This window comes from Salinibacterium sp. NG22, from assembly GCF_015864925.1.
GTDB lineage: Bacteria > Actinomycetota > Actinomycetes > Actinomycetales > Microbacteriaceae > Rhodoglobus.
This window is the reverse complement of the sequence record NZ_JADYWG010000002.1, coordinates 56730-114400: the sequence shown is the minus strand read 5'-3', so window position 1 is coordinate 114400 and position 57671 is coordinate 56730. Positions and strand designations below refer to the sequence as shown.

The 57671-nt window shown below is 61.5% G+C and carries 51 protein-coding genes and 1 tRNA gene (2 of these 52 cut by a window edge); 30 read left to right on the top strand and 22 right to left on the bottom strand.

The window, feature by feature from the left end; all coding sequences use genetic code 11:
- The 4 genes from I6E81_RS10170 to I6E81_RS10155 form a co-directional block, all read left to right on the top strand.
- Positions 1-613, top strand: the 3' portion of a protein-coding gene (locus tag I6E81_RS10170; RefSeq protein ID WP_197107334.1) for a S16 family serine protease. 500 nt of this gene lie to the left of the window's left edge; only the last 613 of its 1113 coding nucleotides appear in the window; its start codon lies beyond the left edge, outside the window; the stop codon is at positions 611-613.
- Between the two features lie 174 nt (positions 614-787).
- The gene (locus tag I6E81_RS10165; RefSeq protein ID WP_197107333.1) at positions 788-3667 is read left to right on the top strand and encodes a UPF0182 family protein; all 2880 of its coding nucleotides are present in this window, start codon (positions 788-790) and stop codon (positions 3665-3667) included.
- Positions 3668-3756: 89 nt separating this feature from the next.
- Positions 3757-3833: transfer RNA gene (locus I6E81_RS10160), tRNA-Met, on the top strand.
- A 170-nt stretch (positions 3834-4003) separates the two neighbouring features.
- Positions 4004-4954: an SDR family NAD(P)-dependent oxidoreductase gene (locus tag I6E81_RS10155; RefSeq protein WP_197107332.1), complete on the top strand. Its 951-nt coding sequence runs from the start codon at positions 4004-4006 to the stop codon at positions 4952-4954.
- A gap of 10 nt (positions 4955-4964) precedes the next feature.
- Here the strand turns inward: I6E81_RS10155 and I6E81_RS10150 are convergent, their stop codons facing one another.
- The 3 genes from I6E81_RS10150 to I6E81_RS10140 all read right to left on the bottom strand — a co-directional run bounded on the left by I6E81_RS10150 (position 4965) and on the right by I6E81_RS10140 (position 9381).
- Positions 4965-6890 carry a threonine/serine exporter family protein gene (locus I6E81_RS10150; protein ID WP_197107331.1) on the bottom strand — a complete coding sequence of 642 codons (1926 nt, stop codon included), beginning with the start codon at positions 6888-6890 and terminating at the stop codon, positions 4965-4967.
- Positions 6891-7043: 153 nt separating this feature from the next.
- The gene (locus I6E81_RS14635) at positions 7044-8639 is read right to left on the bottom strand and encodes an LPXTG cell wall anchor domain-containing protein (RefSeq protein ID WP_197107330.1); all 1596 of its coding nucleotides are present in this window, start codon (positions 8637-8639) and stop codon (positions 7044-7046) included.
- A 130-nt stretch (positions 8640-8769) separates the two neighbouring features.
- Positions 8770-9381 carry a TetR/AcrR family transcriptional regulator gene (locus I6E81_RS10140; RefSeq protein WP_197107329.1) on the bottom strand — a complete coding sequence of 204 codons (612 nt, stop codon included), beginning with the start codon at positions 9379-9381 and terminating at the stop codon, positions 8770-8772.
- Between the two features lie 104 nt (positions 9382-9485).
- Between I6E81_RS10140 and I6E81_RS10135 the strand changes: the two genes are divergently transcribed.
- Complete coding sequence (locus I6E81_RS10135; RefSeq protein WP_197107328.1) at positions 9486-9878, top strand: VOC family protein; 393 nt, start codon at positions 9486-9488, stop codon at positions 9876-9878.
- Here the strand turns inward: I6E81_RS10135 and I6E81_RS10130 are convergent.
- Positions 9875-10147, bottom strand: coding sequence for a hypothetical protein (locus tag I6E81_RS10130; RefSeq protein ID WP_197107327.1), 273 nt, complete (start codon positions 10145-10147; stop codon positions 9875-9877). The two genes, I6E81_RS10135 and I6E81_RS10130, sit on opposite strands and share 4 nt — an antisense overlap.
- 112 nt (positions 10148-10259) lie before the next feature.
- Here I6E81_RS10130 and nadE point away from each other — a divergent pair, with 112 nt between their 5' ends.
- The 3 genes from nadE to I6E81_RS10115 are packed head-to-tail and all read left to right on the top strand — an operon-like array spanning position 10260 to position 13315.
- A complete protein-coding gene (gene nadE / locus I6E81_RS10125) occupies positions 10260-11084 on the top strand; it encodes an ammonia-dependent NAD(+) synthetase (protein ID WP_197107326.1) in 825 nt (274 codons plus the stop codon).
- 39 nt (positions 11085-11123) lie between these two features.
- Positions 11124-11801, top strand: a complete 678-nt coding sequence (locus I6E81_RS10120; RefSeq protein WP_197107325.1) for an ATP-binding cassette domain-containing protein — start codon at positions 11124-11126, stop codon at positions 11799-11801.
- Positions 11801-13315 carry a hypothetical protein gene (locus tag I6E81_RS10115; protein WP_197107324.1) on the top strand — a complete coding sequence of 505 codons (1515 nt, stop codon included), beginning with the start codon at positions 11801-11803 and terminating at the stop codon, positions 13313-13315. Before I6E81_RS10120 ends, I6E81_RS10115 begins: the two co-directional genes overlap by 1 nt.
- A gap of 16 nt (positions 13316-13331) precedes the next feature.
- Here the strand turns inward: I6E81_RS10115 and I6E81_RS10110 are convergent, their stop codons facing one another.
- The 6 genes from I6E81_RS10110 to I6E81_RS10085 form a co-directional block, all read right to left on the bottom strand.
- A complete protein-coding gene (locus I6E81_RS10110; RefSeq protein WP_197107323.1) occupies positions 13332-15560 on the bottom strand; it encodes a S9 family peptidase in 2229 nt (742 codons plus the stop codon).
- A 66-nt stretch (positions 15561-15626) separates the two neighbouring features.
- On the bottom strand, positions 15627-16370 hold the full coding sequence (locus tag I6E81_RS10105; RefSeq protein ID WP_197107322.1) for a FadR/GntR family transcriptional regulator: 744 nt from the start codon (positions 16368-16370) through the stop codon (positions 15627-15629).
- Positions 16370-17158 (bottom strand): 3-oxoacyl-ACP reductase, encoded by a 789-nt coding sequence (locus tag I6E81_RS10100; protein ID WP_197107321.1) that lies wholly within the window; start codon positions 17156-17158, stop codon positions 16370-16372. Before I6E81_RS10100 ends, I6E81_RS10105 begins: the two co-directional genes overlap by 1 nt.
- A gap of 33 nt (positions 17159-17191) precedes the next feature.
- Positions 17192-18553 carry an aldehyde dehydrogenase gene (locus I6E81_RS10095; RefSeq protein WP_197107320.1) on the bottom strand — a complete coding sequence of 454 codons (1362 nt, stop codon included), beginning with the start codon at positions 18551-18553 and terminating at the stop codon, positions 17192-17194.
- Positions 18550-19293 (bottom strand): gamma-glutamyl-gamma-aminobutyrate hydrolase family protein, encoded by a 744-nt coding sequence (locus I6E81_RS10090; RefSeq protein ID WP_197107319.1) that lies wholly within the window; start codon positions 19291-19293, stop codon positions 18550-18552. The genes I6E81_RS10095 and I6E81_RS10090 overlap by 4 nt, the downstream gene beginning before the upstream one ends.
- Positions 19280-20647, bottom strand: a complete 1368-nt coding sequence (locus I6E81_RS10085; protein ID WP_197107318.1) for a glutamine synthetase family protein — start codon at positions 20645-20647, stop codon at positions 19280-19282. The genes I6E81_RS10090 and I6E81_RS10085 overlap by 14 nt, the downstream gene beginning before the upstream one ends.
- A 218-nt stretch (positions 20648-20865) precedes the next feature.
- On the opposite strand from I6E81_RS10085, the gene I6E81_RS10080 reads away from it, so the two are divergent.
- Both I6E81_RS10080 and I6E81_RS10075 read left to right on the top strand, forming a co-directional pair.
- Positions 20866-22410: an amino acid permease gene (locus tag I6E81_RS10080; protein WP_197107317.1), complete on the top strand. Its 1545-nt coding sequence runs from the start codon at positions 20866-20868 to the stop codon at positions 22408-22410.
- Positions 22411-22760: 350 nt separating this feature from the next.
- Positions 22761-23621, top strand: a complete 861-nt coding sequence (locus tag I6E81_RS10075) for a sulfurtransferase (protein WP_197107316.1) — start codon at positions 22761-22763, stop codon at positions 23619-23621.
- Between the two features lie 91 nt (positions 23622-23712).
- Here I6E81_RS10075 and I6E81_RS10070 read toward each other — a convergent pair whose 3' ends face one another.
- Positions 23713-25209 carry an APC family permease gene (locus tag I6E81_RS10070; protein WP_197107315.1) on the bottom strand — a complete coding sequence of 499 codons (1497 nt, stop codon included), beginning with the start codon at positions 25207-25209 and terminating at the stop codon, positions 23713-23715.
- Positions 25210-25351: 142 nt separating this feature from the next.
- Between I6E81_RS10070 and I6E81_RS10065 the strand changes: the two genes are divergently transcribed.
- Positions 25352-26161, top strand: a complete 810-nt coding sequence (locus tag I6E81_RS10065) for an acetoacetate decarboxylase family protein (RefSeq protein WP_197107314.1) — start codon at positions 25352-25354, stop codon at positions 26159-26161.
- A 132-nt stretch (positions 26162-26293) separates the two neighbouring features.
- Positions 26294-26800, top strand: coding sequence for an AAA family ATPase (locus I6E81_RS10060; RefSeq protein WP_197107313.1), 507 nt, complete (start codon positions 26294-26296; stop codon positions 26798-26800).
- A 97-nt stretch (positions 26801-26897) separates the two neighbouring features.
- On the opposite strand, the gene I6E81_RS10055 is transcribed toward I6E81_RS10060, so the two are convergent.
- On the bottom strand, positions 26898-28244 hold the full coding sequence (locus tag I6E81_RS10055; protein ID WP_197107312.1) for a glutamine synthetase family protein: 1347 nt from the start codon (positions 28242-28244) through the stop codon (positions 26898-26900).
- Positions 28245-28354: 110 nt separating this feature from the next.
- Between I6E81_RS10055 and I6E81_RS10050 the strand changes: the two genes are divergently transcribed.
- Positions 28355-29062: a type 1 glutamine amidotransferase gene (locus I6E81_RS10050; protein WP_197107311.1), complete on the top strand. Its 708-nt coding sequence runs from the start codon at positions 28355-28357 to the stop codon at positions 29060-29062.
- A gap of 50 nt (positions 29063-29112) precedes the next feature.
- Here the strand turns inward: I6E81_RS10050 and I6E81_RS10045 are convergent, their stop codons facing one another.
- The 3 genes from I6E81_RS10045 to I6E81_RS10035 form a co-directional block, all read right to left on the bottom strand.
- A complete protein-coding gene (locus I6E81_RS10045) occupies positions 29113-29448 on the bottom strand; it encodes a cupin domain-containing protein (RefSeq protein ID WP_197107310.1) in 336 nt (111 codons plus the stop codon).
- A gap of 65 nt (positions 29449-29513) precedes the next feature.
- Entirely contained in the window at positions 29514-30884 is a 1371-nt protein-coding gene (locus I6E81_RS10040; RefSeq protein ID WP_231604127.1) for an aminotransferase class V-fold PLP-dependent enzyme, read from the bottom strand.
- A gap of 21 nt (positions 30885-30905) precedes the next feature.
- A complete protein-coding gene (locus I6E81_RS10035) occupies positions 30906-32150 on the bottom strand; it encodes a cytochrome P450 (RefSeq protein WP_197107309.1) in 1245 nt (414 codons plus the stop codon).
- Positions 32151-32297: 147 nt separating this feature from the next.
- Here I6E81_RS10035 and I6E81_RS10030 point away from each other — a divergent pair, with 147 nt between their 5' ends.
- The 7 genes from I6E81_RS10030 (at position 32298) to I6E81_RS10000 (ending at position 38453) form a co-directional block, all read left to right on the top strand.
- Entirely contained in the window at positions 32298-32798 is a 501-nt protein-coding gene (locus tag I6E81_RS10030) for a MarR family winged helix-turn-helix transcriptional regulator (protein ID WP_197107308.1), read from the top strand.
- A gap of 120 nt (positions 32799-32918) precedes the next feature.
- Entirely contained in the window at positions 32919-34382 is a 1464-nt protein-coding gene (locus tag I6E81_RS10025) for an aldehyde dehydrogenase (RefSeq protein WP_197107307.1), read from the top strand.
- 2 nt (positions 34383-34384) lie between these two features.
- On the top strand, positions 34385-35296 hold the full coding sequence (locus I6E81_RS10020) for a catechol 1,2-dioxygenase (protein ID WP_197107306.1): 912 nt from the start codon (positions 34385-34387) through the stop codon (positions 35294-35296).
- Positions 35289-36167, top strand: a complete 879-nt coding sequence (locus I6E81_RS10015; protein ID WP_197107305.1) for a fumarylacetoacetate hydrolase family protein — start codon at positions 35289-35291, stop codon at positions 36165-36167. Before I6E81_RS10020 ends, I6E81_RS10015 begins: the two co-directional genes overlap by 8 nt.
- Positions 36164-36355 (top strand): ferredoxin, encoded by a 192-nt coding sequence (locus I6E81_RS10010; RefSeq protein WP_009774276.1) that lies wholly within the window; start codon positions 36164-36166, stop codon positions 36353-36355. Before I6E81_RS10015 ends, I6E81_RS10010 begins: the two co-directional genes overlap by 4 nt.
- Positions 36355-37581: an NAD(P)/FAD-dependent oxidoreductase gene (locus I6E81_RS14630; protein WP_197107304.1), complete on the top strand. Its 1227-nt coding sequence runs from the start codon at positions 36355-36357 to the stop codon at positions 37579-37581. Before I6E81_RS10010 ends, I6E81_RS14630 begins: the two co-directional genes overlap by 1 nt.
- Before the next feature lie 56 nt (positions 37582-37637).
- Positions 37638-38453, top strand: coding sequence for a carbon-nitrogen hydrolase family protein (locus I6E81_RS10000; protein ID WP_197107303.1), 816 nt, complete (start codon positions 37638-37640; stop codon positions 38451-38453).
- Here I6E81_RS10000 and I6E81_RS09995 read toward each other — a convergent pair.
- Positions 38450-38713, bottom strand: coding sequence for a helix-turn-helix domain-containing protein (locus tag I6E81_RS09995; protein WP_197107302.1), 264 nt, complete (start codon positions 38711-38713; stop codon positions 38450-38452). The genes I6E81_RS10000 and I6E81_RS09995 overlap by 4 nt on opposite strands.
- Before the next feature lie 68 nt (positions 38714-38781).
- Here I6E81_RS09995 and map point away from each other — a divergent pair, with 68 nt between their 5' ends.
- Positions 38782-39552: a type I methionyl aminopeptidase gene (gene map, locus I6E81_RS09990; RefSeq protein ID WP_197107301.1), complete on the top strand. Its 771-nt coding sequence runs from the start codon at positions 38782-38784 to the stop codon at positions 39550-39552.
- On the opposite strand, the gene I6E81_RS09985 is transcribed toward map, so the two are convergent.
- Entirely contained in the window at positions 39549-40751 is a 1203-nt protein-coding gene (locus I6E81_RS09985) for an aminotransferase class I/II-fold pyridoxal phosphate-dependent enzyme (RefSeq protein WP_197107300.1), read from the bottom strand. The two genes, map and I6E81_RS09985, sit on opposite strands and share 4 nt — an antisense overlap.
- Positions 40752-40845: 94 nt before the next feature.
- Here I6E81_RS09985 and I6E81_RS09980 point away from each other — a divergent pair, with 94 nt between their 5' ends.
- The 6 genes from I6E81_RS09980 to I6E81_RS09955 all read left to right on the top strand — a co-directional run bounded on the left by I6E81_RS09980 (position 40846) and on the right by I6E81_RS09955 (position 46881).
- Positions 40846-41400: a hypothetical protein gene (locus I6E81_RS09980; protein ID WP_197107299.1), complete on the top strand. Its 555-nt coding sequence runs from the start codon at positions 40846-40848 to the stop codon at positions 41398-41400.
- 260 nt (positions 41401-41660) lie between these two features.
- Entirely contained in the window at positions 41661-42200 is a 540-nt protein-coding gene (locus tag I6E81_RS09975; RefSeq protein ID WP_231604125.1) for a PKD domain-containing protein, read from the top strand.
- Positions 42201-42363: 163 nt separating this feature from the next.
- Entirely contained in the window at positions 42364-44037 is a 1674-nt protein-coding gene (locus tag I6E81_RS09970; RefSeq protein WP_197107298.1) for a S1C family serine protease, read from the top strand.
- Between the two features lie 129 nt (positions 44038-44166).
- The gene (locus tag I6E81_RS09965) at positions 44167-45195 is read left to right on the top strand and encodes a glycosyltransferase family 2 protein (protein ID WP_197107297.1); all 1029 of its coding nucleotides are present in this window, start codon (positions 44167-44169) and stop codon (positions 45193-45195) included.
- A gap of 4 nt (positions 45196-45199) precedes the next feature.
- A complete protein-coding gene (locus I6E81_RS09960; RefSeq protein ID WP_197107296.1) occupies positions 45200-46018 on the top strand; it encodes a CDP-alcohol phosphatidyltransferase family protein in 819 nt (272 codons plus the stop codon).
- Positions 46015-46881 (top strand): glycosyltransferase family 2 protein, encoded by an 867-nt coding sequence (locus I6E81_RS09955; protein ID WP_197107295.1) that lies wholly within the window; start codon positions 46015-46017, stop codon positions 46879-46881. The genes I6E81_RS09960 and I6E81_RS09955 overlap by 4 nt, the downstream gene beginning before the upstream one ends.
- A gap of 68 nt (positions 46882-46949) precedes the next feature.
- Here the strand turns inward: I6E81_RS09955 and I6E81_RS09950 are convergent, their stop codons facing one another.
- Entirely contained in the window at positions 46950-48884 is a 1935-nt protein-coding gene (locus I6E81_RS09950; protein ID WP_197107294.1) for a DEAD/DEAH box helicase, read from the bottom strand.
- 191 nt (positions 48885-49075) lie between these two features.
- On the opposite strand from I6E81_RS09950, the gene I6E81_RS09945 reads away from it, so the two are divergent.
- Entirely contained in the window at positions 49076-50368 is a 1293-nt protein-coding gene (locus tag I6E81_RS09945) for a CDP-glycerol glycerophosphotransferase family protein (RefSeq protein WP_197107293.1), read from the top strand.
- Between the two features lie 5 nt (positions 50369-50373).
- Here the strand turns inward: I6E81_RS09945 and I6E81_RS09940 are convergent, their stop codons facing one another.
- The 4 genes from I6E81_RS09940 to I6E81_RS09925 all read right to left on the bottom strand — a co-directional run bounded on the left by I6E81_RS09940 (position 50374) and on the right by I6E81_RS09925 (position 53683).
- Complete coding sequence (locus I6E81_RS09940) at positions 50374-51216, bottom strand: hypothetical protein (RefSeq protein ID WP_231600019.1); 843 nt, start codon at positions 51214-51216, stop codon at positions 50374-50376.
- 87 nt (positions 51217-51303) lie between these two features.
- The gene (locus I6E81_RS09935; RefSeq protein ID WP_197107292.1) at positions 51304-52044 is read right to left on the bottom strand and encodes an ABC transporter ATP-binding protein; all 741 of its coding nucleotides are present in this window, start codon (positions 52042-52044) and stop codon (positions 51304-51306) included.
- A complete protein-coding gene (locus I6E81_RS09930) occupies positions 52044-52844 on the bottom strand; it encodes an ABC transporter permease (RefSeq protein ID WP_307783908.1) in 801 nt (266 codons plus the stop codon). The genes I6E81_RS09935 and I6E81_RS09930 overlap by 1 nt, the downstream gene beginning before the upstream one ends.
- A 146-nt stretch (positions 52845-52990) precedes the next feature.
- Positions 52991-53683, bottom strand: a complete 693-nt coding sequence (locus I6E81_RS09925; RefSeq protein ID WP_197107291.1) for an NTP transferase domain-containing protein — start codon at positions 53681-53683, stop codon at positions 52991-52993.
- 201 nt (positions 53684-53884) lie between these two features.
- On the opposite strand from I6E81_RS09925, the gene I6E81_RS14625 reads away from it, so the two are divergent.
- Both I6E81_RS14625 and I6E81_RS09915 read left to right on the top strand, forming a co-directional pair.
- The gene (locus I6E81_RS14625) at positions 53885-56347 is read left to right on the top strand and encodes an ATP-binding cassette domain-containing protein (protein ID WP_307784139.1); all 2463 of its coding nucleotides are present in this window, start codon (positions 53885-53887) and stop codon (positions 56345-56347) included.
- A 53-nt stretch (positions 56348-56400) separates the two neighbouring features.
- A protein-coding gene (locus tag I6E81_RS09915) for a hypothetical protein (protein ID WP_197107290.1) crosses the window boundary here: on the top strand, positions 56401-57671 show its 5' portion. Its footprint extends 223 nt past the window's final position; only the first 1271 of its 1494 coding nucleotides appear in the window; the start codon lies at positions 56401-56403; its stop codon lies beyond the right edge, outside the window.

Genomic DNA, 57671 nt, shown 5'->3' with positions numbered 1-57671 from the left:
TGGCGGGCCATCAGAAGGCGTGCTCGAAGCAGGCGACATCATCCGCAGCGTGAACGGTGAGACTTTTGCCGACGTTGCGGGACTGCGCGACGAGATCGCAGCAAACGGAACCACAACTCCCGCCGAGGTTGTATTCGAGCGCGAAGACGAAGAATTGACCGTCGAGATCACCCCCACAATGAGCGAAGGCGACGACGCCATCCCGGTCATTGGTGTTGTGGTGGGTAGCGCGTACAACTTCCCGGTCGACGTGAAGATCCAGTTGGAGAACGTTGGCGGACCGAGCGCGGGAATGATGTTTGCGCTCGGAATCATCGACAAGCTCACGCCTGGCGCAATCAACGGCGGCACCGAAGTTGCTGGCACAGGAACGATCACCGCAACAGGCGATGTCGGACCGATCGGTGGCATCCAGCAGAAGATGTATGGTGCCCAGGCTGCCGGTGCTGACTTCTTCCTTGCGCCCGTCGAAAACTGTGACGAGGTCGCAGAAAACACTCCCAAGGGACTCACCGTCTATGCGGTCGACGACCTCAACGATGCGCTTGTCGCGCTTGCCAGCATTCGCGGCGGCTTGAGCGGCGCGGGACTGCCTTCATGCAGCGCCAATTGAGCGCTGCCTGATCCGTCAACTTTGCTACGAACCTTCCTGTGTGCTGCCTCCAGCACACAGCCCTGTGTAGAACATTGCACGGAGCTTGTGTAACGCTGAGAGCGATCACCAGCCCCGCGCCCATGAAAGACCTTTAAGATAGCTCTAAGCCCCCAATTTCAGGAGCAAAGTACTGTGTCGAGCCAAACCCAATCAGCCCCGACGAGCAAGACGAGGTCTGCGTTTACGATTACGGCGATAATTCTCGCTGTCATTGTTATCGCGTTCTTCTTGTTCTCGAACCTCTACGCCGATGTGCTCTGGTTTAGCCAGGCCGGGTATTTGGAGGTTCTCACTACCCAGTGGATCGCTACAGCCGTGATGTTCATCATCGGCTTCGTCGCGATGGCCGTTCCCGTAGGCGTCAGCCTGCTGGTCGCCTTCCGCGCACGCCCCATCTACGCCAAACTCAATGCACAGCTCGAGGGCTACCAGCAGGTTGTCGAACCGCTGCGCAAGCTCGCCATGGTCGGCATCCCGGTTCTGCTCGGCATCTTCGGTGGTGTCTCCTCAGCGAGCGCCTGGCCCGTTGCTTTGCAATGGCTGAACCGCAGCTCGTTCGGTGAGACCGACCCGCAGTTCGGCTTGGACATCTCGTTCTACTTCTACGAGCTCCCGATGTACCACTCCATCGTTGGCTTCGCGTCCGCCGTGTTGATCATCTCGTTCATCGGCGCGCTCGCCACAAGCTACCTTTACGGTGCTCTGAGCGTTCACGGTCGTGAGGTGCGCATTTCGCGTTCCGCTCGAGTGCAGCTTGCGATCACCGCAAGCATTTTCTTCGCACTGCAGGCCGTCAGCATCTGGCTTGACCAGTACACGACGTTGTATTCCACCAGCCAGGGCTTCCTGCAGACCGGTGCAAGCTACACCGAGGCAAACGCCACCATCCCGGGCCGTGCGATTCTCGCCGGCATCGCGGCGATCGTGGCCATCCTCTTCATCGTCACGGCGATCATTGGCCGCTGGCGTCTTCCGATGATCGGTACCGCCTTGCTGCTCATTAGTGGTTTGGTCGTTGGAAACCTCTACCCGTGGATCGTTCAGCGCTTCCAGGTAGACCCCAACGCGCGTACCTACGAGTCCGAATATATTGATCGAAGTATTCAAGCGACGAGGGATGCGTACGGTGTCGCTGATGTAGACGAAGTTCCTTACAGCGCGACAACGGATGCTGAGCCCGGTGCGCTTCGTGCAGACGCAGCCACGACGGCCAACATCAGAATTCTCGACCCCGCGATCGCCCCAGCAGCATTTGCGCAGCTCGAGCAGTTCAAGCAGTACTACCAGTTCGGTAGCCACCTCGACGTTGACCGCTATGAGATTGATGGCGAAACTCAAGACACCGTGATTGCGGTTCGTGAGCTCAACCAGTCCGGTCTTGGCGAGTCACAGTCGTGGTACAACAACGCAGTCGTCTACACCCACGGTTATGGCGTCGTTGCGGCTTTCGGTAACCAGCGTGCTGCCGACGGTCAGCCGGTGTTCCTCGAGTCGGGCATCCCGAGCACTGGAGATCTCGGCGATTACAACCCTCGCGTGTACTTCGGTGAAAATTCACCCGAGTACTCGATTGTTGGTGCCCCTGAAGGCTCTGACGACATCGAACTCGACTACCCCTCGGGTGGAGAAGACAGCGAACAGAACGCCACGACGACGTTTGAGGGCGACGGCGGGCCTGTGCTCGACAACATCTTCAAGAAGCTTGTCTACGCGGTGAAGTTCCAGTCTGAGCAGATCTTCCTCGCCTCAGACGTAACTGACGAGTCGCAGATTCTCTACGATCGCGAGCCTCTCGAGCGTGTAGCGAAGGTTGCTCCGTACCTCACCCTTGACAGTGACGTGTACCCGGCCATCGTGGACGACCGGATTGTGTGGATCGTCGACGGCTACACCACGGGTGCTAACTACCCGTACTCGCAGGTTGAGCAGCTTTCTAGCGCGATTGCCGACAGCTACACGCCGGCGCCGCAGTTCGCGCTCGACGACATCAACTACATCCGCAACTCGGTCAAGGCGACTGTTGATGCGTATGACGGTTCGGTGAAGCTCTACGCCTGGGATGACGAGGAACCAGTTCTGCAAACGTGGAACAAGATCTTCCCGAACACCCTGTTGCCGCAAAGTGACATGAGCGTTGAGTTGCTCGATCACGTGCGGTACCCCGCCGACCTGTTCAAGGTTCAGCGCGAGATTCTGGGATCCTTCCACGTGACGGATGCTGGCTCGTTCTACTCGAGTGATGACCAGTGGGTTAGCCCGGAGGATCCGGTTTCTGGAACCGGTTCGCTTCAGCCCCCGTACTACCTCACTATGCAGGTTCCGGGAACAGAAGACCCCGCGTTCACTCTCTACTCGACCTTCATTCCTAAGGGAACAGCAGACGCCAGTCGAAGTGTTCTCACCGGTTATTTGACGGCGAACTCGGATGCGGGACCTGATTATGGCAAGCTCACGTTGCTGACGCTGCCGAAGCAGGACACGATTCCTGGTCCCGGACAGGTACAGAACAGCTTTAATACCGACACGATCGTGGCCAACCAGCTGGCACTTCTCCAGCAGGGCGACACCGAGGTGAAGCTTGGTAACTTGCTGACGCTCCCCGTCGGCGGCGGGCTGCTGTACGTGCAGCCGGTCTACGTTCAGTCGACCAGCGGAACTCAGTACCCACTGCTGCGCAAGGTGCTGGTGTCGTTCGGTGACGAGATTGCCTTCGAAGACACTCTCGACGAAGCACTCGACACACTGTTTGGTGGAGACTCTGGCGCCGAAGCCGGCGACGGTGAAGTTCCGGTAACGCCGGATGTTCCCGTTGACCCGGATGCGCCAGTAGACCCGGATGCACCGGTTGTCACTCCCGGTGACAATGCGGCACTCGACAGTGCACTCGCCGACTACAAGTCAGCGCTTGCCGACCGTAACGCCGCCTATGCAGACAACGACCTCGTCGCTGCTGCAGAAGCTGACCAGAAAATGGTCGACGCAATCGAGCGCGCAATCGCCGCCACCGAATAGCGAATTCTGACTCAGCGGGCCGCAGCACACTGTGAGCCCGCTGAGTTCGGTTTTCGTGCCGTTCACCCTGTGTTACGCTTTATATACGCCGCGGGGTGGAGCAGTTCGGTAGCTCGCTGGGCTCATAACCCAGAGGTCGCAGGTTCAAATCCTGTCCCCGCAACCACGTAAAGAATCCCGGTCTCATTGAGACCGGGATTTTTGCGTTAACGAGCTCAGGCAGCGCATTCGGATGCGGGATCCGCCCACGGGTGTGAGATTCTTGGCTGCACTGTTCTCGCTGGTCGCCGGTTCTGCGACGCTTGTCGACAGTGCGTGACCAGAGAGAGACTCACGATGAATCCCCACGCACGCATGACCGCCCTCGTCACAGGTGCAAGCTCCGGTGTGGGCTGGGAAGCCGCAGCGCAACTCGCCGAGGCAGGCTACGGCCGCATCATCATCACGGCGCGCACGGACGAGAAAGTCGCGGAGGCTGGGGCTTCACTCAGTGCACGAGTTCCCGGCGCTCAGTTTGTGCCCGTGACTCTCGACCTTGACGACTTCAGCTCCGTCTCTCTGGCTGCCGAAACCCTCATCGCCGACGGCACTGCTATCGACGCTCTCATCCTCAACGCGGGCGTCGCCTCTACGACGCAACTGCGCCGAACATCGGCGGGCATCGAACAGATCATGTCAGCCACGCTCACTGGCCACCACGCTTTTGCTATGCACCTGCTCCGGGGCGGGATGCTGAGCGCCCACGCGCGCATCATCATTGCCGGGTCGGAGGCCGCGCGCGGAGATGTTCCCTCGTTCACGGTCGTTGACGTTGCTGAGTTGGCTGCGGCATCCTTCGACGGTGATCTGGAACGCGCGATCGAGGCGGTCCTTCGCGCAGAGCCACCGCTGAAATACAGCAACAACAGTCAGTATGCGACGGCCAAGACGTTTGCTGTCTGGTGGGCGAAAGAGCTCGCCACCCAACTTCCCGCAGGCATTACGGTGAACGCGGTGTCGCCCGGCAACACTCCGGATACGAAAGCGTCGCGGGGGATGCCCGCGATCATGCGCAGAGTGCTGCTGCCGCTCATGAAACTCATTCCTGGTGTCTCGCACAGCGTTCCGACGGCGGCTGCTCGCTACCTCAGCGCGATCGAATTCTCGGATGAGGTGACCGGCACCTTCTTCGCATCACCGCCGAAGAAAATGACGGGACCGCTCACCGCCGCAACCCAGAGCCATTTCACGAACCCGGACGGGCAGCGCGCGCTGTGGAACGTGTTGGAAAAGGTGACGACTCAGTAAGGTTCGGCGGCTATTTGTCGGCCGCGGGTTCAACCGCGGGTTCAGCGTCCTGTTCACCGTCGTGCTGATGGGTTGGTGCCGACACCGTCACTGGCTCGGTCGCGGGAGCGGGCTCAAGGAAGTCGAAGAGCTGCGGGATGCGTTGGTCTCGTAGCGAGCTTGAAGCGGCAAGGCCGATGAGCACGCCCAAGGCGATTGCGATCATCGTTCCGACGGTCGTAACGAGGCTGCTGAACGCTCCTGTGTTGCCGCCTAAGACCTCTGTGACGCCCACGAGGCCCAGCGCCCCCGGTACGAGCAACCAGAACGCAGGGAGGAAGCTGACGATGGCGGGAGGCCCGCTGCGGTGTCGGGCGACGAGAACCGCGACGGGAGTCATGGCGATGGCACCGATGAGAGCCGAGAGCACGCCGCCGAACAGCACGTCACCGATTACCTGGGCGCCATAGGCAACGTAGAGCACGAGCATGATCCACGGAATGGATGCTGGCCGAGCGCACTGATAGACCGTGATGCCTAGTCCGAACACGGCGACCGCGACCCACGGGGCGATCGGGCCGAGTGGCTCGCTCGACACATCGAGATTGATCGTAGGAACTCCCACGAGGGCGCCGGCGGACACTATGCCGACGGCGAGCAGCAGTAGCCGCATGGCTCCGGCTGCGGCGCGGGCGGAACCCGACATGATGTGGCCGGTCGCAAGCTCGATCACAGCTGTCGTGAGCAGCCCACCCGGCAACAGGATGACGAGAGGGGCCACGAGCGACGGCAGCACTCCGGAGTCCGCGGAGATGCGGGCTACAAGCAGCACAATCAGTGACGAGCCGAGCGCTGCCCCCACAATGACGAGAGCCGTGTAGGCGGAGGGGAGTCGTTCGCCAAGCAAGAGCAGCGTGCCGACACCGAGGCCAAGAACCGCAGCTAACAGCACTCCCAGCCATGACGATCCCAAAAGAACCGAGATTGCTGCTGACGTGAGGGCATAAGCGAAGACTCGTTGAACAGGAGAAAACGGTGCAGAAAGCTCTCGTACCTTGGCGAGCTGGCGAGTGACCCATGCGCTAGAGCCAGCCCGAACCCGCCCCACTTTGACGACGCGATCAATCACGTCAACATGGTGAAGTAAATAGGAACGTCGGCCAGCCGAGACGGCGCGGGTCTGGGCGGAGCCGTCGGCATCCAACGACACCAGTATTGCTGTCGGAAACACGATGACTTCAGCGGAGGGATACCCGTTTGCGGTGGCCACATCCTGCACTGCGGAACGAACCATGCTGACGGGATAGCCGCTGTCGATCATCGCTTCACCGACATCCGCCAGTGAATCGAGCACCACACCAGCGGAAGTGTTTCTGTCGCGCAACGGTGCTGCCGGTGCGGCAGTGTGCTCTGGGAGGGAGCGCCGGCGAAGGGCGAGCCAGAGCACAAAGAGGCTCGCGGCCAGCACAGCGATTGCGATCAGTAGTGACGTGAGCGAAACGGTGGAGGTCGCAACGCTTGGCGGTGTTGCCGGCAGGGGAACAACCTCGACCTCATCGACCGGAGTCTCGACCGGCGTGGGCGTGACGCTGGGGGTCGGAGTAGCAGTCTCGGAGGGGACCGGAGTGGGGGTGGGAATCGAAGTGGAAGGGGCAGTCGGCGTTGGGAGTGGATCGAGCGTAGAAGTCGGGCTCGGAGTGATCGTCGCTGGGGGAGTCTCTGGCGCTCCGGGGTCAAGCGCATCGGGGTCGTCGACAGCGGCCACGGCGGTGCCGCTCGCTGTGGCGTTGATCGAGAAGGCCGGCGAGAACGCTGTTGCGGACGCAGACGCAGACGCGAACGCAGACGCAGGGGAGGTGGGTGCGGCCGCCGCCGGTGCGGCTAACGCGAGTGCAGCGGCAGAGCAGGCAGCGACGACGAGCACTCGAAGAGTCAGTCGGCGCAGCGCGTGTCTCATGCTCCAGTGTCCTCCGTTGTAGACAAACCGGTGTGTATGAAACGTACGCGGAATCGTCGACAACAGCGAATGTGGATCGCCCTAGTACGCCTCATGGTGCTTGTGTTTCCGAGCCGTGGAGGTCGGGCGAGACGGGAGTTGTCTCCGCTGAACTTACTGACGTCGCCGTGCTGGGTTTCGGCGGACGGCGAGCAGCGTCGACCCTGCGATGAGCAGGAAGGCTGCTGCGAGAATCGTGTGTGTGGCGTCCGAGCCGGTTGCCGGCAGTAAAGCTCCAGCGAAACGGATGGTGGTGGCATCTGATGCGAGTGAAAGCTGATCGGATGCCACCATTGCGACGCTCGAGAAGTCGGCTCCGACATCCGTGACTATCAAGGTTGCTGTGCAGATCGCCGTAGCGCCAGGGAGAAGGTCAGCGGGCATTGCCGAACAGTCGAACGACAGCGTCGGCAAAGTGCTGGTGACGACGATGTTCTCGAGGGTCGTATTGCCGGTGTTGGTTGCCGAAATGGTGAACGCCACGGTATCGCCGGCGGCAGTGTATGTCGTGGTGTTTGCGCTCTGAGCGAGGTCGAGCGCGGGTGCCTGATTGATCGTGGTTGTGGCGGTGTCTGCGGCCGAGGTAACCGTCTCATTCCAGGCCTTGCCGGATGCGGTAGCTGAGTTGGTGTAGCTGCCCGCGTCAATATCGTCTTGGGTTACGGCATGCTCGGCAGTGCAGGTCATCGTCTCGGTCGTCGCGAGGGCATTCGCGGGGCAGGACAGGTTGTGCGCTCCCGCGTCGGTGACGGCGACGTTGCCGAGTGCGAGCGTTCCTGAGTTGGTGACGAGGAAGCTGTAGTCGATGTCGTCGCCCACGGCGGTCGCGCCCGCGGGCAACGGGGTCGCTGTCTTCGCGATGGTGAGTTCCGCAGTGCCATCAACGACCGAGGGACCGATGAAGCTCATCCCTTCCGCGACGGCGGTTCCTGTCTCGTGTTCGTCTCCGACAATGACCACCATGCGTGCGACCGGAGTCGTGAGGTCAGCGGTGAATCCGATCCAGCGTGTGCTGCGGTTGCCACAGCCGTCAGGGTCGGTGCCGCAGAGGCTTTGGTCGCCGCTGGGAACGACTTCTTCTTCAGAAAGGAGAAGGTCATCGGTGTCGTAGAGGCGCACGAGCGCTGGCACGCCCGACCCGTCGGTGCGCGTCTCAAGGTCACCGAACCAACCGCCGAAGGCGAGTACGCCCGTGGAGAAGGTGAATTCGAAAGCATCACGGGTGTTTGCTTCTTGCGAATTGCCGCCGGATGCCCCGTAGCTGAAGCCAGCGCCGTTCGTGCAGCCGCTATTGCCATCGAGAAGTGACGGCCGGGGTGAGCTGCTCTGAAGCGTGTTGCCGCTGCCCGTGCATTGTGCGATTCCCGAGTTCGGACTGATGCCGACATACGTTGTTGTGGCGCCGGGCGTGTACATGGTGCGTTCAACGGAGACGGTCGTACCCCCGGCGGTAGTTGCAATTACTCCTGACAGCGGGTCGTTGTGGGTTCCGTTGATGACGAGAGGCACGGGAACGGTTCCGCCACGCGCAGTGATGGCAGCGCCCCAGGCATCGCGAAGGGTGGTGGCGGCAGCACGACCGGCAATGTTGTTTCCGGATGCTTCGGCCGACACGTTCGCATAGGTGGCAGCGGATGCCGGCGTAGCGACGAGCGCAACGAGCGAGGTCGCGAGGGCAGCGACGAGTGCAGTTTTAATCGGGTACTTCACAGTGAATCCTTTAGCGTGAAGTCGCTTCGGGTGCGACGATCACCCCACAACTCTAGCGATCACGAAGCGACCAGACCACCGCCCAATTCGGGTGTCCGCGATTATTTGGCGAGCTAGCAGGCGGGGAGGCCTAGCGCCAGGTGTCGACGAGCGCGTGGATGGAGGCAAACGCAGAATGGACGTGCTCGGCACCAGCTTGGGAGCGGATGGTGACCTGAAGCCCGAAGAACAACAGCGAGAGCATGTCGGCTCGTTGCGCGGTCAGCTCGTCATTCTCGGTCGAACCGGGGAACGCGAGGGCTGCGAGAGCCGTCATCTGCGCGTGAAGAGCACGGCTGTTCTCGACGGAGAAGTCTTCGTAGCCTGGCGTGCTGCCCCGCAATTCGTTCGCACTCATCACCATGAGGCAGCCCCAACTGCCCTCGTCGGTGCCCGCGAATTCTTCGAACTTGTCGAAGAAAGTGTGGATGCCGGCAATGCCGGTCCCGGATTCAGCGCGCAGCTGCGCGAGCATCGCCATGCGCTCGTTGAGGTAGCGCCGCAGCACGGTTGCGAAGAGTTCTTCTTTGCTGCCGAAGGTGCGGTACAGGCTGGGTTTGTGAACCCCGCTGGCTTCAACAATGTCTGTCATGGAGGTATTGCCGTAACCCTGCTGCCAGAACAGCGCGGTGAGCTGGTTGAGCACAGCTTCTTCGTCGAACGCTCGAGGGCGGCCAGCGGTTGGTGTTAATGTGGTGCTCATTCATCCACTCTACGTCCATTCGTGGATATTTAGAACCCACCGGTATCAAAACAATCGTGTGCCGTTCAGGACGTGTCGTTGGTGAAAAACGGAGGGAAAGACCGATGACCAGTTCGTTAGACAATGTTGAAGCGATCACGGTGTTTGCGGATGACATTCCTGCATCCCGAGAGTTCTACACCACCGTCTTTGCCGCGCCCATCCTCTTTGAAGACGACGTCTCGGTCGCGCTGCGCGTTGGTGCCATCGTGATCAACGTCTTGGCGCGAACCGAAGCCCCCGCGTTGATAGCGCCCGAGCCGATCGCAGAAGCGGGAGCGGCGGCATCCGTAATGCTGACAGTGAATGTGCCCGATGTGGATGCCGCGTGCGCTGCTGTGCGCGAGCGTGGCGTTGAGCTCGTCAACGGCCCCATCGATCGGCCGTGGGGTCGTCGTACTGCCGTGTTTCTCGACCCGTCTGGGCTGCCGTGGGAGATCGCGCAGGAGCTGGGTTAGCTCGCGCGCGTTCCCCCAGAAGTGCGCTCGATCTTCAGCATGACGAGTGCGCCGACGATCAGCACCGGGCCGACGAGGCGTGCGATCTGAGTGAGAAACTCGACCCCACCGGCAAGGCCGCTCGCGAACTGCGAAGCGAGCGGGAAGCCGATCGATTGCGCGGCCCAATAGAGGTTGGGAATCACGAAGTTGCCCAGAACGAATCCCACGATGAGCAGGCCGAGCCCTGTCCAAAACGCAATCTTGGGGCGAAGTAGTTGGTCGATCATCCGGAGCTCCTGTGTTTCGTGGGCGTAACAGTTTCAGGCTAACCCGCCGAGAGTCTGCGGCGCAGTAAAAATGAACAATCCTAATGACACCGCTCCGGGTTAGATTTAACGCATGACTTCGTTGCAGGCGCGCATCATTTCCGAGTTGAACACCCAAGCCACGATCGACCCTGCTGGACAGATTCGCCGGCGCATTGAGTTTCTCAAGGAATATCTCACGGCTTCGCACGCCAAGGGCCTCGTCTTGGGCATCAGCGGTGGTCAGGATTCGTCGCTTGCCGGGCGAATCTGTCAGCTTGCCGTCACTGAACTGCGCGCGGAGGGTATCGAAGCACAGTTCGTGGCCGTGCGGCTGCCGCACGGGGTGCAGCACGACGAAGACGATGCGCAATTGGCGCTCGACTTTATTGAGGCTGACCGCGAAGTGACCTTCAACATCCAGCGGGCTGTTGACGGCATCGCCGCCGAATTCGCGGATGCGATGGGCGAGCCGATTACAGACTTCAATAAGGGCAACGTGAAGGCACGTGAGCGCATGGTGGCGCAGTATGCGATTGCGGGGCAGCTCGGCTACCTCGTGGTCGGAACAGACCATGCGGCCGAAGCCGTCACAGGCTTCTTCACCAAGTTCGGTGATGGTGGTGCTGATGTGTTGCCGCTCACGGGCCTTACGAAGCGCCAGGGCAAGCAGCTACTCAAGCACCTCAATGCTCCCGAGCGCCTCTATGAAAAGGTGCCGACCGCCGACCTGCTCGACCACACGCCCGGCCAGGCCGACGAAGCCAACTTGGGCGTCACCTACGAGCACATCGACGACTACCTAGAGGGCCTCGATGTGCCCGCCGAGGCCGCCGCCGATATCGAGAAGAAGTTCCTCAACACTCGCCACAAGCGTGCGGTGCCGGTGTCGATGTACGACGAGTGGTGGACTGACTAGCAGGAGCATTTTTCGCACCCTCTAGCTACACTGGATTTCATGGGGAAATCTCAGGACACGGCAGTAGTTGCGGGAGCTGACGGGAGTTTCGGCATCCGAGTCGACTCCCTTGCTGTTCGCATCGATGACGTGCCGCTCTTGGAGTCGGTGTCGTTCGACATCTCGCCAGGCACTGCAGCGGCCATCATCGGCGCCAATGGTGCCGGGAAAACCACGTTGCTGCGAGTGCTCGCTGGCCTGATTGCGCCAACAACGGGAAGCGCGCACGTCGGTGAGCTGCCAGCGGATGAGCGAAGCCCGGCTTTTCGACGAATGGTGGCGGGTCATATCGGCCACACCTCGTTCGCCCGCGATCTCACCCTCGACGAGCAACTGACCATGGTCGGCGTCTCGTGGGGCGCGGAGGTTCCTGTCGCTCGCGAGCGGGCCGCAGTGCTGCTCGATGACTTCGGCCTTACTCGCCTGCGAACGCGCTTCGCCCACGAACTCTCGTCGGGCCAAACCCAGATGTTCTCCTTGGCTCTCGCAATCGCACGGCCCTTCGACGTGCTGCTGCTCGACGAGCCAGAACAGCGACTCGACAAGGAACGCCGAAGCCAGGTCGCCCGCATCCTGAGAGGTCTCGTCGCTGAGGGCACGACACTGCTCTTTGCCTCGCACAACGCGAAACTGATCGACGCTGTGAGCGGCAGCACTGTTGCATTGACACGCTCGTAATGGCATCCGATCCGACGCTTCGGCGTCTGCAGCAACTGCGCCGCGACCGGCAGGCACAGAGTGAGAGCGAACTCACGTACGTGATCTATATGAGCGTGTTGCTTCTGCTCATTGTTGGCGTACCCATTATTCGGATGGCGGTGCTTGGCCTTGCCACTCCCGACGTGATGGCCCTAGTGGCGAGCCCAACCGCGCCGGCGGTGCTCTCCGCGATCACCGGGTTGCTCTTTGCCGGACTTGTCGTGGTCGGACGCGCTCGCGGACCAGCGGTCATGGATCTGTTCCGCAGCAACGTCGTCGCGAGCAATCATCTGCCTCGCCGTCACACACTGCGGCGCCCGTTTCTTATCTCGGCCTCACAACTCGTGGTGGCGCTCACCGCGGTCGCGCTGGTCCTCGCTTCTGCGCTCGCAGTGGCGGGCGCGGCGACAGCGCTCTCCGTCATCGCGTTCGTAGCGGCGACAGTACTGATCGGCATCCTTGCCTCAATTGCGTGGTTGCTCGGCCAGAGCGTGTCGACGCCCACCTCACAACAAGTAGCGGCGGCGCTCGCAGTGGCGTCACTCGGCATGGCAGCGATTCCGGGCGGACTGGCCGCAACGCCGTGGGGCTGGTTTGCACTGCTCTACCCTGGCGCCGCGCTTCCGGCGTGGCCAGCGTTTGTGGCGTTGGTGGTGATGGCGATCATCGCCGCCCTCGCTATTCCGCGACTCTTGGACAGCATCCGCGGTCCTGAATTGAGAGCTCAGGCGCAGCGCTGGAGCAGCGCCGCCACGTTCAGTGCGACAGCCGACCTTGCGGGAGCATTCGCAGAGTTTCGGAGCCTTCCGACCGCGGGTCGTCGTTGGAGAGCAGTGCGGAATGTGCCAATGCCCGTACTGATGTTCGTGCGTGATCTTGTTGGCTCGCTGCGTTCTCCCGAACGACCCATCGTTGCGGCGCTGTCGCTGCTCGTCTCAGGGTTCGTGCTCGCGAGCATGAGTGCTGTGCCCGCGACGGTTGCGTGGGCACCGGCCCTACTCGGCGGAATCATTGCGTTTCTCGCGCTCGGCGTGTGGAGCGATGGCTTTCGCCACGCCGCCGATACCGCTGTCGCAGTGCCGCTTTACGGTTTCGGTGTAGCGAAAGAGTTCGCGCTGCACGCGCTGCTTCCGGTGGCCGGGGTGTTCGTTTTCGTGGGCTCGGGAGCTCTGGCCGCGACTGCTACCGGTGCGTCGCTCCTGAGCGTTGCTCTGGCGGTCGTATTCGCGCTGTTTGTCATCACCGTTCGAATGATGAACGCCACTAAGGGGCAAATGCCGATCGAACTCCTCGCACCTATCCCTACCGCGGCAGGAGACCTTTCTGGCGTGCTGATCGTGCTCTGGCAGGCTGACGCGGTGCTGCTCGTCAGCGTCGCGAGCATCGTGTTGGCGTCAAGTTGGCTCAGCGCACCGCTGCTCTTTGCAATGCTTCCGATTGCCAGCACAATCGTGCTCTGGCTGGCGAGTCGAAACATCGCTGCTGCTCGCTGACGCGGAGCGCTCCCGATCAGCTCGCTGAGTCGCGCGTCACATCCACCATCCACGCGTAGTTGAAGGCACGCTCGCGCCACGCGTCGTAGCGACCGGAGACGCCGCCGTGGCCCGCCGCCATCTCGGTCTTGAGCAGAGCATCCGCTCCCACCTCGCGCAGTCGGGCAACCCATTTGACCGGCTCGACGTAGAGCACGCGCGTGTCATTGAGCGAGGTCACGGCGAGGATGCGCGGGTAGTGAGTGTCGTGCACATTCTCGATGGGGGAGTACGACTTCATGTAGTAGTAAACCTCCTCGTTGTGGAGGGGGTCACCCCACTCGTCCCACTCGATGACGGTCAGCGGCAGCGATGGATCGAGGATCGAGGTGAGCGGGTCGACGAAGGGGACGACCGCGAGGATGCCCGAGAACAGTTGCGGGGCCAGGTTCGCGACGGCACCCATGAGCAGGCCGCCGGCGCTTCCGCCCTCAGCAACAAGGCGATCGCTTGACGTGACATCGGTGTCGATGAGGTGATGGGCGCACGCGACAAAGTCGGTGAACGTGTTGCGCTTGTGTAGCTTCTTGCCACCCTCGTACCAGGTGCGGCCCAGTTCGCCACCGCCGCGCACGTGGGCGACCGCGAACACCATGCCGCGGTCGAGCAGGCTCAGGCGGGCAGCGGTAAAGCCCGGGTCAATGCTGATCTCGTACGAGCCGTAGCCGTAAAGCACGGTCGGGGCCGGGGTGCCGGGCACCACGAGGTCGTTGCGGTACACGAGGGAGATCGGCACGCGAGTGCCGTCGGAGGCCGTGGCCCACTCGCGACGCTGGGTGTATAGCGCGGGATCAAAGCGGCCAAGCACCGGCTGCTGTTTGCGCACGACGAGTTCGTTGTCATCCACGAGGTAGTCGTAGACGATCGTCGGGGTCACGAAACTGCCATAGCTGAGACGGATGCTCGGCTGATTCCATTCGGGGTTGGAGCTGAGGCCAACGGTGAAAAGTTCGTCGTCGAACTTCAGTTCATGCGGAATGTCTTCGTAGCGACCGCCATGCTTCGGAACGATCGCAATCGCCACGCGGGTGAGACCCTCGCGGCGGTACTCGATGGCCACAAAGTCCTTGAAGGCATCCACGCCCTCGAGGCGCACGGCTTCATTGTGGGGGAGGATCACGCGGCGCTCGCCGAGGGGATCCGCCGCCGCAACACTCACGAGCTCGAAGTTGATTGCATCCTTGTTGTGCACAATCAGCAGACGATCTTGCGTGCCAACCACCACGTGTTCGACGTCGTACTCGACGCCGACTTCGCGCGGCCAGACGACCTCGAACTCACCGGTCGGGTCGCTCGTGTCGAGCAGTCGCGTCTCGCTCGTCAGGCGTGAACCGGCCTCGATCGCCAGATACTTGCCACTGCGCGAACGCCCAACGCCCACCCAGAAACTCTCGTCGGGCTCATGAAACACCTGCACCGCGGATGCCGCAGCAGTGCCCAACTCGTAGCGCCAGACGGTATCGGGGCGCCACGCATCATCAACCGTCGTATAGAAGACGTACTTGCCCGTGGCATCCAAGAGCGCGCCGCCCGCGGTGCCCGGAATCTCATCCGGAAGGTCATCGGCGGAGCTGAAGCGGATGACGGTCTCGGTGTCGGAGGGACTGCTCGCGGCAGCGCTCGCCGCAGCGGCATCACCGAGCTGGCGCACGCGCAACGTGTACCGCTCGTCGCCTTCGATGTCGACACCGTAGAGCAACAGGGTTCCGTCGTCGCTGAGCGAGAACGAGCCGAGGCTGAAGAAGTCGTGCCCCTCTGCTTCGACGTTGTTGTCGAGAAGGATCTGCTCACCGGGGAGCGTCGTGGGAACGGCGGCAGCGGCATCCGCGGCAGCACCCTCAGCGTCACCAGCCACAGGCTCGGCAATCGTCGGCGGAGTCCAGTCGTCGTCGGCCGCAATCGGCGCGCGGCAGTGGATCGCGTACTGCTTGCCCTCTTCGGTGCGGCTGAAATACCACCACTGCCCACGGCGAACCGGAACGCTCAGATCGGTCTCCTGCGTGCGGGCCTTGATCTCTTCAAAGACCTGCTCCTGCAACACGCTCAGGTGACTCGTACGCGCAGCGGTGAACGCGTTCTCGGCGTGGAGATGCGCGAGGGTGTCGGGGCTCTCTTTGTCACGCATCCACTCGTAATTGTCGACGTAGTGGTCGCCATGCTGGATGCGTTCGGTGGGAACCTTCGCGGCTTCAGGTGGGGTGAGCATGCCTTCAGCGTATGCCGGATTTCTGAGTAGCGGGAGTGCCCGCAACGTGAATCGGAGCTTCGGCCGCTACTCGAGGAAGCCGCGCAACAAGAGCGCCGTGCCCGCAAGGTGTTCGCTCATTGCTTGGGCGGCAGCATCCGGGCGTCCGGTCAGAATCGCAATGGCGATTTGTTCGTGCTGAGTGTTGGAGTGCGCGATGTTGGGGCCGAGCGAGGGGATGCTGTCGAGCAACTCATTGACGCGCATCCGTACATCGGCAATCAACGGAGTGAGGGAAGCAGAACCGGCGAGCTCGCCCACCATGAGGTGAAAGCGCGAATCTAGGCGACGGTATTCTTCGTCGTTCGCCGCGTTCGCGTTGCCCAGGCTCTGCCAGAGAAGTTCTCGCTCAGTGGGAGTGAGGGCGCGACCTGCAGCCGCGCGCGCTCCGCCGACTTCGAGAATCTCCCGCAGGGTGAGCGTGTCTTCGATCACTTCGGGGGTGAGCGGGCGTGCTGGCCCCACCGAGTCGTCCGAGGGCGATCCCGGAATATGTGTCGGCAGCACGTCGCTGACAAATGTTCCCCCATAGCGACCGCGTCGCGACACGAGATAGCCAGCGTCGCTGAGCGAGGCGATAGCGTCACGCACGGTGTCTCGACTAACCGAGAGCATCGTGGCGAGTTCACGTTCAGCGGGCAAACGTTCGCCGGGAGCGACCAGCCCAAGACGAACTGTCTGAAGAAGGCGCTGAACGGTCTCCTCGAAAGAGTTGCCCCCGCGCACCGGGCGCAGCAGCAACTCCCCGTGGAGACCGGTCGGCTCATCCATTACAGCGGTGTCGTGTAGGCAGAGCTGATGCCACCATCGACGATGAACGTCGACGCGGTGATGAATGAAGAGTCATCGCTGGCAAGGAACGCAACCGCGGCTGCGAGTTCGTCTGCTTCGGCGAAACGGCCCATGGGGATGTGGACGAGACGACGAGCGGCACGTTCCGGGTCTTTTGCGAAAAGTTCTTGAAGCAGGGGAGTGCTCGTGGGGCCAGGGCAGAGTGCATTGACTCGAATTCCCTCCCGGGCGAACTGCACGCCCAACTCACGGCTCATCGCCAGCACGCCACCTTTGGAAGCGGTGTACGAAATCTGGCTGGTCGCTGATCCCATAATAGCGACGAAGGATGCCGTGTTAATGATCGAGCCCTTGCCCTGCTTGACCATGTGCCGCAGAGCCGCGCGGCAGCACAGGTACACAGACTTGAGATTGACGTCTTGAACCTTTTCCCACGCCGGCAGTTCCGTCGTCACGATCGAGTCATCCTCTGGCGGCGAAATCCCGGCGTTGTTGAAGGCGATATCGACTGAGCCGTAGGTGCTGGCGGTGGTGTCGAAGAGAGCGTTCACCTGCGCCTCATCCGTCACGTTGACTTTGATGAAGTGGCCGCCAACAAGTTCAGCGGCCGCGAGACCCGTCGTCTCGTCCATGTCGCCGATGACGACGGTGGCGCCCTCGGCGGCGAAGCGGCGCGCGGTGGCCAGGCCGATGCCGCTCGCTCCGCCGGTAATGACGGCCACTTTGCCTGCGAGGCGCTGCGTGAGGTCAAGAGGGGTAATGGTCATGTGATGCTCCTTGGATAAAAGGTGTCGAGAGGGTTAATCAACAGCGATGAAAACGTTCTTGGTTTCCGTGAAATTCAGCGGTGCATCGGGGCCAAGCTCGCGGCCGAGGCCGGACTGCTTGAAGCCACCGAAGGGCGTGGAGTACCGCACCGAGGAGTGCGAGTTCACGGAGAGGTTGCCGGCCTCGACACCTCGGGAAACCCGAATTGCCCGGCTGACATCCCGAGTCCAAATCGAACCCGAAAGCCCATAGTCGGAGTCGTTGGCCAACTGCAGAGCATCGTTCTCGTCGTCGAAGGGAAGCACCGTGACCACGGGCCCGAAGATCTCATCGGTCACGCAGCGATCATTGCGCGATGCTGGCGTCAACACCGTCGGGGCGAACCAGTAACCTGCTCCGTCGGGAGCGCTGCCGCGGAAAGCAACAGGCGCATCGGCCGGCACGTAGGACTGTACAGAAGCGAGGTGCTTTGCTGACACCAACGGCCCCATTTCCGTCGCTTCATCCGTCGGATCTCCCACCTTCACGCCAGCAACGGCAGGTTCAAGAAGTTCCATGAAGCGGTCGTAGGCGCTGCGCTCCACCAGAATGCGGCTGCGGGCACAGCAGTCCTGGCCTGCGTTCTCAAAGACGCCGTAGGGTGCCGCAGCTGCAGCTTTCTCTAGATCGGCATCCGCGAACACGATGTTGGCGCTCTTGCCGCCCAGTTCGAGCGTGACGCGCTTCACTTGATCCGCGCAGCCGGCCATGATCTTTTTGCCGACGGCAGTCGATCCTGTGAACACCACTTTGCGTACGGTGGGGTTCGTCACGAAGCGCTCGCCGACTACCGAACCCTTGCCGGGAAGAACCTGAAATAGCCCTTCGGGGAGGCCCGCTTCGAGAGCAAGTTCACCGAGACGGATGCTCGTGAGCGGCGTCCACTCGGCAGGCTTCAGCACGACGGCGTTACCGGCGGCGAGTGCCGGAGCGAATCCCCATGCCGCGATCGTCATCGGGAAGTTCCACGGAGTGATGACGCCCACAACGCCGAGCGGCTCGTGGAAGGTGACGTTGAGTCCGCCAGCTACGGGAATCTGCTGGCCGAACATCCGCTCGGGAGCTGCAGCGTAGTAGTTGAGAACGTCACGGACGTGACCGGCTTCCCAGCGAGCCTGCGAGATCGGATGCCCGGAGTTGCTAACCTCCAGCGCTGCAAGGTTCTCGACGTCGCCGTCGACAGTCTGCGCGAAGCGACGCAGCATGAGCGCCTTGTCGGCGGGGGAGACGCGAGCCCATGCTTTCTGGGCGACTGCGGCGCGGGCGATTGCGGCATCCGTCGCTTCGATGTCGAGGAGATCGACCGAGCCAATCTCGGCCTCGGTTGCGGGATTGATGACGGTATAGGTGCTCACGCGAGAGCCTTTCGGTTGATTCGGGCTGCGTCGACCAAGCCCTCGAATAGTCGGATGTCTTCTGGCGCTGCCTCGGGATGCCACTGCACTGCAACCGCAAAAGTCGCGGTAGGCAGTTCGACAGCTTCGATCACGCCGTCGCTCGTGCGGGCCGTGACGACGAGCCCCTCGGCCAGTTGATCAATCGCTTGGTGGTGATAGAGGGGAACGACGAGTGGTTCGGTTTGTCCGCCGAGAACCTTATCGATTCGGGTGTTGGGCTCGATCTCTACGGGGGTGTGGCTGAAGTTGCCGCCGCCGAGTTGATAGTCACTGTGGCCGACCACTTCAGGGAGATGTTGGTGCAGGGTGCCTCCCAACGCGACGTTGAGAATTTGAGCCCCGCGACAGATGCCGAGAAAAGGGAGGTCGGCATCGAGGGCCTGACGCATCAGTTCGTCTTCCCACGCATCACGATCGAGTCGAGGATCATCGGTGGTGGGATGCGGCTCGTGGCCGTAGCGCGCCGGATTGATGTCTTTGCCACCGGTGATGATGAGGCCGTCGAGACCGTGTAGCACCCGGCGAGCAATCTCGGGGCTGACCGGTTGTGGCGGCAGCAGCACGACGATGCCACCGGCGCGAGTGACCGCTTCAAAGTAGGCCTTCGGCAAGAAAGATGCGGGAACATCCCACACACCAGTCTGCGACTGTTCGAGGTAGGTGGTCAGGCCGATAATGGGCCGATCAGAGTCGTTCAAAGCCGCGCACCTTTTCCCAATCGGTTACTGCAGAATCAAAGGCAGCCAGTTCAATCGCGGCGTAGTTGAGGTAATGGTCAACTACTTCATCGCCGAAAGCGTCACGGGCAAAGGTGGATGACGCGAACAGATCGGCCGCTTCACGCAGCGTTGCCGGAACCCGCGGAACATCGCTCGTGTAGGCGTTGCCTTCAAAGGCATCGTCGAGTTCAAGCTCGTTGTCGATTCCGTAGAGCCCGGCCGCGATGAGGGCGCTGACGGCAAGGTACTGATTCACGTCTCCGCCGGGCACGCGGTTTTCGACGCGCATTCCGTGGCCTTGACCAACGACGCGCAGCGCACACGTGCGGTTATCGAGACCCCAGGCGAGTGCGGTGGGAGCAAAGCTTCCCGGAACGTAGCGCTTGTACGAGTTAATGTTGGGGGCGGAGAAGAGCGTGAGTTCGCGCATCACCGCGAGCTGGCCCGCAATAAAGTGACGGAACATTTTTGACATGCCGTGTTCGGCATCCTTGTCGGCAAAGACGGCGGTGCCGTCGGTTCCTCGCAGACTGATGTGGATGTGGCAGCTATTGCCTTCCTTCTCGTTGTACTTCGCCATGAAGGTGAGGCTCTTGCCGTGCGCATCGGCGATTTCTTTCGCGCCGTTCTTGTAGATCGAGTGGTTGTCGCACGTGTCGAGGGCTGAGGCGTAGCGGAAGCCGATCTCTTGCTGGCCAGGGTTGCACTCGCCTTTGACGCCCTCGCAATACATGCCGGCGCCATCCATACCGTTGCGGATGTCGCGCAGCAGCGGTTCCATTCGTGTGGACGCCAGCACGTTGTAGTCGATGTTGTAGTCGGTAGCGGCAGTCAGCTCGCGATATCCCTTCTTCCAGGCGTCGCGGTAACTGTCGTCGAAGACAATGAATTCGAGCTCAGTGGCGACGAACGTGTCGAGGCCACGTTCTGCGAGGCGGGCGAGTTGGGCTTTGAGAATCTGACGGGGAGAGGGCGCTACGGGCGTTTCGTCATGCCAGCGCAGGTCGGCGGTGACCAAGGCGGTTGCCGTGAGCCAGGGCGCGCGACGGAGGGTGCCGATGTCGGGCACCATGACCATGTCGCCATAACCGCGCGACCAGCTTGACATGGCGTAGCCCTCGACAGTGTTCATGTCGACGTCAACGGCCAAGAGGTAGTTGCAGCATTCGGCACCGTGATCCGCGGCATCCTCAAGAAAGAGTCTCGCTGAGAGGCGCTTGCCCACCAGTCGTCCCTGCATGTCGGTGAAAGCTACGAGAACCGTGTCGACTGCGCCACTGGCAACATCGTCTTTGAGTTCTGCGAGCGTGAGGTTACCGGAGCTGGGGGACATTAACTTCTCCTCATTAAGCAAGTCAAATGGTGCGCTTTCCGACCATTAGAACACATTGATGACTGTGTTGCTCATAAATCTCCCCCAACATCGCGGGAAATTTCTGTGGATTATGGGTAGTCAACAACCATTGATAACCGTATAGTCATCGCAAGGATTCTCCCAGCATTGTGTGATCGACCCGTCGGTGCACGCAACCAGACTGCAAAGGAAACAGGATGTCCAAAGACACACTGAACGTCTCCGGGGTGAAATACACGACGGCTGCGGCCGGGTATTTCGAGAAACGCACACTCAAACGCACGGCGGGAATCTGGGGGCTGTGGGGGCTCGCGGTTGCAGCCGTCATCTCGGGTGACTTCTCCGGCTGGAACTTCGGAATCGGGTTCGCTGGCTTCGGCGGGATGCTGATCGCCTTCGCCCTGCTCATCTTTATGTATTACGGGATGATCTTCAGCATCGGTGAAATGGCATCCGCCATGCCACACACCGGCGGAGCTTACTCCTTCGCTCGTGCCGCAATGGGCCCGTGGGGCGGCTTCGTCACGGGGCTCGCTGAGACGATTGAATACGTTGCTACTACGGCGGTCATCGTTTACTTCTCAGCGGGATATGCCGACTTCATTACGAGCGAGCTCTTGGGCTTCTCGCTGCCGGCGCCAGTGTGGTGGCTGATTCTGTACATCGTGTTCATCGGGCTGAACTCGGCCGGCGCAGCGATTTCATTCAAATTTGCGATCATCGTGGCGATTGTTTCGATCACCATCTTGCTCGTCTTCTCCGTCATGGCAGCATTCTCCGGTCTTTTCAGCTGGGACAACTTGTTCAACATCGCCGCCGACCCGGGGCAATCATCCTTCCTGCCTCATGGCATAGTGCCGATTCTCTTCGCGCTTCCCTATGCCATGTGGTTCTTCTTGGGGATCGAAGAGTTGCCGCTCGCTGCGGAAGAGGCTCACAACCCTGTGCGTGACATCCCGAAGGCCGGGTTGATCGCTCGCACGACGCTGATCATCACGGGTCTTCTGGTGCTCTTCCTCAACACGGGAATCGTTGGTGCGTCTGAGATTTCTACGTCGGGAGAACCCCTACTTGATGGATTCCGTGCGATCGTCGGAGACCAAGCAGCGGCGGCCCTCGCGTTGTTTGCGCTCATCGGGCTCTTCGCGTCGTTGCAGGGAATCATGTTTGCTTACGGACGCAACATGTATTCACTGTCACGCGCCGGTTATTACCCGAAATTCTTGTCGCTCACTGGCAAGCGTCAGACTCCCGCTGTTGCGCTCTTAGTGGGCGCAATTATCGGCTACGTCGCTCTGGTTCTCGTTGACAGCCTCGGCGGCGCAGATGGTGTCGCGGGTGCAATCGTCTTGAACATCGCGGTGTGGGGCGCTGTTATTGCTTACGTGCTGCAGATGGTGTCGTTCCTGATTTTGCGCAAGAAATACCCGAACGCAAACCGCCCCTACCGCAGCCCCTGGGGTGTTCCCGGAGCTATTATCGGCGGCGTTCTTTCGTTGGCGATCTTCTTCGGCTTCTTCATCAACGAGCCCGCTCGTCCGGCGATCGGCGCCATCGCTGTGGTCTACATCGTGATGCTTGCGATCTTCGGGCTCTACGGTCGCAAGCGCCTCGTGCTCTCGCCTGAAGAGGAATACGCGATCTCTGGCGGGCTCCACGGGGATCCTCAGAAGGAAGGGTATGGCGGTGTCGTCGAGGAGGAACTTCTCGCTGCTGACGGTCGGGACGAACCTCGGAGCTAATTGAGTTGTACAGCCCCGTCGGCATCGTTAGGGATGTCGGCGGGGCACCCCCACGACGTGGTGCAGTGCGCGCAGCGGAACCAATTGCTGTCAGAGCGTTCGTGGGCACCATAGTTTTCGCACAGGGGGCATTCGGCCATGGTCTTCGACATCGTTGAATCTGGCTCCCTGTTCGCAAGATCTCGCGGTACTTCGAGTTACCGCGACGCTACACACCATTATTGAGATAATTTCGGAATTAAGCATCCCCCTCATCTGGGCGCGTGGAGATGGGCGCCAGTGTTATGGCCAGTCACGTCATTGCCGCGGCGAATGTCATCATGGAACTATCCCCACGATCGGAGCCTCGGATGCCACACCCCCTCGTCACCGCGAACGAACTTGCCGCACTGCTCAACGATGCGTCCTCCGGGGGCGCGCCGGTACGGGTTCTCGATGTGCGCTGGAGCTTGGGCGGGCCCGCTGGGCTACCTCTCTATAGGGAAGGGCACATCCCTGGTGCGGTGTACGTCGACCTCGACACCGAGCTCGCCCGCCATGGGGAACCGCAGGAGGGGCGGCATCCGTTGCCTGCTGCCGCAGATTTTCAGGCTGCTGCGCGCGGCTGGGGTCTCAACGATGGCGACACGGTTGTTGTCTATGACGACTGGAACAGTCTTGCTGCGGGCCGCGCATGGTGGTTGCTGCGTTACATGGGCGCTTCCGACGTGCGGGTACTCGATGGCGCGCTGTCCGCGTGGACGACGGCCGGGCATCCACTCGCTGTCGGCGCTGACGATATGACGAGTGTCGTGCCGGGCGCGATCACGCTGAGCGCTGGTCACGAGCCCGTGTTGAGTGCCGACGACGCTGCGTCGCTTCCGGCGAATGGCGTGCTGCTCGATGCTCGCGCCGGCGAACGCTACCGGGGCGAGACCGAGCCGATCGATCCTCGTGCCGGCCACATCCCCGGGGCGATCAGCGCTCCGACATCAGCAAACTTGGATGACGCTGGTCGCTTCCTCGACCCCGACACATTGCGCGAACGCTACGAAGCCCTCGGCGTCAGTGTCGATCGTGCGGTGGGGGTGTATTGCGGTTCCGGGGTGACGGCGGCGCACGATGCTCTGGCGCTGACGGTTGCGGGCTTCCGCCCGGCCCTGTTTCCCGGATCGTGGTCCGCTTGGGCCAATCAGCCAGAGCGACCCGTCGCGACTGGGGCTACGCCCTAACGGCGCGACGCTCTAACGGCGTTTCACCGCGCTCCCTTTAACTGCCGAATGGCCCCGACGCCGAAGTGTCGGGGCCATTCGTGTGCGGGATTTAGGAAATCACATCCTGCAGCAGTTCTTCGTTGAGGTCCTTGCGAACCATCGACACGATGTAGCCGATCACAAGAGCGATGAATGGCGACAGAACGAGGAACCAGCCGAAGGCGTTGAGTCCGAATGCGGTGACGGTCGGGTCGACTCCGGCGGCAAGCGTGAGATCACCGGCGAGGAGGCCGAAGCGTGACATCAGCAGGTACTCGGCGAGAACGAGACCAATGAATGCCAGGATCGGCGCAATCATGGTGACGAAGATGTTCTCGGTGCCCTTGTTCATCAAGAAGAAGCGGATGATCGCCACGCAGACGAGCGCTTCGATGAGCACGATCGCCACCACGGCGAGGCCACTGAACCAGAAGAACATGTTGCCGACGGGATCGAGCTGGAAGGCGGCGAACAGAACGATCACCACACCGCTAATGATCGACACGATGATGGATGCGCGGCCGGGGGCTCCGCGACCGTTCACGGTTCCCACCGAACGCGCCAGCACGCCACCGCGGCCGAGCGCGAACAGGTAGCGGCTTGCGGCGTTCTGGAACGCGAGCAGTCCGGCAAACAGGCTCGAGAGCACGAGGATGCTCATGAGCGTGGCAAGCCACGGTCCGACGTATTCGCTCGCGAGAGTGAAGAGCACGGCGGCCGGGTCTTCGAGACCGGCTGAACGTTCGAGCGTCTGGTCGATCACGTTCGAGGCGCCCATACCGGTGACGAGGGCGAAAGCGGTGAACGCGAACAGCACGGTGATGAGGCCGACCGCGAGGTAGGTCGCACGGGGTACGGCGCGTTTCGGGTCCTTGCTTTCTTCGCCGTAGATGGCGGTGGCTTCGAAGCCGATGAAGGAAGCGAACGCGAACGCGAAGGCGATTCCGGCTGAGCCAGCGAGGCCGCCAGCCATGATCAGGTCAGGCGAGAACGATGCGGCCCAGTTGAGGCCCTCGGGGCCGCCATCGGCGAGGATCGCGACGGCAGCGATCACGAGAACGATGAGCTCGGCGAGCATCAGTACGCCGAGCAGCTTGGCGCCGACGTCAACGCGAGCAAGCGAGAGGCCAGTAACGACGATCCACGCGAGAAGTGTCCAGGCCCACCAGGGGAGAAGCCCAACCTGTCCGGCCATCACTCCACCAAAGAAGCCATAAATGGCGAGCTGGATGGTGAGGTAGGCGAGTACAGAAACGAAGGAGGATGCGATTCCGGCGTTGCGCCCGAGTCCGCGACCGACGTAGGCGAAGAACGCACCGGTGTTGGTGACGCGTTGGCTCATCGCGGCGTAGCCGACGCTGAACAGGAGAAGCACGATGCCGGCGAAGAGGTAAGCGCCGGGGGCTGCTGCACCGTTGCCGAGAACGATGGCGACGGGCACGGCGCCGGTCATTCCGACGAGTGGTGCGGCGGCAGCCACGACAAAGAAGACGATTCCGATTACGCCGAGTCGCCCTTTGCGCAGGGTCCGATCGGGGCTTTCCTGGGATTTTTGGTCAAGCGCCATAGTGAAACTCCTCGTTGAGTTCTAAATCAAGTCGTCCGTATCCGAACGAGTTGGGTTCAACAATGGCGAAGACAGGGTGACTTAGTCAAGGGTTTCTGGAAATTCATTCGGATACGAACTGTTTTGGGCTACACTCTGGCGCATGACCGAACTCAACGGATTTCTTCCTCCACTCACCCCTCAAGGGTCAAGTTCGCTCGTGCCGAAGATGCCCTGGTACTACTCGGGAACGCTGCTCACTGTCGAGTATCTGACCGATCCAGCCAACGTACGTGCGATCCTCCCTGACGATATTGACCTCGCCCCTGAACAGCCTGGCGCTGTTGCCATCGTGTGGGCCGACTGGCAGTCCTGCAGCACGGGCGGCCTCGAACTGCTCGACCCCGTGCGCGCTCAGTACCTCGAAGCGTTCATGGTGGTGCGGTGCTCGCACAAGGGCATCGTGTACAGCCGCTGCGTCGCCATCTGGGTCAACAAAGACTTCGCTATCGGCCGCGGCTGGTTCCAGGGCTACCCCAAGAAGCTTGGCAACATCGCCGTTACTCGCGTCTTCAACGCGGGCAAGGCCACTCCCAAGCTCGAGAACGGTGGCCAGTTCGGCGCTTCCATCGCGGCGTACGACCACCGCCTCGCTTCGGCCGTCGTCACGCTGCGTGAGCCTGCTGAAAGCAACGGCTTCGTCAACGGCCACAAAATGCTGCACAGCCGCTTCATGCCCTCCATCAGCAAGGATGCCGGCATGTCGCTCGACCAACTCATCACCATGGGCGGCACCGACGTCGAGATTGGCGAGACTTGGAAGGGCGATGCCGAGCTTCACCTCGGAGATTCGCAATGGGATGAGCTGCACTCGATCCTGCCCGTGCAAGAGATTCTCGGCGGCTACTACCGCGAGATCGGCGTCACCTTCAACGGTGGCGAGCTCGTAGAGGACCGCTCACAGGCGATCTAAGCTTCCTCACCGAAAAGATAAAGCCCCGCCGAGAACTTCGGTGGGGCTTTTCTGTTGATCGGAGGTTTCGTGATCCCGCAATCTGACTGTGAATTTCGTCGTTTTGATTCATCGGTCTGCAAAACTGTGGCCATGAGGGCTGAGCGCGCGCGGATGATACTGGTGACGGGGATGTCCGGTGTGGGCAAGTCGACCGTGTTGGCTGCGCTCAATCAGCGAGGGATCGACACTGTCGATACCGACGAAGGAAACTGGATTGAGGATGTCGATGGCGAGCCCTTGTGGAACATTCCGCGCATGGCAGCGCTACTCGGCCGGCACACTGATCGACCTCTGGTGGTGCAAGGCACGGTGGCAAATCAGGGCCAGCTCTATCACCGCTTTGATGCCGTTGTCCTGCTCACTGCGCCGCAGACCGTAATTCTTGAGAGGCTACAAAGCCGCACTTCAAGCGACTATGGCAAGTCTCCGGCCGAGCGGTTAAAAGTTGAGCAGGAAATTAGCGACGTCGAACCCTTATTGCGAGCGGGAGCGACCCACGTGATTGACGCGTCGGCCGCGTTGGGGGATGTCGTCGCGGCTGTCGAACTCATCCTCCACGGAGATGATGACGTATCGGCCGTCGATGCCAAGCACTGAATGAGATAACGCGCTGCTGGTCACGAAACGTGGGTGCCCCTGGCCGCTGACGCTTTATTAAGAGTCAACGCCAGAGGCATCCACGATCCTGTGCGGTTTAGTAGTCGGCGAAGTATTCGTCGATCTCCCACTGGCTGATGTCGCGCGTCGTCTTGTCGGCGACAGAGTCTTCGTAGCGCATCACTTCATCGCGCTTGAGCACGCTGAAGACATCAATCACAGTGCTGCCCATGGTCTCGCGCATCACCGTGTCGGCGTCGAGAGCGTCTAGGGCGGCGCTGAGAGTCATCGGCAAGATCGGTGCCGACTCGTCTTCGTAGGCCCAGCCCGCGACTGCTGCGGGTGCCGTGAGCTTGCGCTTGATGCCATCAAGGCCAGCAGCCAGAGTGGATGCGATCAGCAGATACGGGTTCGCTGCCGGGTCGCCGAGGCGCACTTCCAGTCGCGTGCCCGCGCCGCGCTCAGGCGGCACCCGCAGCATTGCGCTGCGGTTATCGTGGCCCCAGTTGGCGCGGTAGGGAGCCAGGGTGTCCGGGCCGAGGCGCTTGTAGGCGTTGACGGTGGGGTTGGAGAGTGCTGCGAGTGATCCGGCGTGGGCGAGGATTCCGCCGATCATGTGGTTGGCGGTCTCTGAGAGCCCAGCGCCGCCATCCGACATGATGTTGTTGCCGTCGCTGTCGACGACGGAGAAGTGCAAATGGAAGCCGCTGCCGCCTTCGTCGTCCCAGGGCTTGCCAACGAAAAGGGCGTGCTTGCCGGTGCGGGCGACGATGTCGCGCACGGCGGTCTTGAAGAGGAAGGTTCGGTCCGCGGCATCCAGTGCTTCGCTGTGCCAGAGGTTGATCTCGTATTGCGAGGGACTGAATTCGTGGTTGCCGGCGAAGACGCCGATGTCCATGCCATCGAGCATGCGCATGAGATTCAAGAATTGCCCACCGGGGTCAACGTGCTCGCCGGTCGTGTAGACACGGCCGGTGCGGCTGAGGCTGCGGCTCCACCCGTTGTCTTCGTCGTAGTTGGCGATGTAGAACTCAAGTTCGGGGCCGACGGTCGGGGTGAGGCCGAGGGCGGCATATTCTGCGATCACGTTCTGCAGCACCGAACGCGGTGCGACGTCGCTGGGGCTGTGGTCGGGGTTGAATGCATCGCCGATGACGAGGGCAACGCCGGGCTCCCACGGCATCATCGTGAGGGTCTCGGGGTCGATCTGGGTGAGGAGGTCGGGAAGGCCGGATGACATGATGTCGTTTCCGTCGAGCACGCCCCCGCCGGTGGTTGTTACCCACACGCCTTGGCAGAACAGCGGAGACTTCGTGCGATGCAATTGGCTGACGAGAAGATCTTTTGAGCGGGTGATTCCCAGCACATCCGGGAAAATCAGGCGCAGAACATCGATCCCTTTTGCCTGCAAGTCTGCTTGAAGTGCTGCTATGTCGAGAGTCATTCTTCCTCCGAAAAATAAATCGTTCGGCACTGAACGATTAGTGCGATACTAAGGCACACAGCGGTGTGGCTGTCCACTCATCGCCAGAAATTTACCTGAAAGGTACACAGATGAGAGCTCTCCTGGTGCAACACGATCACGTTACCGCGAGCGGCCCAGTGGGGGATCGCCTGCGGGAACGCGGCTTTGAGATCGACGAGATCATGGTCGTCACCGAGGAGAATTTCGACAACCCGAACGTTGACTTCGAATTTCCGGATGCGTCGCAGTACGACCTCGTGATCCCCATGGGAGCGCCGTGGGGTGCGTGGGATGACGCGTGCATCGGCCGCTGGTTGCAGCCAGAGCTCGAGTGGGTGCGCACCATCATCGAGGCGGACATCCCGGTGCTCGGCATTTGTTTCGGAGGCCAACTGATTGCTCGCGCTCTCGGCGGCACGGTAGCGCGCGGTCAGAAAGCCGAAATCGGCTGGACCGCCATTTATAGCGATGACACCTCGTTAGTCTCCAACGGCCCGTGGTTCCAGTTCCACTATGACCAGTGGACGATGCCCGAAGGCGCCGTCGAGATCGCCCGCAACCCCGTGGCACCTCAAGCCTTCACGTATGGCCGCAGTCTCGCCGTGCAATTTCATCCTGAGCTCAACGAAGCAATTCTTGAGGGGTGGCTCGATCAGGGCGGCATCGATGAAGTGACCGCCGATGGTCAAAACGCCGCGGTGATGCTCGCGCAGACCCGTGCGGAAGAGGCCGTCGCCGGTCAGCGCACGGCCGCACTCGTGGATGCATTCCTCGACCGCGTGGCGAAGCTCAGCTAGCCAGGGTTCGCTGGCTGGGTTCGCTCGCCAAGCTCAGCTAGCGAGCGGGCCTACTGCGCTTTCACGACCGTGAGTAAAATCACGGAGTCTTCGAGCGCATCCACGGCATGAACCTCGATGGGAATGGGGAGCAGATCGCCTGGCTTGCCCTCCCACGATTCGTCGGAGGATCGCAAAGCGATATGGCCGACGATCACCTGCAGGGTCGCCTCACCGGGGCTGGAATGCTCGGAGAGGCCTTCGCCGGCGCGCAGTGCCATCAACGTCTGTCGCAGTTTCGCGTCCCGGCCGCCACAGATCGTCAGCGCGCTTCGCCCGTTATTCGACGCGACAGCACTCGCTAATTCTGTTGCCGCCAATTCGGTCAAAGAAACAGCTGTGTTCATCTCGTCACCCCTTTCGTGCACCGGTCGGCTTCATCGCCGTGGCCTAAAACTACCCCAGGCGCACGTTATCGCAGCGTTTCAAGCGCCGCAATCACCTTGGCAACCTCGGTATCGGGGTTCACGAAGGCGAGTCGCAGCACGCTCTGACCGCGCCAGGATGTCGGCACGCACAGAATGACGCCGTCATGAGCCGCTTGCTTCGACCACGCTGAATACTGCTCGGCCGTCCAGCCCGTGCGCACAAACAGCAGCACCGAGAGCTCTGGCTCGCGCACGAGTTCGAGATAGTCGGTCGCCTCAATCGCCCGAGCGACTTCGCGGGCGGTCGTCACTGAGGCCTCGATCGCATCCCGATACTTATCGGTGCCGTGGGTAGCGAGACTGAACCAGAGGGGCAGTCCGCGCACGCGCCGTGAAAGGTGCAGTGCGAGCTCGCTGGGGTTCCACTCGTCGCGGTCGATGGCATCCAGATAGCTGGCGTGCTGGGAGTGCACGGCGCGAGCCAGCTCGGGCTCGCGATACACCAGCGCACAGCAGTCATAGGGTGCGAAGAGCCACTTGTGCGGGTCGACGATAAAGCTGTCAGCCCGTTCAACACCGTCGAAGAGGTGGCGGATGCTCGGGGCGGCGAGCCCCGCACCACCGTAGGCGCCGTCGACGTGCATCCAGACCCCGAATTCTTCGCAGACATCGGCGATGTCAGAAAGGTCGTCGACGAGGCCTTCGTTGGTGGTGCCAGCGGATGCCACAACAGCAAACACGTTCGGTGACTGTTCGAGAACGGCCCGCAGGGCTGCTCCGGTCATGTGCCCTCGTTCGTCAATGGGGACATCGACGACGTCAACGTCGAGTGCTTTCGCCGCCGACTGGATCGACGAATGCGCGTTGGTTGTGCACGCGAGTTGCCAACCCCCAGCTGGTCGACCGCCACGACGAGTCTTGGCTGTTTCTCGCGCGGTCATGAGCGCCGAAAGGTTGCCCGAGGTGCCGCCGGAAACGAAAGTGCCGCCAGCGGTCTCTGGCCAACCGAGCAGCCCGATGATCCACTGCAGGGCTTGGTTTTCGGCGAAGATCGCGCCAGCACCCGACTCCCAGAGGCCACCAAAAATGTTGGCAGAACTGGTGACGAGGTCAAACGCAACCGCCGCGCGAGTCGGTGCGGCCGCAATGTAGGCGAGGTTCAACGGGTCATCCTGAGCACGAGTTGCCGGCTCAAGAATCTCGTCAAAAATACGCAGTGCCTCTGCGCCGCCAATGCCTTCGGGGCGGATCGCTTCGCCAACCTCTGCCGCCAAATCGGCCGCGGGCCGAGCAGTTGACAGGGGGTCGGTTTTGCGGACCATTCTTTTGGCGGTCCAGTCGAGGGCGAGCTGCACTACTTCAGTCTCGTCGCCCCATACTGCGTGGGGTCTGCCTTGTGGCCGAACTTCGCTCATGCAACTACCTCGCTCATGTGCCTACTTTGCTAATTCAACGCGTACCGGGAGTCGCTTGATTCCGTTGACGAAATTGCTGCGCAGACGGTCAGGTTCACTGAGCTTCGTCATTCCGGAGATCCGGGGCAACAGGTTCTCGAACATGATACGGATCTCTAGGCGTGCCAGAGAGTTTCCGAGACACATGTGCGGGCCGCCACGACCGAACGCCATATGTTCGTTGGGGTTGCGGGTGACATCCATCTTGTAGGGGTTTTCGAAGACTTCGGGGTCGCGGTTGCCTGCAGCAAACCAGGTGACGACCTTCTGTCCCTCCTTGATGGCTTGGCCGTTGATCTCGGTGTCCTTCGTCGCGGTGCGACGGAAGTGGTAGACCGGGCTCGCCATACGCAAGAACTCTTCGACCGCCCACGGGATGAGCTCAGGTTTTTCTTGCAACAGCTCAAGCTGGTCAGGGTTGTCCATGAGGTAGTTCATGGAGTGAGTAATGGTGTGACGCGTGGTTTCGTTTCCCGCAACAACGAGCAGCAAGAAATAGCTGTTGAAGTCACGCTCGCTGAGCTCTACGCCGTCCATCGGCGTCTGGTTGACGAGGCGCGATACGAGGTCGGTGCCGTCTTTGCCGCGACGTTGATTGGCGAGGTCATTGCCGTACTCGAACACCTCGCGGGCAGCGGGGGAGCGGAACGGTAACAGGCGGAACTCTTCGCTCTCGGCGGAGCTGGCCAGAACATCAGCGTGTTCCGGATCGTCGTTTCCGATCATCCGGTTGCCCCAGTCAATGAGCTTGTAGATGTCGGTGTCGGGCACGTCAAGCATTTTGGCGAGCACGCGGATGGGGAAGTCGGCCGCGACCTGGTCGACGAATTCGAATTCCTTGTTGGCGAACGCTGCATCGAGAGTGCTGGCGGTGAGACCACGGAGGAAGGTCTCGTAGCCGGCGACAGCCCGAGGGGTGAACTCGCCCTGCATGAGACGGCGAAGTGCGCGATGACGAACGCCGTCGGTCTCGAGCATCGACTTGCGAGCCTCAATTTGGTCAGCGTCGAGTTCTTCGAGATTGACGGTGCCGCGTTCGCTGGAGAACGTCTCGGTGTCTCGCAACACCGAAACGATGTCGTGGTAGCGGGTGAGCGACCAGAAGCCGTGGTTGGGCGCTGGTTCTTCTGACCAGTGCACGGGTGCGTCAGCGCGAAGCTTGTCGAACACGTTCCAGGGTGTGCCGTTCTCGAACAGATCTAGGTCTGCCAGGGTGACGTTCGCCATTGAAGTCAACTCAATCCTCCGTGGGTTGTTTGGATACAAACAATATGCCACACCGGCACGATTCTGTGAGCGATGAGCGCAAAAACTTTCTGAACGCCGGGGGTTGGATAGAGTAACCGGAGCTAAACGCGAGCGAGGGGACCCTCCGTGGCCGGACCACACACACTGACTGAGACTGAACGCCAAGTGCAGGCGAAGGTCGGCGGCTTGCCGCTCGACTACTCCGCTATGGCTGTTGCCTCGAACCTCTTTCGCGCCGCAAACGCCGTGCGCAATCACTTTGAGCGCACAGTGCTTTCGGAGCACAACCTCTCGTGGACGGCCTTTGTTGTGCTGTGGGTTACTTGGATTTGGGAGCCGATCGAGACTCGCCAGATTGCTCTCGAAGGTGGATTCTCCAAGGCCACGCTCACGGGGGTTCTCACAACCCTTGAGCGCCGCGGCTGGCTCATTCGTGAACGGAGTGCGAGCGACGGCCGCCTCGTTGTGGTGAACCTCACCGACCGCGGTCGCGAGCTCATGGTCGAGCTCTTTCCTGCCTTCAATCTTCAAGAACAGGCTGTCACTGGCCCGGTTGATCCCAGCAAGCGCGAAGAGCTGGCCGAGATGCTGCGCGTGATAACTGCTGGCGTGGAGCCCAAAAACTAGTCAGCCCAGAATTTTTGGTGGTCGGTTCCCCCTAATGCTTGTTTGGGGTCGAATCACTCGCTAAGGTAAGTCATTAGCATCCGAATGACTTAACGGCGAGCGATTCGAGACGGGAACACTATGACCAACGTTCAAGTAGCAGGAGTGACCGTCGATACGCGGCACTTCATCAACGGAGAGCGCGTCGCCTCCGCCGACACCTTCACCAATGTGTCACCGATCGATGCCAGCGCCCTCGGAGAAATCTCCCGCGGAGGCCAACGCGAAGTCGACATGGCTGTCGCCGCAGCCCGTGCAGCATTCCCCGGATGGGCTGCCACCAGCCCGAAAGACCGTGCAGCAATCATGCACAAGATCGCCGACCTCGTCGAAGAGCGCATCAGCGACCTCGCCAACGTCGAAACGATGGACAACGGCGCGCTCCTGCGCAGCCACCTACGCGGTGTCATGCCGCGAGTGGCCCACAACTTCCGTTTCTTCGCTGACTACCTCGTGAACGACCTCGGGCATCCCGACTTCGAAACTCGTGGTCACAACAACCACGTCTCGTGGGATCCCTCGGGAGTCGCCGCTCTCATCACGCCGTGGAACGCGCCGCTCATGCTCGCCACCTGGAAGATCGCTCCGGCGCTCGCCGCGGGCGACACGGTAGTGCTGAAGCCGGCCGAGTGGACGCCGCTCACGGCATCGCTCTTCGCCGACATCACCGCTGAAGCGGGTCTTCCCGCTGGAGTCTTCAACGTCGTACAGGGGTATGGAAAAGAGGCGGGTGCCTCGCTCGTGGAACACCCCGACCTCAGCCGCATCTCATTCACCGGTTCAGTGCCGACCGCAAAGTCCATCGCTCGCGCCGCAGCGGACAACCTCACTCCGTGCAGCTTTGAGCTCGGTGGCAAGAGCCCGTGCATCGTCATGGAAGACGCCGACCTCGAGCTCGCAGCAACCCTTGCCGTTGAACAGTACGACAACGCTGGCCAGGTGTGCCTCTCTGGCACGCGCATCCTCGTTCACGAAAATATCGCGGATGACTTTGCTGCAGCATTCCAAACGAAGGTCGAGTCCCTGCGTCAGGGCGACCCTCGCGACATCGAGACCGACATCGGGCCACAGGTTCACCGCGTGCACTTCGAGCGCATCAAGGGATTCGTCGATCGCGCCAAGGAAGGCGGCGCAGACATCCTCTTCGGTGGTGGGCCGAACGCTGAACTCGGCGGTCTCTACTTCACGCCAACGCTCGTCAAGAACCCTGCGCTCGGAAGCGAGATCGTCACGCAGGAGGTCTTCGGGCCGGTACTGACAATGCAGACATTCACGACCGACGAAGAACTCGTCGCGATGGCCAACGGAACCGAATTCGGGCTCGCCGCCATCCTCGTTGCGGGCAATCGTGAGCACGCTGATGTCATCGCCAAGCAGCTGGTTGCCGGCACGATCTGGGTCAACTGCTTCTTTGTGCGCGACTTGCGCGCACCGTTCGGTGGCTCCAAGAAGTCGGGTGTTGGTCGCGAGGGCGGCACCTGGTCATTTGATTTCTACGCAGATGTAAAGAACACGGTGGTTTCACCGAACGGATGGAAGGAATAGTCATGGGAGAAGTTGTTGGCGCTGGGCTGATCGCCCACGTACCTACGATCATGTTGCCCCAAGAGATCCGCATGGAACTCAATGAGGGCAAAGATTCAACGCTCGTTGAAGGCCTCGAACGACTCCGCAAGGACTACTTCGAGAATGACGATTACGACACTGTTGTCGTGCTCGACAGCCACTGGGCGACCACGGTTGAATTCGTCGTTACGGCGCACGAGCGTCGCCACGGCAAGTTCACGTCGGAGGAGCTTCCTCGTGGAATGAGCGGTGTGCCGTACGACTTCATCGGCGACCCCGAGCTCGCGAAGCTCATGGGGGAGCAGGCTGAGAAGAACGGCACGTGGATCACTCCGATCGACGACGAGTACCTGCCGATCATGTACGCCACGATCAACCTGTGGGAGTACCTCGGCAAGGGCTTGCCCGATAAGAAGTGGGTGAGCGTCTCTATTTGTCAGACCGCCACCGATGAAGACTTCTTGCGCGCGGGGCGTGCGATTGGTGAAGCGATTGCCAAGAGCGACCGCCGCGTGATCCTGCTCGCCTCCGGTGCCCTCTCGCACACGTTCTACAAGCTGCGCGATCTGCGTAAGCACGAGATGGCAGACCCGGCCCACATTTTCTCGGATGCTGCCCGCGAGGCAGACTACGAACGTCTCGACTGGTTCAAGGCTGGCGACCACGCGCAGGTGTTGGAAACCATGCCCGCGTTCCAGAAGGTTCGCCCCGAGGCCATGTTTGGTCATTGGCTCATGACGGCGGGTGCCATCGGTGAAGAAGCCTGCACCGCTCCCGGCGTAATGTACAGCGACTACGAAAACTCCATCGGTACCGGTCAGGTTCACGTGTGGTTCCCGAAGCCAGAAGGTGGCTTCCCAGCAGCAAAGGATGTGGTTCTCTCTCGTGACTGAACTCCGCAGAATACTTCTTGATGGATACCCGACGCAGGTAACGCGTCACGGTGACGTTCTCGTCTCCGGCGATGGCCGCGAGGTGGGAGTTGACGAGGCGATCCATTTGCCTCCAACCGAGCCGAGCAAGATCATTGCCGTGCACTTGAACTACGCAAGCCGCACCGAAGAATTCATGACCAAGCTGCCCGCTGCACCGACCTACTTTCAGAAGCCGGTCACCGCACTCAACACCCACAAGGGTGATGTTGTGCGCCCCGAAGGCTGCAAGTGGTTGAACTTTGAGGGTGAGATTGTCATCGTCATCGGTCGCACGTGCCGCAACGTGTCACCCGAGCAAGCCAGCGATTACATTGCCGGATACTCGATCGGCAACGACTACGGTCTGCACGATTTCCGAGACACGGATGCCGGTTCCATGCTTCGGGTGAAGGGCAGCGACACTCTCGCTCCCGTTGGCCCCGGCCTCGTCACGGACTGGGATTTCCGCGGCAAGCAGTTGCGCACCATCGTGAACGGTGAGGTCAAGCAAGACGACAACACCGACAACATGGAGTGGGACATGAACTACCTCGTGGCCGACATCGCACGCACGATCACGTTGAGCCCCGGTGACATGCTGTTCTCGGGAACGCCCGCGTTCTCGCGTCCGGTTCAGCCTGGCGACGTTGTTGAGGTCGAAGTCGAAGGTCTGGGCAAGCTCACGAACCGCATCGTTACGGGCCCGACTGCCATCCGCACCGACGTGGGGGCACAACCCACCGAGAGTGAAGAGGTAATGTCGACAGCAATGGGTGGCGACTGGGAGTTCCGAGGCATTCGAACTCCGTCGAAAGATCTCTACCCGTCGAAAGTTGAGGAAAAGCGATGATCAAAATCGAAGTCGACATGAACCAGTGCCAGCACTACGGCCAGTGTGTGTTCGAGGCACCCGACAACTTCAAGCTCAACGACGACGACAAGCTCGAGTACGTGGCTGAAGCGCCCGACTCGGAGCGCGACAACATTGAAGCCGCTGTTGATGTGTGCCCGATGCAGGCCATTCGAATCGTCGAATAGTGACTGTGGCTAACCCCGCCGCACCGGTCGTTATTGTCGGTGCGGCGATGGGTGGGCTGCGCGCGGCGGAGTCTCTTCGCCGTTCGGGCTACACCGGTGCTATCCGCGTGGTTGGCGAAGAACTTCACGCCCCCTATAACCGTCCGCCTCTCTCCAAAGAGGTCTTGGCCACTGACGTGACCCATGAGGCTGTGGCGTTTCCGTCGCGTGCAGAGATGGGCGATGTTGAGTGGATGCTCGGGGTGCGGGCGACTGCGGTCGATCTCGATGCGCGCACTCTCACTACAGACGATGGGTCTGTGCAGGAGTGGCGTGCTCTGGTTATTGCGACGGGCCTGCGCGCTCGCCGCTTGGATTTTGCTCCGATCGCCGGCCGTCACGTTGTTCGTTCGCTGGATGACGCGATGGCTCTACGTGCGGAACTCACGCCCGGTGCCCGCGTCGTCGTTGTCGGCTCGGGTTTCTTGGGTTGCGAACTGAGCGCCACCGCTCGCAAGTTGGGCTGCGCGGTCACCATTGTGACGCCGAGTGCTGAGCCCATGATGCGTCCTTTGGGTGACCTCGTCGCGAAGGAAATGCGTCGTCGTCTTGCCGACGAGGGCGTAGAGATTTTCTCTGGCGTGACTGTTGCGGCGATCAACGGCGAGGCTGCGGTCGAGTCTGTTGAGCTGAGCGATGGCCGCGTTGTTGAGGCCGATGTCGTGATCGAGTCTGTCGGTTCGCACTGCAACATCGAGTGGCTTGAGGGAACAAACCTCGACGTCTCGGATGGGGTGCTCGCCGACAACGCGATGCGCGCTGTCACCACCGATGGTGTCGCGCTCGATGATGTCTACGTGGTGGGCGATATTGCTCGCTTCCCGAACCCCATGTTCGATGACGTTGCCCGTCGAATCGAGCACTGGAACATCCCGACCGACACCGGCAAACGTGCGGGCGCCGTGCTCGCAGCGCACCTCGCCGACGACGGATCGTTCGCCGATGTAGTGGCGAAGCCTTTCGCTCCGATGCCGTCGTTCTGGTCGAACCAATTCGAGATCAAACTGCAGGCCTACGGTCTGTTGGGCTTGGTGTCGGATGACGACATCCGAGTGCTTGAGGGAGACCTCACCGACCAGGCTGCCGTTGGTTACTATCGCGACGGCCGTCTCGTAGGCGTGCTCGGAATTGGCATGAAGGCCGCACTGCTTCCGTATCGCAAGCAGATTGCGGAGGGCGGCGCGTAGTCGCTTTCTCCGACGGTTCCCTGCTAGCTGTCCCGGCGGGGTCGTAGGCTGGGCTTATGACTCCCGCTTCGACTATCGCCGTTGCCCAGTTCGTTCCCGGCCACGATCGCGATGAGAACATCGCGCAGATCACCGAGCTCGCTGAGCGTGCCGTCGAACGTGGCGCGAGTTTTGTGATCTTTCCGGAGTACTCGTCGTACTTCACCGCAACGATGGGCGAGGACTGGGTCACCGCCGCCGAGCCTCTCGATGGTCCTTTCGTGCAGACGTTGACCTCGCTCGCGCAGCGGTTGCGGATTCATGTCGCTGCGGGCATGTTGCAGTCGAGCGACGAAGAAAACCGCTTCTGGAACACCCTCGTCGCGATTGCGCCGACAGGCTCCATCGTCGCGACCTACAGCAAGCAGCACCTCTACGACGCCTTCGGGCAGCGCGAATCCGACTGGGTCATCCCCGGGTCGATTGCCGCGCCGCAGACCTTCGCCTGGGAGGGCTTCACGGTCGGTTTGCAGACTTGCTACGACATCCGTTTTCCGGAGGTGTCACGCCGTTTGGTGGATGCCGGAGCCAACCTCATCGTCGTGCCCGCCGAGTGGGTGCGCGGTCCGCTCAAGGAATACCACTGGCGCACGCTGCTCACGGCGCGGGCGATCGAGAACACCGTCTTTGTCGCCGCTGCCGATCACGCCCCGCCGATTGGCGTCGGCAACAGCATGGTCGTCGACCCCATGGGTGTTGAGCTTGTGACGATCGGTGAGCGCACGGATGTCGCTGTCGCCCACATTGAGCACGCTCGCCTCGACGAGGTGCGGGCGACCAACCCGGCGCTATCGTTGCGTCGCTATGGAGTGCACCCGCTCGAGGAGCGTTAGGCCGAGCGCCGCTGTTCCGGCTCCCGAACTTCGGCCCAGACCTCATCCAGAGAAAGACCGATAGCATCGGCGACCGCCGCGATGGTAGGGAACGCCGGAGTAGCGATGCGACCCGTCTCGATCTTGCGAAGGGTCTCGGGCGAGATGCCCGCGGCAAGAGCGGTGTCGAGGATCGACCGTGTGCCGCGGCCGCGCCGCAGCGCCATGCCGAGGCGTTTTCCGCGGTCGACTTCAGAGGGGGAGAGCGGCAATCGGACCATGCGTCGATTCTATACCGGGATAATATGGCCGGTATAGTTATTCGAAATGTTCTGGTGTGGAGGCGTCAATGATCGAAATTCTTAGCCCAGGAGAGTTGCTTCGTGCACGGGAGACCGGGGCTCTGGTCGCCCACATTTTGCAGACGTTGAAAGGCCGAGCGAAGGTCGGCACTAACCTGCTCGAGATTGACCGTTGGGCGCAGTCGATGATCGTGGCCGCGGGTGCCACCTCCTGCTACGTCGACTATGCGCCTTCGTTCGGTCGCGGCGCATTCGGTCACTACATTTGCACGGCGGTGAATGACGCGGTGCTTCATGGCCTACCGCACGACTACTCGCTCGCCGAGGGCGACCTTCTTACTCTCGACCTCGCGGTGATTCTCGACGGCGTCGCAGCAGATTCGGCGATCAGTTTTGTTGTGGGGGAGTCGCAGCCGGCAGAGAGCCTCGCGCTGATCGACGTCACGCAGCGGGCGCTCGCTGAGGGCATTACGGCGGCGCGACCCGGCAACCGGATTGGCGACATTTCACATGCGATCGGTACCGTGCTCAGCGAGGCGGGGTATCCCATCAATATGGAGTTTGGCGGTCACGGTATTGGCTCCACAATGCACCAGGACCCTCACGTGGCCAACGACGGGCGGCCAGGGCGCGGGTACCCACTTCGCGCGGGGATGCTGCTGGCTTTGGAGCCGTGGGTGATGGCTGATACTGCTGAGCTGGTGACGGATGCCGATGGCTGGACTTTGCGCAGCGTGACCGGTTGCCGCACCGCCCACAGCGAGCACACGATTGCCATTACCGATGATGGCGCGGAGATTCTTACGCTGGTGCGTTAGTGACGCAGCTTCATCCCTGAGAGCTGAGCTGCAGCCCGCTCGAGCACGTCTGGCTTTTTGCAGTAGGCGAAGCGGATGAGCGTGTTGTAGTCGCCGTGGTTCGCGGGGTGCACGAACGCGGTGACAGGGATTCCGACGACTCCGGCGAGCTCGGGCAGCTGGCGGCAGAATTCTGCAGCGTCCGTCACTCCGAGGGGTGCGGCATCCGCAATGATGAAGTAGCCGGCTTGGGGTGTGCTCACGTCGAAGCCTGCGTTGCGGAGACCAGCGCCCAGGGTGTCGCGTTTGCGGGCGAGGCCGCTGGCGAGTTCGTCGAAGTAGCTGTCGGGGAGGCCAAGGCCTGCGGCGATGCCGTGCTGGAGTGGTGCACCGTTGACATAGGTGAGGTATTGCTTCACCGCCATGATGGCCTGCAGGATGGGCTGGGGTGCGGTGATCCACCCGATTTTCCAGCCCGTGGTGTTGAACGTTTTGCCGCCACTCGAGATGCTGATCGTGCGGTCGAACGCACCGGGCAGGCTAGCGACGGGGATGTGTTCGAAGCCGAAGGTGATGTGTTCGTACACTTCGTCGGTGACGATAAGAGCGTCATATTTGTGGGCGAGCTCCACGATCAGTTCGAGGGTTTCGCGGTCGAGCACAGCACCGGTGGGGTTGTGTGGGCTGTTCAGGATAATGAGACGAGTGCGCCCGCTGAAGGCGGCGCGGATGTCGTCGTGGTTGGGCTGAAAGTCGGGGGAGCGCAGCGGCACCGTCACGTGGGTGGCGCGCGCGTAGTTGATCATGGCGCCGTAGGCGTCGTAGAACGGTTCGAGGGTGATGACCTCGTCGCCTTCGTTGGTGAGTGCAAGGATCGTGGCGGCTAGCGCCTCGGTGGCACCCGCTGTCGCGAGAACTTCGGTGTCGGGGTCGAGTTCGATTCCGTAGAAACGTTCTTGGTGTTCGGCGATCGCGTTGCGCAGCACCGGGAAACCGTTGCCTGGTGGGTACTGGTTGGCACCGTCACTGATTGCTTTGCGGGCGGCATCCAACACTTCGGCTGGTCCGTCTTCGTCAGGAAAACCTTGACCCAAGTTGATGGCGCCGCTGGTAACGGCAAGGGCCGACATTTCGGCAAAAATTGTTTGGCTCAGCTGCCCGTCGGCGCCGAGCAGCATGGCGCCATTGGCGGCGCGTTCCCAAGATCCGGTGACTGTCATTGTTCCGCAAGCCTAACCACTTGCGGTGCTGGATGCGGCGTCTGGCTGTGGAAAGTTGACTGCCCGGATCGTGGGGGATGCCTAGCGTCGTTGTATGCGGCTACCGAACCTCGTACGTGTATCGGGCGGCGTGCTCCTCTTAGTGCTGCTGAGTGGATGCGTGCCCTCCGATACGACACCTCCACCCGAGCAGACGGCCTCCTTCGTTGCGCCCTACGCGTCAGACGAAGAGGCGCTCGCGGCGGCAGAGGAGGCGTATGCGGAGTACGTGAGAGTTTCTGGCGAGATCTTGGAACAAGGCGGTGCTGACCCTGAGCGGCTGGAAACAGTTGTGACGGGCGACTTTCTCGCCTCATCGATAGAAGGTCTCCGTGAGTTTGAAGAAGCAGGAAAACGTCAGACCGGCGAGTCAAAAGTCGGCAATGCTGAGCTGCAGCGCTACTCGCCATCAGGCGGCTCGCGCGAGATCATCACTATCTACGTTTGCCGCAACATCTCAGGGGTTGATGTTCTCGATAGCTCAGGTCAATCCGTTGTTTCACCGGAGCGCGACGACTCGTCGATTATGCAGGTCACTTTCGATTACGTTGAAGATCGAGCAGCTCTGATGGTTTCAGACCAGCTGCTTTGGAGCAGCCGGGAATGTTGAAGCCAGCCGCGCTCGTCCTAGTTCTTACAGTTGGAGCGTGTCTGGGCGCGGGTTCGACCACCTCTGCGTTCGCGGCGACAGCTGATCGATGCAGCGAACAGGACTATGCCGAAGGCCTCTGCGCTACGGCAGGTGTGGTCGGCGGCGGGGTAGAAATCGGAGCTACAGCCGAAGTCCACGGAAATTCTGGCACCTCATCTGAGAATTTTCAGTCTCCAACGGATGGTGCAGCGGAGGAGGCAGAAGACGAGAGCTGGTGCGTGATTCCTCGTGTTCCATGCCTTGCTCCTGAACCTGCTGAAGTCGCAGCTTCTGGCCCCGTCACTATCTCCGCCATCGCCACCTTCCGCCCGCAACCTCCCGCCGCAGGCATGCAACCTAACCAGTGGATGATCGTCGGCCTCGACACCAACTTCTACGCCAACGCGTCCGCCCACGTCGTAGACGGCACCCTCTTCGGTGGCACCGCCCAAGTCAGATTCACGCCCACCTCCTACAACTGGGACTACGGCGACGGCAGTACTGCCAGCACTAGCAACCCCGGCAAAACCTGGGCCAAATACCGGATCGCCGAATTCGATCCGACACCCACCAGTCACGTGTTTGAGGAGCCTGGCAACTACACGATCAGTCTCGCCGTCACCTATGCCGCTGAATACCGTGTCGCCGGCAGCAGTTGGCAGAACGTCGTCGGCACCCTCACCATCGTCGCGCCGCCCCTCACCGCGACCGCCGGGCACGCCACCACAGTGCTCGTCGACCAAGACTGCATCGCCAACCCCACCGGAATCGGCTGCTAATCCTCTCGACCACAAACCGAACACAGAACAAAAACCCCGCGAAACCGGGCTGCCAGCTCGGTGTCTAGGTCAACTCCTTTCAACCGCGCAGCCCACCCACAGCAGACCTAAATAGAATGCACAGGTTAGCGATGGAAGCTTGCATCGCTGAAAGGAGCACACCATGACTCAGGTCCCCGAAGAACCCACCCCCGAAGAAACACCCGAAGGTGCAACACCCGAAGATGTAACACCCGAAGAGAACAGCACCCCAACCAGCACCCCCGAAACAGCACCCCAGGTTTCAGCGACTCCCGTCGCAGCCAACACTGCGGAAACTCCCGCAGCAGGCAATACCGCGGAAACACCCGCCGGCGTCGACAGCGCGCCCACACAGACTTCCTCCACCGAAGCCGCACCCAGTGCCGCCCCGGTGGAAGCCCCGCCCGCTGCAGGTACAGCGATTGCCGCGAACGCTGCGACTCCAAGCGCACCTGCTGAGCTCGTCACAGCTTCGGCCGCCACAGCCCCCGCTGCACCCACCGTGCAGACGGACTCAGCCTCTGCTGAAGCAGGGGCACACCCCGGCGCAAGCTTCGGCCCGGCTGCAGTTCCAGCAGCAGCTGCCGATCCTGCCGCACCCAAGAAAAAGCCCCGCATGACACTTGGCCTCGTGGCCGGATTTGCCATCGTCGCGCTCCTGGGCGGTGCATCCGGTGCAGGCGTCACGCTCTGGGCGCTCGGAAACCAAGCGACGTCAGCTGTCAGCGGCACCGCGAGCCCCGCATCCATCACCGTCAACGACCCGGGGAACGCAACTCTCGTCACCTCGGTGGTCGCTAAGGCTGCTCCCGCGATCGTCACCATCAATGTGACGGGCCAGAACGCAGGCGGAAGCGGATCCGGCGTGATCATTAGTGAAGACGGCAACGTCATCACCAACGCTCACGTAGTTACCCTCGATGGTGAAGTCGCAGACCCCGCCGTCACCGTCACCACCAGCGACGGACGCTTGCTTTCCGCGACCGTCATCGGCTTCGACGCCATCTCCGATATCGCCGTCATTCACATTGATGACGCCAGCGACATGCCCTTCATCAGCATTGCCGACTCCAGTGAGCTCAACGTAGGAGACAGCACCGTCGCGATCGGTGCGCCCCTGGGACTCTCGGGAACCGTCACGAGCGGAATTGTGAGCGCGCTCAACCGCAGCATCACGATCGCTTCATCGGCGCTATCCGAAGACCCCGAGGCAAGCACTGAAGCCCCCGACGACAGCGGCGATCAAGACCTCTGGAACTTCGACCTCTTCGGCGAAAACGGCCAGGAAAACGGACAAAACTCGTCTGCTCAGGCCTCAGTAGCCCTCGCCGTGATCCAGACGGATGCCGCGATCAACCCCGGCAACTCCGGCGGCGCCCTGCTGAACTCCGACGGTGAACTCATCGGAATCAACGTCGCCATCGCCTCCTCCGGTGGAACCGCAGGCAGCATCGGTGTTGGCTTCGCGATCCCCTCGAACGTTGCCAGCCGTGTCGCCAACGAGATCCTCGAAAGCGGAACGGCCACCCACGGTCTCCTCGGAGCCGCAGTCGCCGATGTGACTGACGACCCCATCCAGAGCGATGCAGAAGTAGTCGGTGCCAGCATCGTCGACATCGTCGCCGGTGGAGCAGCTGAGGATGCCGGACTCAAGGTAGGCGACATCGTCACCGGATTCGATGGACTCCCCATCACCAACAAGACAGACCTCACCGCTCAGGTGCGTGCTCAATCGGCAGGCGAAACCACGCCTCTCACCTACGTGCGTGACGGCAAGGGATACACCGTCGACGTCACTCTCGGTGCTCTCCAGTAACACCGAATGACCACGTGTGCGGCGTGTGCGGGCCCTAAGCCTGCGCACGCCGCATACGTGTGTAACCGCTGCAATTCGCGCCCTACGCGATAAGCTCGACCGACAACCCGGCCCGACGTATTGGAACCCATGGCAAAGAAGGCTCAAGCCCTCACTGGTGTGTCGTACGTGATGCCCGTACTCAACGAAGTTGAACACATTGAGGCAGCCGTCGACAGCCTCACAGCACAAGACTATGAGGGTCCCTTCGAGATCGTGCTCGCGCTGGGTCCGAGCATCGATGGCACCAATGCCGTCATCGACGAAATGGCACGGGTTGATCCGCGCATCCGCCACATCACCAACGAACTTGGTTCCACTCCCGGCGGGCTCAACGCTGCTATCCGCGCTTCCACGTATCCGATCGTGGTTCGTGTCGATGCGCACTCCGTGTTGCCGGCCAACTACACCCGAGTCGCGGTTGACACTCTTGAACGCACCGGTGCCGACAACGTTGGCGGCATCATGAAAGCTCAAGGCCGCACGCCTTTCGAACGGGCTGTCGCTCACGCCTACGGGTCGCCTGAAGGTCTCGGTGGCACCCAGCATCACACGGGCGGCAAAGAGGGCCCAGCCGATACCGCTTACCTTGGCGTCTTCCAGCGTGCACGTCTCGTCGAGGTCGGACTCTTTGACGAAGACATTAAGCGCGGCCAAGACTGGGAGCTGAACCGCCGTTTGCGCGCTACCGGCGGCACCGTCTGGTTCACGCCCGAACTTGAAGTCGTCTACCGGCCGCGGTCCAACCTGCGCACCCTTATTCGACAGTTCGTTGCCACCGGCATTTGGCGCGGTGAGCTGGCTCGCCGCTTTGGAACGGCAAATTCGCTGCGCTATTTCGTGCCACCGTTGGCTGTTGTCGGCACCGTAGTCGGGCTCATTCTCGGAATTGTTGCGAGCAGCACCGGCACCGGCTGGCTGGCCGTCGCCTACGCTGCGCCCGCGATCTACGCACTCTTCGTCATTGCTGCGGCTGCTGTTGCCGCGGCGAAAGACGGGCTACGATCAGGTCTTTGGTATCTGATCGTGCTTCCCTGTATCCACTTTGGCTGGGGCAGCGGGTTCATTCTCGGATTCCTGAAACTCACCAAGAACATCACAGCGCATACGGGAAGGTAATACCGTGTCTCCTCACACACCACCGCAGCCCGCTACGCGCCCCGAAAGCATCGCCCAACTGCGCGAAGTAACGCAACCGCCAGAGGTGCGCCTGCGAGCCAATGCTGAACACTGGACGGCATCGCTCTACCTGCGCGACATTTCCCCCTACCTGACGTGGATGCTCCTCAAGACGTCCATCAGCGCTAACGGTGTCACCGGGCTCATGATCCTCACCGGCTGGCTCACGGCCGCCGCGTTGCTCATCCCCGGCATGACGGGTGCTGCTCTCGCCCTCATCCTCGGCCAACTGCAGATGCTCGTTGACTGCAGCGACGGTGAAGTCGCTCGCTGGCGCAACACACGTTCGCCAGCAGGAGTGTTCCTCGACAAGGTCGGGCACTACAGCACAGAAGCGCTCATTCCAATTGCCCTGGGTCTTCGTGCCGCCGGCTGGCCCCTCGATTTCCCGGCCGATTTCGCGTGGACCACTGCCGGTTTTGCCCTTGCCCTCATCATCGTGCTCAACAAGGCGCTCAATGACATGGTGCACGTTGCCCGAGCTAACGCCGGCCTCGACAAACTCAGCGACCGCAAGGGTGAGGCGGTGCCGAGCCATAGCGTCGTGGCGAAACTTCGTCGCCTTGCTCGCTTCGTTCCTTTTCACCGCCTGTATCACTCGGTTGAGCTCACGATGATCGCGTTCGCAACGGCGATCGTCGCACTCTTCGTGCCCGCACTCGCCGCAGAGCGCACTGTGCTGCTCATTCTGCTGCCGCTCGCACTTCTCGCACTCGCCGGTCACTTTGTGGCCATCATGGCGTCCAAGCGCGTTCGCTCATGACCCACCGCATCGGCGTTGTTTCCCTCAGTCAGGGAAAGCGCCCCGACGACCTCGCGCGCGGCCTTGCCTCGCTGCAGGCGCAGCAGGGCGTTGAACTCGACATCATCGTGGTCGGCAATGGCTGGAACCCCACCGGGCTTCCGGATGCCGTCCGCGGTCTTCACCTCGAGGCCAACCTGGGCATCCCCGCGGGCCGCAGTCGCGGTGTCGAGCACGTGCAGGGTGACTGGATCTTCTTTCTCGACGACGACGCCAGCATCCCATCTCCGACGTTCCTCAGCGACGCTGTGGCGCTCATGCAGGCTGATCCGAGCATTGGACTGCTGCAGCCGCGCGTAGAGGATGCCGAGGGCAAAGAGAACCCACGCCGCTGGATTCCGCGCATTCGCAAGGGCGACCCACGGCATCCGAGTGATGTGTTTTCCGTGTGGGAGGGCGCTGTATTGATGCCGCGTCCGCTCTTCGACGAGATCGGTGGGTGGGGCGACCCCTACTTCTATGCCCACGAAGGCATAGAGCTCGCGTGGCGAGTGTGGGGTGCCGGCAAACGCGCTTGGTACGCCGGCAACTTGGTGGCGAATCATCCGGCAATCGATCCGGCTCGTCACAGCTACTACTACCGCCTCAATGCCCGCAACCGCGTGTGGTTGGCCAAGCGCAACCTGCCGGTGCTGTTGGTGCCAATCTATGTTGCCAGCTGGACCGCAATTCAGGTCCTGCGTGCAGCGAAGAACCCGGTGGGCATGCGTGCTTGGTGGGGTGGCTGGTTTGCGGGTTGGCGAGAGAACCCCGGCGGACGCCGAAGCATGGGCTGGGCGACCGTGGTGCGGATGGCGCGTGCCGGACGCCCTCCAGTTATCTAACCCAACCCGCTCGCGTTAACGAACGAACGGCGCCCCGCTTTCGCAGAACGCCGTTCGTCGGTGTGGAATTAGTACTTGGTACGAGGCTTGCGCGTCGGACGATCTTCGTAGCGGTTGCCACTGTCACGCGATGTGTTGTCGCGACCGGCATCGTTCCGGGGCGCAGAATCGCGGTTGTTGTAGCCACGTGATTCTTCACGTTCGCGGTTAGCGCGAGCGCCACCCTCGAATGAGCGATCGCGGCTGGGGTACTTGCCGTCTCCGCCTCGCGCTCCGCCCCCGTTTGCCTTGCGGTCGGGAGCGATCTCGATCAGCTTGCCGCTGATGCGAGTGTCGCGCAGTCGCTCCAACACATCTTTCGACATGTCGGCGGGCAACTCGACGAGCGAGAAGTCCGGACGAATCTGAATGTGACCGAAGTCGTCGCGGCTGAGGCCACCCTCGTTGGCGAGAGCGCCAACGATCTGGCGGGGTTCAACGCGGTGACGCTTGCCGACCTCAATGCGGTAGGCAGCCATCGGCTTGGTCGAACGAGGGCGACGCTCGGGGCGGTCGCCACGATCTCCGCCGCGTTCTCCGCCACGCTCGGGGCGATCGGTGCGTGCCTTGCGGTCATCGCGCTCGATGAAGCGCTGGGCGCGTTCCTCTTCTGCCGACAGCAACAGGGGAGTCTCGCCCTGGGCTACAACGGCAAGAGCGGCAGCAACATCCGCCTCAGGAATATCGTGGTGCTCAACATAGTGAGCAATGATGTCGCGGAAGGCCGAAATGCGAGGCTGCTGGTTGAGCGCTTCAGTGATGGCGTCATCGAAGCGAGTGAGTCGCGTGGAGTTCACGTCCTCAACCGAGGGCAGCTGCATCTGAGTGAGCGGCTGGCGTGTTGCCTTCTCGATGGCAGTCAGCAGTCGACGCTCGCGAGGAGTGACGAAGCTGATTGCCGAACCACTGCGACCGGCGCGACCTGTGCGACCAATGCGGTGCACGTAGGACTCGGTGTCAACGGGGATGTCGAAGTTCACGACGTGGCTGATGCGGTCAACGTCGAGTCCACGAGCTGCAACGTCTGTTGCTACGAGGATATCGAGCTTGCCCGACTTGAGCTGGTTGACGGTGCGCTCTCGCTGGGCCTGAGCCACGTCACCGCTGATGGCGGCGGCCGAGTAACCACGGGCGCGCAGCTTCTCAGCCAAGTTTTCGGTTTCACTCTTGGTGCGAACGAAGACGATCATTCCTTCGAAGTTTTCGACCTCGAGGATGCGGGTGAGCGCATCGACCTTCTGCGGGTACGAGACAACGAGGTAACGCTGGCTCGTGTTTGCCGAGGTGGTGGTCTGCGACTTGACCGTAATTTCTTCGGCGTTGTTCAGGTACTTCTTGGAGATGCGGCGGATTTGCGCCGGCATCGTGGCCGAGAAGAGTGCAACCTGTTTGTCGTCAGGGGTGTCGGCGAGGATCGTCTCAACGTCTTCGGCGAAACCCATCTTGAGCATTTCGTCGGCCTCATCGAGAACGAGGTACTTGAGCTCGGAAAGGTCGAGCGTGCCCTTGGCGAGGTGGTCCATGATGCGGCCGGGAGTACCGACAACAACGTGAACACCGCGGCGCAGTGCCGACAGCTGAACGCCGTAGGCCTGCCCACCGTAAACGGGCAGCACGTGCACGCCGCGCATGTGAGTGGCGTACTTCTCGAATGCCTCACACACCTGCAACGCGAGTTCGCGGGTGGGGGAGAGCACGAGCGCCTGTGGCTTGCTCTGGGAAACGTCGAGGCGCGAGAGAATCGGCAGCGCGAACGCTGCAGTTTTTCCCGTGCCGGTCTGGGCGAGGCCGACTACGTCGCGCCCCTCCAGAAGAGTAGGAATAGTGGCTGCTTGGATAGCCGAAGGCGTCTCGTAGCCAATGTCGCGAACCGCTTTCAGTACCGCATCGCTGAGAGCGAGGTCGGAGAAAGTGATCGCGGTCTCGGTGGTATCAGACGGTGCGGTTGAATCAGAATCGGTCATTCTATCAATCGTACCTCTATAATCCCCAAAATCCTGCGGTTCCCAGCGGTCTCGCCGGGTAGGGGCCTCCGAGGGGAGGGCAGGTACTATCGAAAGCGCGGTCCAACTACCTGCCGCTGGATCAGCATCGGCTCGATAACGGAGCGGCGGGTGAGGTGTTCTATTGACCCTCCGATGATTTGATTGTGATCATGGCGCTACTGAAAGACTTCATAACCGCACGCAAGGTGGTGCGCTCTATGTTGCGTTCGCGCCGCAATCGGCGTCGAGTAGCGAACCTCATAGCCGAGCATCCGCTACCCGTTCCTGGTTCGGTGAGCATCGCGGTTTACTTCGCTGATACCAAGGTCAACCTTTACCAAATGCGCCAGTGGTATGCCCCGCTAGCCGAACTCTCGAAGAGCTTTCCGGTAGCGATCATTTCGCGGTCACCGAGTTCAGTGCTGGCGTTGTGGGATGAAGCGCCGGTACCAACCGTCTATTTGCGTCGAGTATCTGAGCTTGAGCAGTTTGTGGCCGAGCAGCCGTTGAAGATCATCTTCTACGTCAACCAGAACGCCAAAAACTTCCAGATGTTCCGGTACGGCCACATGTGGCACGTTTTCATCAACCATGGTGAGAGCGACAAGATGTACATGACGACGAACCAGTTCAAGGCTTACGACTTCAGTCTTGTGGCCGGGGATGCCGCGCTCGATCGTTTGAGCTACAAGCTCTGGGATTTCGATGTCGCCAAGAAGGCAATCCCGATCGGGCGTCCGCAGGCCGACCATTTCGCCGGAGAATTGCCGTACGCTCCCGACGACCGCACCGTTGTGCTCTACGCCCCCACCTGGGAGGGCGACCGCGATGCTGCCGCCTACGGTTCCATCGCCAGCCACGGCGTCGCTTTGACGAACGCGGTTCTCGCGAGCGACAAGCACCGCCTGATCTATCGCCCGCACCCCCGCAGTGGTGTTGTCGACCCTGAATACAAGCGAGCCAACATCGCGATCATTGCTGCGATTGCCGAAGCGAACGAAACTGACCCATCAGTGCAGCACATCTACGACGACGGCAAAGAGATGGGCTGGCAGCTTGTTACAGCGGATGTCGCCATCACTGACGTTTCGGCGATGGTCTATGACCGGCTCGCCACCGGCAAACCGCTCATCGTCACGCGTCCGCTCTCGGAGCACGCTGACATCGATGAGGGTGGCTACCTTGGAGCGTGCGAGTGGTTACGCGCCGACCAGGCTGGCGACATCCTTTCGATCGCCCAGCGCGTGCAGTTCGACACTGAGGCGAAGGAACGCCTTGGTTATTGGGCTGAGCGTCATTTCGGTGACACGACTTCTGGCGCCGCGACTGCTCGCTTCCACGCAGCCATTGAAACGTTGATCGCCCTGTGGCATCGTCACGCCCAGTTGCACATTGGCGATCGACCGTCGAGCGAAGCGGATCCTTTCGAGGATGACGACGATGAGCCGACGTCTAACGAGTAGCTGATCTAGGGCTGGTCGTCGCTCTCGAGCTCGACCCATCCTTGGCGCTTGCGTCGCTGCGGCAATTGCGGCAATTTGGGCAGCGCCGGTAGCTTCTTGCGCTCGCCGCGCACTTTGGGCGTCTTGGGCGCTTTCGGCAGCGCAATTACGGGCTCAAGCCAGGATGGCAGGGTTGCCGGTGCTGGCCCGAAGCCTTGGCGGGCTGTGCGGATAATCTGACGGCCCAGAATGTTGTTTCCTCCACCGCCGATCACGGCGCCGATACCGAAGGGCATCAGGCGACCCACGATGTTGGTACCTTGGGCTGCGGCATACCGTTTGAGGAAGGTGTGCTTGATGCGGTCAGCAATCGGACCCATGAGCGTGGTTGGCAGGCCCTTGGCGAGGGTTTCGCCCCAGTACGCCGAGCGCGCGGCGCCCGTGCCGCTTGCTTGAGCGGCCAGTTGCTTCACGAGGTCGCTGCCGGCGGTGCCGAGCACCATCGTCATAACGAGCGCGCGTGCGCGGTCGGGGTCATCAACGACGATGCCGTGCACTTCAGTGACCGATTGAGCAAAGAGCGCGCTGGCCTCAAGGAACCCGGCCGTCTCAACGCTCGAGAGCGCGAGCGAGGTTCCCGTGCCGACGGCGGGGATGGCGGCACTTGCGCCTACGAGGGCGCCACCGGTGGTGACGGCGGCCAGATAGCGGCGCTCCAGAACGGCAATAATCTCATCCGGAGTCGCGTGCGGCTTGCTGCGACGGATGCTGCGGATATGGGCCAACACGACGGGACGCTGCACGGTGAGTACTCGGTCGATTCCGCGCACCACCATGGGGTGTGAGGTGCTCACTTCGCTCTTAGCCATAGTTTTAACCGTACCGGAGGACTCTGACGGCACTCCGAGAGTTAGGCAGCCGTTGAGCAACCGTGACGTTGGTGCGTCGTTGGACGGTTAGGCGCCGTAGTCCTCGTTATAGCGCGCGAGCACATCGTTGATCGGCCCGTCGAGCACGAGCTCACCCTTGTCGAGGTAGAGGCCTCGCGTGCAGAAGCGGCGCAGGTCTCGTTCGTTGTGGGAGACGAAGAAGAGCGTGCGGCCGCCCTTCAAGAGTTCCTCGATGCGGCGGTAACACTTCTCGCGGAATGCCTTGTCGCCGACGGCGAGAACTTCATCCACCAAAATGATGGGTTCCTCGAGGCGCGAGATCACGGCGAAAGCAATGCGCACGCGCATCCCGCTCGAAAGATGCTTGTAGGGCGTATCGATAAAACGTTCGATTTCGGCGAACTCGATGATCTCGTCGAAGCGTTCGTTGATCTCGCGCTTGGTCATGCCGTGCAGGCCTGCCGTGAGGTACACGTTGTCGCGCACGCTCAAGTCGTCAACAAATCCACCCGTGATTTCGATGAGCGGGGCGACGCCCTCTCCAACGTGCACGGTGCCTTCGTCGGCGAGCATGACTTCGGCCACGAGCTTGAGTAGCGTGGACTTGCCCTGACCGTTGCGGCCAACAACACCAATTGCTTCACCAGCGGTGACGTCGAAACTGACATTGCGCAGCGCCCAGAACTCGTCGGAGCGTGCGCGGCGCTTGCGGCCGGCAAAGAGATCTTTGAAGCTGCGGCGTGAGCGGCGGTTGAGGCGGAACCGGATGCCGGCGTCGTCAACCCGAATGACGTAGTTGTCGCCCATTAGATCTCTTTCAGCACGGCACGCTCGGTGCGCGTGAAGACAAGTATTCCGACAGCGACGAGGATCAGGCTCATGAGAGCTCCAATGATCACGGCATACCAATCGAGTTGCTCAGGGAAGAACGCGGCACGATACAGCGAGAAAATTCCGGCGAGCGGGTTGAACGCGGCGAGACCGTCGAGGCCAAGCTTCTCCAAATCGGGGATGCCGTAAATGATGGGGGAGGCATAAAACAGAAAGCGCAGCGCGAGTTTGGTTGCTCGCTCAAGGTCGCGGAAGAACACCACCAGTGGCGCCACAATCAGGCCAACGCCGATCGTGAGGACCGCCTGCAGCAGCACGCCAAGCACGAAGTAGATTGCCTCCCAGTGCAGCACGGCACCGCTCGCGATAGCGAAGAAGGCGAGCACTGGCAGGCTCGCGATGAACTCGATCCCCTTAGAGAGCACGAGCCGGGCAACCCAGATAGTGCGAGGGATTTTGGTGGACCGGATGAGCTTGGCCTCACGCAGGTAGGCACGCGTGGCATCTGATACTGCACCGTTGAACCACATCCAGGGCAGCAGAGCGCTGAGTAGGAACACGATGTAGGGCTGCTCGCCCACAGCCTTGTCGAAGACCTGAGTGAAAACGAACCAGTAAATGCCCGCCATGACCAGAGGGTCGAGAACGGACCACACGTAGCCGAGGGCTGAGGTGGAATACCGCACGCGGAGGTCGCGCATGGTGAGCAACCAGAGAGTGCGGCGGTATCGGGTGAGGGGAGACCATGCAGGTCGCTCCAGTGCTGTGTTCGCCACGCCCCTATAGTAAACGGGCAATTCGACAATCAGCCGCACTCATTCGCAGTTGTGTGAGCGATTCTTCACTTTAAGCAGCAATGCCCGCCTCGCACTGAGTGCGAAACGGGCAAAAGCTGGGAGGCTCACTTGAGCCAGATGTCTCGTTAGACGAAGAGGTTGGCACGCTCGAGGTCTTCAGCGAAGTCCACCTCGATGGCGTACAGGTCAGAAATGTCGACGGGCTCGATGAGCAGGCGGTCTTCTTCGATGGCGAGCTCAATGCCGCGTTCGAAGTAGTCCTGGTCGCCGACCTTCTTGAGGTGACGCACGAGAGTTGCTTTGGCGTCACGCGAAATGTAGTTGATGCCAACGGCCTCGCCCAGTCCGCCCTTGACGGTCTTGGAGAGTTCCTTGATGTAGCCCTCAGCGTCGGTCGTGTACTTGACTTCTTCGTCAGAGACCTTCGCGGTGTTGACGCTGACGAAGGACTGGTCGCGAGCAACCATGGCCGCGGCACGCTCAAGAGCGGTCGGGTCGAAGACAACGTCGCCGTTCATCCAGAGAACTCCACCAGGAGCGGATGCCTGCAGTGCACGCATGAGGCTCTTGGAGGTGTTGGTCTGGTCATACTGCTCGTTGTAGACGAACGATGCCTCAGGGAATGCTTCGATGATGTGCTCAAGCTTGTAGCCGACAACGATCGTGACCTTGGCATTGTTGCCGAAAGCGTGACGGATGTTGTCGAACTGCTGCTGCATGATGGTGCGTCCATCGCTGAGCTCAGTAAGCGGCTTCGGCAACGAGCGGCCCAAACGGCTGCCCATTCCGGCAGCTAAAATTACGACCTGTGTAGTCATGGTGGTCTCCTCAGTAGTTCTGGGGCTCGGGTTCAAGGTTCATGATTTACCTACTGTTAACCCGAGATTGGAAAAAACGACACACCTTTGTGCGATAGTCAGGCTAACTGTGTCGGCCGAGAACTCCATAGATTTTGGAGGGTTGTTGCCTATTTGTGATGCAGGCTCATTCTCTGCGCATCTGATTGGTAGGTTTGGACAGTGGAAAACGCCCAAACACCCGACGAGGGCACGAAGTCTGTTGAAACGCCGGTAACGAAGCCCGCGAGCAGCACCCGGAAGCCGGCTACGGCCCGTGGTTCTCAAGCAAAATCGTCTACCGCTAAGCCAACAACTCCTGCTACTCGTAAGCCCGCCGCCAAGAAGCCCGCCGCTCGCAAGACGCCGGCCAGCACTACGAGTAGTGCTGCCGCAAACGTTGATGCGTCAAACGTTGATGCGTCAAATGTTGATGCGTCTGCCGGTGAGTCGCCGACCGCTCCGAAACCGTCGCCGACGACGGTGAAGAGCGCCGCGAGCAAGTCGACTGCCGCGAAGCCGACTCCAACCGCAACGAAGCGTGCTGCTGCGAAACCCGGCGCAGCCAAGTCGAGTGCCGCAAAGAGTGGTGCCGCAAAGAGTGGTGCAGCGAAGCCCAGTGCCGCCAAGAGTGGTGTCGCCAAGACTGGTGCCGCTAGCGCTGCCGCAACGACGAGCCAAGCGGCCCGGGGCTCGACGGCGCCTAAGCCGACCGCACCGAAACCCACCGCACCCAAGCCGACCGCACCGAAACCCACCGCACCCAAGCCGACCGTGCCGAAGCCTGCTGCGTCGGAGACGGCTGCCCCCGACTCGGATGCTGTTGGAGCGGTCGACGTTGAGGCGCTCGTTGACGATCTTGTAATCGCTGAGAGCACCGAGGTCACGACGGATGCTGACAAGGCCGACGCGAGTGTCGTTGCCGATTCGCGCGCCCAGGGCACCACCGCTGACGTTGCTGCAGAACCGGCAGCTGCGGATGACACCACTAGTGACGCTGAGAGCGACTCTGACGCGGAGAGCGACTCTGACGCGGAGAGCGACTCTGACGCTGAGAGCGACTCTGACGCTGAGAGCGACTCTGACGCGGAGAGCGACTCTGACGCGGAGAGCGACTCTGACGCGGAGAGCGACTCTGACGCTGAGAGCGACTCTGACGCGGAGAGCGACTCTGACGCGGAGAGCGACTCTGACGCGGAGGACGACGCGGAGCCCGCGGCCGTAGAACCCGCAGAGAAGCCGGATGCCGTACTCGCGGGACTCGCACGCCTGCGTGCCCTTGCATCGCAGTTCGCTGCGCCCGCAGCGGAAGCGGCCGAGAAAAAGGCGCTCGCCGAGAAGGCTGCCGCTGACAAGGCCGCAGCTGAGAAGGCAGAAGACGACAAGCGTGAAGCCGAGCGGGTCGAAGCAGAGCGTGCCGAAGCCGAAAAGGCTGAAACCGAACGTGTCGAGGCAGAGCGGGTCGCCGCTGACAAGGCTGAGGCTGAGGAAGCTGCTGCGGAAGCCGAAGCGCTGAAGGCCGATGGCGAGAACGCTGACGCTGAAACTACTGAAGACCAGAAGCTCGCTGACGCTGACGCTGACGCTGACGCTGACGCTGACGCTGACGCTGATGCTGACGCTGAGCGCGCTGCCGAGTCCGAATCCGACTTCGTCGCCGACACAGCAGAGGCAGCGACCGCGAGCGCCGCTGGCGACGACGCAGAACTTGAGTCCGAAACCGCGGTGGCGGCAACTACGGCTCCCGCGCCGGAACGCGCGGCAGCAGCCGAGGCGGAACCCACCGACGAAACCACAACAGAACCTGAGCTAGAACCTGCGGCCGCGAGCGACGCCCTGGTTGCGGTCGACGCCACTGTGGGCCACGGACTTGAAGCGACATCCAGCGACGTCGTATTGGAAGTCAGCGGATTGTCGAAGGGCTTCGGCGACACTGTCGCGGTTGATGACATTCGTTTGAGCGTGCGCGCGGGAGTGTTCTACGGAATTGTTGGCCCCAACGGCGCCGGTAAAACCACAACGCTCTCCATGATCACCGGTCTGCTGCGCCCCGACTCGGGAAGCGCCACTGTTAACGGAGTCGACGTCTGGGCATCACCAGAAGTCGCCAAGCGCTCCATCGGCGTACTGCCCGACCGCCTGCGCATTTTCGACCGCCTCACGGGTTCGCAACTGCTCTACTACTCGGGAGTGCTGCGCGGACTCGACGCCACCGAAGTGCGCAAGCGCTCCGCTGACCTCGCCACCGCCTTCGGCCTCGACGACGTCATGGGCCGCCTCGTAAGCGACTACTCGTCCGGGATGCTCAAGAAGGTCGCGCTCGCCGCAGCCATGATCCACTCGCCGCGCCTACTCGTGCTCGACGAACCCTTCGAATCGGTTGACCCCGTTTCGGCGGCAACCGTCACCCGCATCCTCAAGCAGTATGTCGATGCCGGCGGCACCGTGCTGCTCTCCAGCCACCGCATGGAACTCGTGCAACGCGTCTGCAGCCACGTTGCCGTCATCGTCGAAGGACGACTGCTCGCCGACGGCACCATCGACGAAGTGCGCAATGGAATGTCGCTCGAAGACCGCTTCGTGCAGTTGACCGGCAAAAATTCCAGTGGGGGAGGGCTCGAGTGGTTGAGCAGTTTCTCCGACTGAGACTAACCATCCTGGCGAACGCGTTTCGCCGAGGACCGCTCGTAGCATCCGCCATGGGACTGGTGCTGATCTACAGCGCCGTCCTATTCGTGATGGCCATCCTCGCCGTTGCCGACCTGCGCAACACCACCCCCGAAGTTGCGGGAGCCACACTCGTCGTCTTCGGCTCCGCCGTTCTCCTCGGCTTTCTCGTGATGCCCCTCGGGTGGAACGCGGATGACGCACTCGACCCGCGCAGATTCTCCTACCTCCCCGTCACCCGCATCCGCCTCGCGCTGCTCCTGCTGCTCGCCGGTGCCGTCAGTATCCCCACGGTGATGCTGGCCGGGCTCGCCGTGGCGCAAGTCATCGCGTGGTCGGCAAGCCTCGCATCCGCCCTTATCGCTGTGCTGTCGGGAATCGTCGTATTCGTCACGGCCATTGTCGGAGCTCGACTCGCCAGCCTCATCGCGGCCCGCTACTTGAGCACCAGACGTTTGCGAGAAGGCTTCGGCATTGTCGCGATTGCTCTCGTGGTTGCCTCACTGCCCATCGCCGTCATGCTCGCTCTCGCCGACTACCAATCCCAAGTGTTGCCCGTGATTCGCCGGGTTGCCGCGGTGATGGAGTGGACGCCGCTCGGCGTCGCGTTTAGCGCGCCGGCCTCCGCAGCAGCCGGAGACAGCAGCGACGTTGTGGGCAAGCTCGCGATCGCGGTCGGCTTCCTGGCCGTTCTCGCAGCCTGCTGGTACTTCCTCTTGGGCTACGTGCTCTCTCGCCCTGAGCGCAGCGCCGTCGAAACGTACCGTTCGGGCCTCGGCTGGTTCCGCCTCATGCCGTCAACGCCACTGGGCGCCATCGCGGCACGAAGCCTCAGCTACTGGGCTCGGGACGCACGATATTTTGTTGCACTCGCCGCCATCCCCATCATCCCCATCGGAATGGTTGCCGCTCTTCTCGTCGGCGGCATCGGAGCCGACGTGATCGCGTGGATCCCCGTGCCCGTCATGTGCCTCTTCCTCGGCTGGAGTGCCCACAACGATGTTGCTCACGACAACACCGCACTCTGGACCCACGTCTCGGCCCACACCCGTGGCTCCGATGACCGGTGGGGGCGCATCGTGCCCAACTTGCTCGTGGGCATCCCGCTCGCCGTCGTCGGCAGCATCCTCACTGTTGTCATTGTCGGCAATGGAGAAGCGCTGCCTGGCCTCATCGGCCTCAGCCTCTGCTTGCTCTTCGCAGGACTCGGCGTTTCCAGCATCAGCTCCGCAGCATTCCCCTACGCGGCACCGCTGCCCGGCCACGGTGCGTTCATTCAGCCCCAAGCGCTCGTATCGAATGC

Coding starts and splice junctions, on each gene's coding strand:
- I6E81_RS10040 (WP_231604127.1), bottom strand. CDS start 30,884: ATGAGCGAAGTTCGGCCACAAGGCAGACCCCACGCAGTATGGGGCGAC.
- I6E81_RS10010 (WP_009774276.1), top strand. CDS start 36,164: ATGATCAAAATCGAAGTCGACATGAACCAGTGCCAGCACTACGGCCAG.
- I6E81_RS10035 (WP_197107309.1), bottom strand. CDS start 32,150: ATGGCGAACGTCACCCTGGCAGACCTAGATCTGTTCGAGAACGGCACA.
- I6E81_RS10140 (WP_197107329.1), bottom strand. CDS start 9,381: ATGAGCACCACATTAACACCAACCGCTGGCCGCCCTCGAGCGTTCGAC.
- I6E81_RS10075 (WP_197107316.1), top strand. CDS start 22,761: ATGCCACACCCCCTCGTCACCGCGAACGAACTTGCCGCACTGCTCAAC.
- I6E81_RS09980 (WP_197107299.1), top strand. CDS start 40,846: ATGCGGCTACCGAACCTCGTACGTGTATCGGGCGGCGTGCTCCTCTTA.
- I6E81_RS09935 (WP_197107292.1), bottom strand. CDS start 52,044: ATGGGCGACAACTACGTCATTCGGGTTGACGACGCCGGCATCCGGTTC.
- I6E81_RS10025 (WP_197107307.1), top strand. CDS start 32,919: ATGACCAACGTTCAAGTAGCAGGAGTGACCGTCGATACGCGGCACTTC.
- I6E81_RS09945 (WP_197107293.1), top strand. CDS start 49,076: ATGGCGCTACTGAAAGACTTCATAACCGCACGCAAGGTGGTGCGCTCT.
- map (WP_197107301.1), top strand. CDS start 38,782: ATGATCGAAATTCTTAGCCCAGGAGAGTTGCTTCGTGCACGGGAGACC.
- I6E81_RS10065 (WP_197107314.1), top strand. CDS start 25,352: ATGACCGAACTCAACGGATTTCTTCCTCCACTCACCCCTCAAGGGTCA.
- I6E81_RS10135 (WP_197107328.1), top strand. CDS start 9,486: ATGACCAGTTCGTTAGACAATGTTGAAGCGATCACGGTGTTTGCGGAT.
- I6E81_RS09965 (WP_197107297.1), top strand. CDS start 44,167: ATGGCAAAGAAGGCTCAAGCCCTCACTGGTGTGTCGTACGTGATGCCC.
- I6E81_RS10020 (WP_197107306.1), top strand. CDS start 34,385: ATGGGAGAAGTTGTTGGCGCTGGGCTGATCGCCCACGTACCTACGATC.
- I6E81_RS09925 (WP_197107291.1), bottom strand. CDS start 53,683: ATGACTACACAGGTCGTAATTTTAGCTGCCGGAATGGGCAGCCGTTTG.
- I6E81_RS10050 (WP_197107311.1), top strand. CDS start 28,355: ATGAGAGCTCTCCTGGTGCAACACGATCACGTTACCGCGAGCGGCCCA.
- I6E81_RS10080 (WP_197107317.1), top strand. CDS start 20,866: ATGTCCAAAGACACACTGAACGTCTCCGGGGTGAAATACACGACGGCT.
- I6E81_RS09970 (WP_197107298.1), top strand. CDS start 42,364: ATGACTCAGGTCCCCGAAGAACCCACCCCCGAAGAAACACCCGAAGGT.
- I6E81_RS09985 (WP_197107300.1), bottom strand. CDS start 40,751: ATGACAGTCACCGGATCTTGGGAACGCGCCGCCAATGGCGCCATGCTG.
- I6E81_RS10105 (WP_197107322.1), bottom strand. CDS start 16,370: ATGGATGAGCCGACCGGTCTCCACGGGGAGTTGCTGCTGCGCCCGGTG.
- I6E81_RS10120 (WP_197107325.1), top strand. CDS start 11,124: ATGGGGAAATCTCAGGACACGGCAGTAGTTGCGGGAGCTGACGGGAGT.
- I6E81_RS09955 (WP_197107295.1), top strand. CDS start 46,015: ATGACCCACCGCATCGGCGTTGTTTCCCTCAGTCAGGGAAAGCGCCCC.
- nadE (WP_197107326.1), top strand. CDS start 10,260: ATGACTTCGTTGCAGGCGCGCATCATTTCCGAGTTGAACACCCAAGCC.
- I6E81_RS10060 (WP_197107313.1), top strand. CDS start 26,294: ATGAGGGCTGAGCGCGCGCGGATGATACTGGTGACGGGGATGTCCGGT.
- I6E81_RS10070 (WP_197107315.1), bottom strand. CDS start 25,209: ATGGCGCTTGACCAAAAATCCCAGGAAAGCCCCGATCGGACCCTGCGC.
- I6E81_RS10130 (WP_197107327.1), bottom strand. CDS start 10,147: ATGATCGACCAACTACTTCGCCCCAAGATTGCGTTTTGGACAGGGCTC.
- I6E81_RS10000 (WP_197107303.1), top strand. CDS start 37,638: ATGACTCCCGCTTCGACTATCGCCGTTGCCCAGTTCGTTCCCGGCCAC.
- I6E81_RS09950 (WP_197107294.1), bottom strand. CDS start 48,884: ATGACCGATTCTGATTCAACCGCACCGTCTGATACCACCGAGACCGCG.
- I6E81_RS10150 (WP_197107331.1), bottom strand. CDS start 6,890: ATGAGACACGCGCTGCGCCGACTGACTCTTCGAGTGCTCGTCGTCGCT.
- I6E81_RS10155 (WP_197107332.1), top strand. CDS start 4,004: ATGAATCCCCACGCACGCATGACCGCCCTCGTCACAGGTGCAAGCTCC.
- I6E81_RS09940 (WP_231600019.1), bottom strand. CDS start 51,216: ATGGCTAAGAGCGAAGTGAGCACCTCACACCCCATGGTGGTGCGCGGA.
- I6E81_RS10045 (WP_197107310.1), bottom strand. CDS start 29,448: ATGAACACAGCTGTTTCTTTGACCGAATTGGCGGCAACAGAATTAGCG.
- I6E81_RS10110 (WP_197107323.1), bottom strand. CDS start 15,560: ATGCTCACCCCACCTGAAGCCGCGAAGGTTCCCACCGAACGCATCCAG.
- I6E81_RS10115 (WP_197107324.1), top strand. CDS start 11,801: ATGGCATCCGATCCGACGCTTCGGCGTCTGCAGCAACTGCGCCGCGAC.
- I6E81_RS09995 (WP_197107302.1), bottom strand. CDS start 38,713: ATGGTCCGATTGCCGCTCTCCCCCTCTGAAGTCGACCGCGGAAAACGC.
- I6E81_RS10100 (WP_197107321.1), bottom strand. CDS start 17,158: ATGACCATTACCCCTCTTGACCTCACGCAGCGCCTCGCAGGCAAAGTG.
- I6E81_RS10055 (WP_197107312.1), bottom strand. CDS start 28,244: ATGACTCTCGACATAGCAGCACTTCAAGCAGACTTGCAGGCAAAAGGG.
- I6E81_RS10085 (WP_197107318.1), bottom strand. CDS start 20,647: ATGTCCCCCAGCTCCGGTAACCTCACGCTCGCAGAACTCAAAGACGAT.